Source organism: Ideonella sp. A 288 (assembly GCF_002198735.1).
Classification (GTDB): Bacteria; Pseudomonadota; Gammaproteobacteria; order Burkholderiales; family Burkholderiaceae_C; genus Pseudaquabacterium.
This window is the reverse complement of the sequence record NZ_MWLO01000156.1, coordinates 53,506-98,959: the sequence shown is the minus strand read 5'-3', so window position 1 is coordinate 98,959 and position 45,454 is coordinate 53,506. Positions and strand designations below refer to the sequence as shown.

Sequence of the window (45,454 nt, the reverse complement as noted above, 5' to 3'; positions counted from 1 at the left end):
CGACCGCCACAGTCAGCGCCACCGTCGGCTGCCGCCTGTCGCGCCGCGCCGCACCTGCCGCACCGCACAGATTGTCGGACGGAACGAGCGGCTGCGATGAGCCCGAACCTGACCACCGGGCCCGCGACCAAGGGCATCAGGGGCGCTCACCAACGATGCGCAGCCCCCCAAAAAGCGATCAGGGCTCCGTCGCCGCCTCCGGGCCCTGCACACAGCTGAACGTGGCCACCTGCCCCGCCTCGGCGCGTGGCTGGCCGAAAGCGATCCAGCCGTGCCCCATCAGCGCCAGTTCCTCGTGGTGGACGGTCGTCTCCGGCCGGCCCTCGAAGCTCACGAAAGTGCCGTTGGAGCTGTGGTCGACCAGCACGAAGCGGTCGCGCCGACGCTCGATCATGGCGTGCGCCCGCGACACCTTGGGATGGCGGATGGTGAAGTCGGCCTCGAGGTCCCGCCCGAAGGTCACCTTGCGCCGCTGCGGGCCCATCTCGATGCTCGCGCCGTCGAGTTCCAGCACCAGTCGCGCCGGGGCGCCGGTGCTCGTCGGCGCAGCCACGATGGCGGTGCGGTCCTCGGCGGCGGCCTGCCACAGGATCTCGATCAGGGCCACCTCCTGCTCCTTGCCCTTGACCGGCACCGAGTAGAGCCTGCGCAGGCTCGGCACGATGGCCTGTGACAGGCGCTGGGCGGTGTCCTCGTCAGTGACGATCTGCCCTTTGGAGGCCAGGTCGCACAGCCGCGAGGCCAGGTTCACGGTGTCGCCGAACACGTCGTGGTCGCGTTCGACCACCGGGCCGTAGCGCAGCCCGACGCGCACGCTCAGGCGCACGCCCGCCGCGGGGCCGAGCCTTTCCACCCGCAGTTGCATCTCGCAGGCCGCGGCGGCCGCGGCATCGGCGCTGGGGAACACCGCCATCACCGCGTCGCCGATCGTCTTCACGACGCGGCCGTGCAGCTCGGCGGTGCAGTCGGACATCGCCGACAGGCAGCTCTCGACGAGCATGAAGGCGCGCTCGTCGCCGAGCAGTTCGTACAGGGCGGTGCTGCCGGCCACATCCGCGAACAAGACTGCGCATTCCATCGAAGGCCCCTGGGTCTGCCGGCATTGTCCGGCCATGCGCGCGGCGGGCCTTGACCTGCGTCGAGCCCTGCGGGGCCACGCGCGCGGCGGTGTCCGGCCCGCCGGCCGGTGCCTCGGTGGCGACGGCTTGACGATCGCCCTTGCGGGACCCACCGCAGCGTGCCAGATTCCGGCCACGATGTTCGAATCCGCAGACCTTCCGCACCGCGTCGCCAAGGCCGCCTACCGACGCGAGGAAGCGTCGCTGCGGGCCAGCCTGCTCGACGCGCAGTACGACCTCTTCGTCGATGGCCGCTTTCCGGTGCTGATCCTCATCGCCGGGGTCGAGGGCGCCGGCAAGGGCGAGACCGTCAACCTGCTCAACGAGTGGATGGACCCGCGCCACATCCGCACGACCGCCTTCGGCGCGCCGTCGGACGAGGAGATCGAGCGACCGGCGCTCTGGCGCTTCTGGCGCGCCTTGCCGCCCAAGGGCCGGATCGGCATCTTCTTCGGCGCCTGGCACACCCAGCCGATCGTCCAGCGGGTGATGGGCCAGATCGACGACGGGGCGTTCGCACGCTCGATCGGCGAGATCCAGCGCCTCGAACGCATGCTGTGCGACGAGGGCGTGCTGCTGCTGAAGTACTGGTTCCACCTGTCCAAGGCGCAGCAGCGCAAGCGCCTCGAGGCGCTGGAGAAGGACCCGGCCACGCGCTGGCGGGTGACCGACATCGACTGGGCGTACTTCAAGCGCTACGACCGCTTCGTCGAGGTCTGCGACCCGTTCCTGCGCCAGACTTCGACCGCCGACGCGCCCTGGATCGTCGTGCCCGGCGCCGACCCGCAGCACCGGGCGTTGACGGTCGGCCGCCACCTGCTGGCCGCGATGCGCGAGCGGCTCGACCACAAGGCCGCAAAGGCCGCAGCCGTGAAGGCGCCCCCGCTGCCGGCGCCGGGCGACGGCGTCAACATGCTGAGCGCGCTCGAGCTCGACCAGCCGATGTCGCGGGCCGCCTACCAGCGGTCGCTGGAGAAATGGCAGGGCCGGCTCAACCTGGCCGCACGCGACCCGCGCTTCAAGTCGCTGTCGGTGGTCGCGGTGTTCGAAGGCAACGACGGCGCCGGCAAGGGCGGCGCGATCCGGCGCGTCACCGGGGCGCTGGACGCGCGCAGCTACGACAGCATCCCGGTGGCCGCCCCCACCGAGGAGGAGCGTGCCCAGCCCTACCTGTGGCGCTTCTGGCGCCAGTTGCCGCGGCGCGGCCGGTTCGCCTTCTTCGACCGGTCGTGGTACGGCCGCGTGCTGGTCGAGCGCATCGAGGGCTTCTGCACCGAGGCCGACTGGATGCGCGCCTACGGCGAGATCAACGACTTCGAGATCGCGCTCGTGCGCCACCGCGTGGTGCTGGTCAAGTTCTGGCTGGCGATCTCGAAGGACGAGCAGTTCCGCCGCTTCAAGCAGCGCGAGAAGGTGGCCTTCAAGCGCTTCAAGATCACCGACCAGGACTGGCGCAACCGCGAGCGCTGGGACGACTACACCACCGCGGTGTGCCAGATGGTGGACCGCACCTCGACCGCGACGACGCCCTGGACGCTGGTCGAGGCCAACGACAAGTACCACGCCCGCATCAAGGTGCTGAAGACGCTGTGCGAGGCGGTCGAGCAGGCTCTGGAGGACGTGCACCCGAAGCGCGGCCGGAAGAAGGGCAAGCGGGACTAGGGCCCAGCGCCAGACTCCGGCGACCGGGCCGATGCGCCTTGGCAATGCGCCCCCGGGCGGTCCAGAATCGCCCATCGACGTGTCGACCGGGGGCCCCATGAAGCGCAGCACTGGCAGTGGCGACAGCCCCGTCTCCGGCGGCACGCGCGCCGCGCGGCGCCCCGATGCCGCGGCGGCGCCCTACACGCTCTATGGCAGCCGGGGCTCGGGCTCGGCGGCGGTGGAGATGGCGCTCGAGCGCGCTGGCCTGACCTATCGCGTGGTGAGAGCGTCCACCTGGGAGGCCGATTCGGCGCGCGACGAGCTGGCGGCGGTGAACCCACTGGGCCAGATCCCCACGCTGCGCGGCCCCGACGGCAGCGTGATGACCGAAAGCGCTGCGATCCTGATCCACCTGGGCCTGAGCTTTCCTGAATCGAGGCTGCTGCCCGCCGACCCGTCGCAGCGGGCGCAGGTGCTGCGCGGCCTGGTGTTCATCGCCGCCAATGCCTACCCGGCGGTCGGCATCTCCGACTACCCCGAGCGCTGGACCCTGGCCACCGACGCGGCCGCGCACGAGGCGGTGCGCGGGGGCGCCCGGCGCCAGTTGCACCGCCACTGGGAGATCTTTGCCGACAGCTTCGCGGCGCGGCCCTACCTGGGCGGCCGCACGCCCGGTGCGCTGGACTTCCTGGCGGTGGTGGTGTCGAAGTGGTCGGGCGCGAGGGCGCACCTGCGCCGGGCCCGGCCCGGCTTCACCGAGACGCTCGCCCGCATCGAGCGCCACGCTGCCGTGGCGCCGGTGGTGGCGCGCCACTGGCCGCCGACGGCCTGACGGCGCGCGCTGCCCTTCGACCGACCCGCACACGACACCATGGCCACGCTGCAGGTCCTCGGCAAGCCCTCGTCGATCAACGTGCGCAAGGTGCTGTGGACCTGCGACGAGATCGGCCTGGCGCCGCAGGTGACGCCCTGGGGCTCGGGCGATCTCGACACCCGGGCGCCGGAATTCCTGGCGCTGAACCCCAACGGCCTGGTGCCGGTGCTGGTCGACGGCGACCGGGTGCTGTGGGAATCGAACACCATCTGCCGCTACCTGGCTGCGCAGCACGGGCGCACCGACCTGCTGCCGGCCGCGGCCGGCGAGCGCGCCGCGGTGGAACAGTGGATGGACTGGCAGGCCACCGAGCTCAACACCGCCTGGCGGCCGGCCTTCATGGCGCGGGTGCGGCAGGCGCCCGGCATCGACGCGGCCGCGGTGGACGCCAGCGTGCAGCGCTGGAACGCGCTGATGCAGCTGCTCGACCGCCGGCTGGCCGCCACCGGCGCCTTCGCGGCCGGGCCCCGGTTCACGCTGGCCGACGTGGTGCTGGGACTGTCGACGCAGCGCTGGCGCATGACGCCGATGGCCCGGCCCGAACTGCCGGCACTGGACGCGTACTTCGCGCGCCTGTGCGAACGCCCGGCCTTCCTGCGCCATGGCCACAATGGCCTGCCCTGAGGCCCTGCACCGGTGAGGAGACGCCCCGTGACCGAGACCACCGACCGCCCCGGCGGCGCCGACACCTTCGACGGCGGCTGCACCTGCCGCGCCGTGCGCTTTCGCCTGGTCAGCGCGCCGATGTTCGTGCATTGCTGCCATTGCCGCTGGTGCCAGCGCGAGACCGGCGCCTCGTTCGCGCTGAACGCGATGATCGAGGCCGACCGGGTGCTGCTGCTGCAGGGGGAGACCGAGGCAGTGCACACGCCCTCGGCCAGCGGCAAGGGCCAACGCATCGTGCGCTGCGTGCGCTGTCGCATCGCGCTGTGGAGCCACTACGCCGGCGCCGGCACGCGCGTGAGCTTCGTGCGCGTCGGCACGCTGGACGAGCCCGACCGGCTGCCGCCGGACATCCACATCTTCACGGCGTCGAAGCAGCCCTGGGTGCTGCTGCCGCCGGAGACACCGGCCGTGCCGGAGTACTACGACCGCGACGCCCACTGGCCGGCCGACAGCCTGCGCCGGCGCGAAGCGCTGCTGGCGGCCGCCCCCAAGGCGACCTGAGGCCGCCGCTCTCAAGCCAATGTGGCTCTGCCACTTGGCTTGACCCCCGCGGGGGGCGGGCCGGGCTCAGCCCGGCCCTGGGGGCGCTCATCAATACTTGAGCCGCGCGTAGAAGGTCTGCTGCGCCGCCTCGCGCGCCTGGCCGAGGGTGTGGATGCCCTTGTCGGCGAGCAGCGGCACCAGCTTCAGGAAGACCTCGGCGGTGACGATGGCGTCGCCCAGCGCGGTGTGGCGGCCGATCACCGTGATGCCGAAGCGCTCGGCGATGGTCTCCAACTGGTGCGATTCCTGGTGCGGGTGCACCACCGCCGACAGCAGCAGCGTGTCGAGCACCGGCTGGTCGAAGCGCAGGCCCGTGGCCTCTTCCTTGAGCTGCAGGAAGCGCATGTCGAATGCGGCGTTGTGGGCCACCAGCACGGTGTCGCTGGCGAAGGCGTGGAAGGCCGGCAGCACCTGGCCGATCGGCGGCTTGCCGGCCACCATGTCGGGCGTGATGCCGTGGATCGGGATGCCGGCGGCGGGGATGTCGCGGCAGGGGTCGACCAGCTGCTCGAAGCTCTCCTGCCGCAGCAGCTTGCCGTTGACGATGCGCGCGGCGCCGATCTGCAGGATCTCGTCGCCCGAGGACGGGTCGAGCCCGGTGGTCTCGGTGTCGAACACGGTGTAGGCCAGTTCGACCAGGCGGCGGTCGTCGAGCTCGCGCGTCTGTTCGTTGGCGCGGAACAGGTCGAAGTCGTAGTACTCGGGCCGGCTGTCGCTCTTGAGCAGCAGGGTCGAGTCGAACTGCTCCTGCGGCGTGGCCAGCGGCAGCAGGAAGCGGAAGTAGGCCTCGTGCCGCACGCGCTCGCGCTGGAACCAGAACTCGGCACCATGGCGTTCGACCACGTCGCGCACCGACAGCGGGCTGATCTCGGGGCCGACCGTCATCGGGCTCGATTCCCAGCTCATCACCGTCTCGGTGCTCATGTTGTGGCCGGTCCAGATGAGGTCGAGGTGGGCACGTTCGCCGTCGCGCCGCAGCCGCATCTGCACCATCTTGATCTCGAACTCTTCGACCAGCCGCGCCGCCAGGGAGCCCAGCGCCTGCAGCAGCGCGAAGCTGTCGACCTTGAGCCACACGGACGGGTCGACGTCGACGGCCGCGGTGCGCACGCCCAGCTGCGTCTCGATGCGGCGCAAGGCGGCCTGCACCAGGTCGGCGCCCAGCATCTCCTCGAGCGGCCAGCGCGTCTTCAGGCCCTGGCTGGTGCTGGTGGCCAGGTCCTGGATGCGGGTGGTCATGGCCCGCACCTCGTCGCGCACCACGCCCAGGAAGCGCTCGCGCATCGGCGGCTCCAGGTCGGGCAGTTCCAGCATGTCCACCGCCGCCTGCAGGTTGCCCAGCGACGAGCGGCTGCCCTCGGTCAGGCCCAGCAGCAGGCGGTCCTGCGCCGAGTCGTCCTCGAAATCGCGGGTGATGTTCTCGAGCATCAGCACGAAGCCGGAGAGACGGGCCGGCTCGTCGGTTGCCGCCGAAGGGTCGCGCACCGGCGCCATCTGCACCCGCAGCAACTGGCCGGCGCGCGACGCGGTGACGAACTGCGCCGACGGTTGCGCGGCGCCGCGCAGCAGGCGCTGCTGGATGCTCTCCAGCGCGTGGGCCACCAGCTTGCGGTCGAACACGGTGTAGACCGAGCGGCCCAGGCCGATCAGCTCGGCGCCGTCGGCCAGCGCGGGCGCGTTGGACAGCGCGCGGAACTGCACCCGCGCGCGGTTGTTGTACAGCAGGATGCGGCCGTCGAGGTTGCACACGACCACGCTCTGCGTCAGCTCGGACATCAGCGCGGCCAGGCGGCTGCGCTCCTGCTCGATGCCTCGTGCGGCCTCGCGCACCTTGGCGTCGATGTCGGCGCGGTAGCCCTCGCGCTGGCGCACCAGGTCGTTGACCACGCCCGCCAGCGCCTGCAGCCCGGCGCCGCCGGCGGGGGCCAGGGCGTGTGCGGCGGCCCCGGCAGCCACAGCCTGCGCCGCCTCGGCCATGCGCGCCGGCGCGGCCACCCACAGGCCGTAGGCGCGGCGGGCCAGTGCGCCAGCGGCGGCCGAAGCCGCCAGCCACACCAGCACCAGCAGCGCGCCGCGCGGCTCGACCATGGCGCCGAGAGCGGCGCGTTCGGGCGGCTCCAGCGTGCCGGCCAGCACGCCGCCCGCGGCCAGCAGCACCAGCCCCAGCGCCAGGCCCGGTGCCAGCGTGGCGGCGACCTCGAGCTTGTCGACCTTCATGTCGCGGCGCCCAGCAACTGGCGCACGCGCTCGGCCAGCTCCTTGGTCGAGAACGGCTTGGTCATGTAGGCGTCGGCGCCCAGCGCCAGGCCCTTGGCGGTGTCGGTCTCGCGGCCCTTGGCCGTGAGCATCAGGATCTTGGTGCCGGCGATGGCCTCATCGGCACGCACCGCCTGCAGGACCTCGAAACCGGTCTTGAACGGCATCATCACGTCGAGCAGCACCAGGTCGGGCCGGAAGTCGCGGATGGTCTCGAGCGCAGCCTGGCCGTCCCGCGCAATGCTCACCTGGTGGCCCTCGCGCTTCATCAGGAACTCGAGCGAGATGACGATGTTGGGTTCGTCGTCGGCGATCAGCACCTTGTAGGTCATGTCTTGTCTCCTGGGGTCTGTTCCGTCTTCTCTGTCTTGTCGGACGCCTGCACCGCATGCTGCCATGGCAGATCAAAACCGAAGCAGGCGCCTTGACCGGGCTCAGATTTCAGCCACATCCGGCCGCCGAAGTGCTCGACGATCTGGCGGCTGATGGGCAGGCCCAGCCCTGTGCCCTGCGGGCGGTGGTCGGCCTCGCCGCCCTGGCGGAACTTCTCGAACACCAGCTCCTGCTGCTCGGGCGGGACGCCGCGGCCGTTGTCCTGCACGGTGACGGTGGCGTGATCGGCCGTGGCCACCAGCGTCACCGCGACGCGGCCCTGCCCGGCCGGCACGAACTTGGCGGCGTTGGACAGCAGGTTGATCATCACCTGGATCAGCCGGTCGGCATCGGCCTGCAGCGGCGGCACGGCATCCGGCAGGTGCATCTCGACCGTGGCACCGCGCTCGCGGAACAGCTCGTGCGTGGTCTGCACCGCCTGCTGCACCAGCGCCTTCAGGTCGACCTCGCTGTTGCGCCATTCGGCGTGGCCCGACTCGATCTTGGCCATGTCCAGCACCTGGTTCACCAGCCGCGTCAGGCGCTCGGTCTCGCCGACCACCAGCGTGAGGAACTGCTGGCGCTGCTCGACGTCCATGTCGGGGTCGTCGACCATCAGCTCGGCCAGCGCGCGGATCGAGGTGAGCGGCGTGCGCAGCTCGTGCGTCACCGACGACATGAAGTCGTCCTTCAGCCGGTCCAGGCTCTTGAGCTGCTCGTTGGCCTCGCGCAGCTCGCCGGTGGCGCGCTCGAGCGACTGCGACTTCTCTTCCAGGGCGTGCGAATAGGCGCGCAGGCCGGCGGCCTCTCGCGAGGCTTCGTCGAGGATGCGCATCACATCGTCGAGGTCGAGCGACTCCTCCTGCACCACCGAGGCCACCATCACCCGGGCCGACGCGCTGCCGATGGCGCCGGCCAGCTGCGTCTCGACGAACTGCACCAGCCGCGCGTCGGCGACGATCGTGTCGGCACTGGCCAAGCCGATGCGGCGGGCATAGTCCTGGAACAGCCGCGCGGCGGCGTCGGCGCCCAGGAAGCGCTCGGCCAGCTGGCGCAGGTCGGCCAGCTTGGCCTGGCCGCGCCAGAACACCGGGCCATCGTGCAGCTCGCCCTCGGTGCGCTGGAACACGTCGACGAAGAGCAGCGCCTGGCTGGTCTCGCGGGCCGATGGCCGCCGCCACAGCGACACGCCCACGTACAGGCCCATGTTGACCAGCAGGCTCCAGAACAGCGAATGGGTGAGGTTGTCCATGCCGGTGAGGCCGAGCAGTTGCTCGGGCCGCAGCGCGGCGATGCCGAACGGGCCCTCGGCGACGAAGCGCGTGTCCATCCAGCCCGACTTGGCGATGGACGGCAGCATCAGCGTCCAGGCCCACAGCGCGAAGCCCGCGCCCAGGCCGGCCAGCGCACCCTGGCGCGTGCCGCCCTTCCAGTACATGCCGGCCAGCAGCGGAGGCGCGAACTGCGCCACCGCGGCGAAGCTGATCAGGCCGATGCTCACCAGCGCATAGGCTTCGCCGGCGATGTGGTAGTACAGATAACCCAGCAGCAGGATGGCCACGATCACCGCACGGCGGATGCCGAGCAGCACGCCGGTGAGGTCGCGCGCCGAGCGCAGGCCGGCGCGCAGCAGCAGCGGCATCACCAGGTCGTTGCAGACCATCGTGGACACCGCGATGGCCTCGACGATGATCATGCCGGTGGCTGCCGACAGCCCGCCGATGAAGGCCGCCAGCGCCAGCGCGCGCTCGCCCGCGGCCAGCGGCAGGGAGAGCACGAAGGTCTCGGGGTTCTCGCGGCCGATGCCGAAGTGCAGCAGGCCGCCGATGGCGATCGGCAGCACGAACAGGTTGATCGCCAGCAGGTAGGCCGGGAAGGCCCAGGTGGCGCGGCGCACGTGGCGCTCGTCGACGTTCTCGACCACCATCACCTGGAACTGCCGCGGCAGGAAGATGACGCTCAGCATGGCCAGCAGCGTCATCGCGAACCAGGGTCCGCCGGCGAAGCCGCCGGTCGAGCCGCCGCTGCCACTGCCGAGGGTGAGCAGGCGCCGCAGCTCGGGCACCGCATCGGCGCGGCCGAACAGGTCGGCCGGGCCGTCGAACAGCCCCCAGGTGACGAACACGCCCACCGCCAGGAAGGCCGCCAGCTTGACCACCGACTCGACCGCGATGGCCGCCACCATGCCCTCGTGGCGCTCGGTGGTGTCGAGGTGCCGTGTGCCGAAGGCCACGGTGAAGCCGGCCAGCGCCAGCGCGATGTACAGCGTGCTGTCGCGCCACCAGGGCAGCGGCGGCAACGCCGGCGCGCCGGGCACGGCGGTGAGCACCGCATAGCCGCTGGCGATGCCCTTGAGCTGCAGCGCCACGTAGGGCAGGATGCCCACCACCGCGATCAGCGTGACCAGCGCGGCCAGCAGCGGGCTCTTGCCGTGGCGGCTGGCAATGAAGTCGGCGATCGAGGTGATGCGCCAGCTGCGCGCGATGCGGATCATCTTGCGCAGCACCATCCAGGCCATCAGCATGGCCAGTGTCGGGCCCAGGTAGATCGGCAGGAACCACAACCCCGACGAGGCCGCGCGGCCGATGCTGCCGAAGTAGGTCCAGGCGGTGCAGTACACGCCCATCGACAGCGCATAGACCCAGGCGTTGCCGATCAGCGATCGACCCTGCAACGCGCGCCGGTCGGCCACGTGCGCCACCCAGAACAGCAGGCTCAGGTAGGCAAACGACGCGGCGATGACGAGGGGGGCGGACAGCATGGCGGTCGGGCGATGTCAGTCCGCCGCATCGTGGCGGTCGGGCGCCTCGGCCACCCAGGCCGCCACCGCGATCAGCACGCCCCAGCCGACGAACACCGCCAGTGGCATCAGGGGCAGCCCGAAAACGTGCACGTGCCGGTCCCACAGCGTGAGCAGCGGCACGTTGAGCAGCAGCCAGCCCAGCGCGAAAAGGCCGAGCAGTCGTTGCGATCGCAAGCCGTCGAACATGGAGACCTCCGGACGGGTGGGGCTACAGCGCGTCGAGCTTGAAGCGGTGCTGCAGCACGCTGCGGAATCGTCGCACGATCCCCAGCGCGTCGTGCAGCGGATCGCGCTCCAGCGTGCCCAGCTCCGACGCCCGCACCAGGTTGCCGGCCTGCTGACCGGCCTGCTTCTGGCGCAACTGGTGGGTGAGCTTCAGCGCCATCAGGTAGTGCAGCGCGTCCAGCACGTCGCGCGCCAGGTCGGCGTCGACCTGGCCCCGCTCCACCAGCGCGCGCAGCCGTGGCGCCGTGCCGTTGACGCGCAAGTGCTGCTGCAAGGCCATCGCGCGCACACCGTGCACGATGGGGAAGGTGCCCAGCTTCTTCAGGTCGATGGGCTTCTCGTCGCGCCGCGAGGTCAGGCGCTGCCACCAGCTGGGGTGGTCGTCGAACAGGTCGATCGCGCTGGCAAAGCGCGCCAGGAAGGAATCGCTGCCCACCAGGATGCGGTCGAGGTAGTCGCGCGCCTCGTCCAGCAGGCGGGCGTCGCCGGCCACGGCATGGCTGTCGATGAAGATGGCCAGGTTCATCGGGCCCTCGGGATCGTGGCCGTAGACCCAGTCACGCAAGGTGTCCTTGAAGCCGGCCAGCGGCTGGCGCCACAGCGGGTTGGTCAGCATGATCTCGCCGGGGCACGGCGGGTAGCCCAGTTCGGTCAGCGCGGCATTGAAGCGGCCGGCGATGTCCTCGAGCTCGGGGCAGTCGAAACCGTCTCGCAGCAGCAGCGCGTTGTCCTGGTCGGTCTTCAGGATCTGCTCGCTGCGGCCTTCGCTGCCCATCACGACGAGGCAGCTGTTGGCCACCAGGTCGGCCGGCGCCAGCAGCGTCCACAGGCGCGAGAACAGGCGCGCGTTGAGCTCGCCCACCAGCCGCGCGATGCGCTCGACCTTGATGCCGCCGTCGTGCAGCAGGCCCACCATCGAGTCGATGCGCTCGGCCGCGGCCTTCAGGTCGTCGATGTTGGCCGCCTCGTCGATCTGCAGCGCGACGATGTGCGAGTGGTTGGCGACGAAGCTCACCAGGTCGAGCTGGCCGAGCAAGCCGATGACCTGGTCGCCGTCGCGCACCAGCAGTCGGTGCACGCGGTGGCGCACCATCAGCCACAGCGCCTCGAACAGTTCGGCGTCGGGGTGGATGTCGACGAGGCCGAAGCGGGCCACTTCGCGCACCGCCAACTGGCCCGGCGGTTCGGGCCGCAGCAGCGCGTCGCGCAGGTCGGTGGTGGTGAAGATGCCGAGGCGGTCGCCGTCGCGCACCAGCGCGTGGGTCAGGCCCTGGGGTTGCAGCAGGCGGCACACCGACACGAGGTCGAGTGCGCCGTCGACGTAGAACGGCTTGCGGATGTAGGTGTCGCGCACGCGCGCGGTCACCAGCGACAGCCACTCGCGCTGCGTTTCCTTGGCTTGGGTGTCGGGCATGAAAGGCAGACGTCTGGAAGGAAAAAGGGGCTGCAGGCACTGGCCTGCAACCCCCGGTTCAGGTCAGCGACGGAAGGTCAGTGACCGCTGGCGCTGGAAGCACCGATGCCGGTTTCAGAACGCACCTGCTGGGCCAGGAAGCCATCCTTGTCGACCTTGGCGCGGGCGCTGCCGTCGAGCACGGAGAACAGCCAGATGCCGAGGAAGCCGATCGTCATGCTGAACAGCGCCGGCGAGGTGTACGGGAACCAGGCCGAGCCCTTCGGGTTGCCGAGCGTGGCTTCCCACACCGACGGCGACACCACGGTCAGCGCGACCGAGGAGATCAGGCCCAGGAAGCCGCCGATCACGGCGCCCTTGGTGGTGCAGCCCTTCCACAGCACGCTCATGAAGAGCACCGGGAAGTTGGCCGACGCGGCGATGGCGAAGGCCAGCGACACCATGAAGGCGATGTTCTGCTTCTCGAACGCGATGCCCAGTGCCACGGCCACGATGCCCAGGCAGATGGTCGTGATCTTGGAGACGCGCAGTTCGGACGCGCTGTCGGCCTTGCCCTTCATGATGACGGTGGCGTACAGGTCGTGCGAGACGGCCGAGGCACCCGACAGCGTGAGACCGGCCACCACCGCGAGGATGGTCGCGAAGGCCACCGCCGAGATGAAGCCCAGGAACACGTTGCCGCCGACGGCGTTGGCCAGGTGGATGGCGGCCATGTTGCCGCCGCCCAGCAGCGTGCCCTTGGCGTCGAGGAACTGCGGGTTGGTCAGCACGAAGGTGATGGCGCCGAAGCCGATGATGAAGGTCAGCAGGTAGAAGTAGCCGATCCAGCCGGTGGCCCACATCACGCTCTTGCGTGCTTCCTTGGCGGACGGCACGGTGAAGAAGCGCATCAGGATGTGGGGCAGGCCGGCGGTGCCGAACATCAGCGCCATGCCGAAGCTGATGGCGGAGATGGGGTCCTTCACGAAGTTGCCCGGGCCCATGATCGACTGTCCGATCTTGGCGGCTTCTTCAGCCGGCTTGCCACCCTTGACGGCCAGCGCGGCCTTGATCTCGACGGCCTTGGCGAACATCGCCTCGGGGCTGAAGCCGAAGTTCAGCAGCACCATGAAGGCCATGAACGACGCACCTCCCAGCAACAGGCAGGCCTTGATGATCTGCACCCAGGTGGTGGCGGTCATGCCGCCGAACAGCACGTAGACCATCATCAGCGCGCCGACGATGACCACCGCCATCCAGTACTCGAGGCCGAACAGCAGCTTGATCAGCTGGCCCGCGCCCACCATCTGGGCGATCAGGTAGAAGGCCACCACGACCAGCGTGCCCGAGGCGGCGAAGACGCGCACCGGGGTCTGCGAGAAGCGGAAGGCGGCCACGTCGGCGAAGGTGAACTTGCCCAGGTTGCGCAGGCGCTCGGCCATCAGGAAGGTGATGACGGGCCAGCCGACCAGGAAGCCGATCGAGTAGATCAGGCCATCGAAGCCCGAGGCCATCACGGCCGCGGAAATGCCCAGGAACGAGGCCGCCGACATGTAGTCGCCGGCGATCGCCAGACCGTTCTGGAAGCCGGTGATGCCGCCGCCGCCGGTGTAGAAGTCGGCCGCGCTCTTGGTCCGGGCGGCCGCCCACTTGGTGATGAACAGCGTGCCCACGACGAAGATCGCGAACATGCTGATGGCCGTCCAGTTGGTGGCCTGCTTTTGCGCCTGGCCGAGGTCGGCGCCGGCGGCATAGGCCGCGGCGGAGACGCCCAGCAGGGCGGCCAGCGCCGCGACGTTGCGCGTGATGTCGCCGATGGCGAACTTGGTGCGGATCACTTCAGCACCCCCTTCTTGATGGCCTCGACCAGGTCGTCGAACTCGCCGTTGGCGCGCTTGACGTAGATGGTCGTGATGATGATGGTGAAGACGATGACGCCGAAGCCGATGGGGATGCCCACCGTCATGACGCCGCTGCCCAGACGCTGGGACAGGAACTCCTTGTTGAAGGCCACCAGCACGATGAAGCCGTAGTACACGACCATCATCGCCAGTGTCAGCCACCAGCCGTAGCCGGTGCGCTTGGCACGCAGCTCGTGGTACTTGGGGTGGCTGGCGATTCGCCTAACCAGATCGTCTTCCATGTCATCTCCTCGAGAAAGAACGGGGGCAGCTCCGACCGGAGCCATGAAGCGCATCGTCTGCCACGGCACTGACCGTCGTCTGACACCCAGCCAACACCGCCTGACAACCACAGGGTTAACCCCAAGTCAATAGGCATTGACAAATAAATCGGTGGGTCAAATTTGCGGGTTTTCACCGTGAACCGGGGGGGCACGGTCTGTGCGGTGGCACACCGACCCGGTGCACCGGCCGGTCGTAGGCTCACGGCATGACCGCAAAGGATTCCCCGGTGCCCGCGCCGACCGACGCCTGGCCGCCCGCCCCGCACTTCCACGACGACTCGGGCGCGGTGCGCTTCTGGGTGCAGACCGTTGATGGCCGGCACGTCGGCGCCAGCGTCTCGCGGCAGACACTGCATTTCCGCTTCCGTGCCGCGATGGGCGGCGACGACGCGCTGGCCAGCTACCTGGGGCACAAGGCAGAGATCGACGCGGCCGTGCTGCGCCGGCTGGCCAACGGATCGCTCGAGCCGGTGATGCTGCGCGAGCCCGACTTGTCCGCTCCGATCAAGCGATAGCCTTCGGCGCCTCCGCGCGCCCGTCACCTCGGGGCAGAACCCGCGGCGTGGCGGGGCCAGGGCTGCCATCCACCGCCCACCCGTGATGAGCCCGGCATGGGTCGGCGCGGTGCTCCGCGCAAGCCTTGCGCCCACTCAACGCCGAACCGCGGGCCGTGTCGAGAATGGGCTCAGTGGTGGCCGATCTGCCATTGGATGTCAGGCCACCGCGTCCTGGCATCGAAAGGGGCCGTCATGAACGCGCCTGTCGCAGTTCGAATCATCGCGGCGGTGGCCTGCGCCATCGCATTGGCCGTCACCCCGCCCGTGGCGCGGGCCGGTGAAACGCAGGATCAGGCCAACGAGCCTGCCTGGACGGGCGGGGCGGTGAACGTCACGCCGGGCAACAAGGTGGGGCAGACCGTGGTGCCGAAGCTGCCGCTGCTGACCGGCGTGTCGCTGGCCCTGAAGACCGGTAACCGAGGACGCGGCGGCGACAAGCTGACCTTGTCGGTCATGACGGCCAGCGGCCAGGCACTGGCCACCGTGGGCGTGACCATCCAGGAGGGCACCGAGGACTGGGTGCGCTTCAGCATGCCGGGCGCCGGCCTGGCCGTCACGCCCCAGCAGCCCCTGACCTTGCGGCTGCAGGACACCGGCAAGAACGTCTTCTGGTGGAAGTACAAGGGCGGCAACACCTACCCCGCAGGCGGCACCACCTTCGGCGGCAAGCCGTTCTCCGACAACGACTTCCTGTTCAGGACCTACGGCACCAGCGTCGCGCCCTCGTTCACGCTGTCGGTGAGTCCCGATCCGGCCCGGCTGACGGCAGGCCAAAGCCGGGACGTCACCGTGGGCGTGGGCCGGCTCGGCGGTTTCAATGGATCGGTCAGCGTGACCTTTTTCGGCCTGCCCCAGGGAGTCACCAGCAGCAAGGTGCCGCTGGTGATCGGCGGCGCGAGCGGCACCACCACATTGAAGGCCGCCACCACGGCAACCGTCGGCCGCGCCACCGTCGATGCCAGGGGCACGTCCGGCGCTCTGGGTGCCCACAAGAACTTCACCTTCGAGGTCGCGGCCGCGCCGCCGACCTGCCGCTCGGGCCAGACGGCCTGCGGCAACCGATGCGTCGACACCCAGACCGACAACGCCCACTGCGGCAGTTGCGGCCACGCCTGCAGTGCCGGGGCGCAGTGCTCGGCCGGCGCCTGCGCCACACCCGCGGCAAAGTGCGGAACACAGACCTGCGCCGCCAGCCAGTGGTGCTGCCAGAAGGCCTGCCGGAACTCGGTGGACGGCGGCAGTTGCCCGTATCAGGGCAGCTCTGCCGAGTACTACTGCCCGAAGGGCACGCACGCCTGCTACGACAACCCTGCCAAGCCCTCGACCCCCTCGATGAACTGCTGCTGCTCCGACACGTCGGGGGCATTGGGGCAATGCCCGGGCCCCGGCCGCTGAGGGCGAGGCCCCACCCGAGGGCCACCCGGCCGAGGTTCAACGCCCGGCGTGCATCCGCAGCAGCCGGGCCGATTCCTCGTCGCGCGCGTCGTCGATCTCGCGCAGCACGCCGGCCAGGTCGACCGACGCGGTCGAGCGCTCGAAGCGGCCGGTGAGCACCGCGTCGGGCCGCAGAAGCCCGCGCTCGTAGAGGTTCCAGATCTCGGGGCCGAAGGCGGTGGGCAGCAGTTCGGGCGCGAAGCGGCCGAAGAAGTCGCGCAGGTTCACCACGTCGCGCAGCAGCATGCGGCTGGCGTGCAGGTTGCCCGCGGCGTCCACGGCCTGCGGCAGGTCGATGATCACCGGCCCGTCCTCGGCCAGCAGGATGTTGAACTCCGACAGGTCGCCGTGCACGATGCCGGCGCCCAGCATGCGCACCACCTCGGCCACCAGCGTGGCGTGGTGGCGGCGCGCCTCGTCGGGCGTGAACAGCACGTCGTTCAGCCGCGGCGCGGCGTCGCCGTGCGCATCGGTGACCAGTTCCATCAGCAGCACGCCGTCGTGGAAGTTGATGGGGTGCGGCACGCGCACGCCGGCCGCGGCCAGGCGGTACAGCGCGTCGACCTCGGCGCTCTGCCAGGCCGCCTCGCGCGATTCGCGGCCGAAGCGCGTGCCCTTGGCCATGGCGCGGGCCTGGCGCGTGTTGCGCACCTTGCGGTTCTCGGTGTAGTCCACCGCCTGTCGGAAGCTGCGCTGGGTGGCGTCCTTGTAGACCTTGGCGCACAGCGTCTCGCCGCCGCGGCGCACCACGTAGACGGTGGCTTCCTTGCCGCTCATGAGCTGGCGCACGACCTCGTCGATGAGGCCCTCGTCGATCAGCGACCGCAGGCGCTCGGGAGGTTTCATGGGCCCGATTGTGGGCCCCGAGCGCGTCGCGCGTCGGTGCGGTGCACCGACGACGTTGCCAGCGGCCACACGGACCCCAGCAGGCGCGGCGCATCGGCCAGCACCGCGGGCCCGAAGGCCCGCAGGTCGGGCCGCGGCCAGCAGTCGAGGATCCACTCCACCGTGTTGAGCCAGCGGGCGGCGGTGAGGGCCTGCACCTGGCGCTCGGCGCCGGGCCACAGCGCGCGCCGTTCGGCATACCCTTCGAACAACGCGTCTCGCCAGGCCGGCCAGTGCGGGCGGTGGTCGGCAAAGCCCTGCAGCGGGTGCTGCAGGTACTGCAGCGTCGACGCCAGATCCAGCGCCCGCCAGCCGATGCCGCAGTCGCTGAAGTCGATGGCGCCGGCCACGGCCGCGTCGCCACGGCCGGCGAACAGCAGGTTCCACAGGTGCATGTCGCCGTGCACCAGGCCCCAGCTGGCGGCCGTGCGCTCCCAGCCGGCCATCTCGTCGATCAGCGACCGCGCGGTGGCCGAGGCCACGGCCTGCGCCCGGCGCGTCCACAGGCCCGCGGGCGGCCGCCGGTCGGCCGACCAGTCGTCGAGCCTCGGGCCGTCGGCCGCGCGCTCGGTGCGCACGCCGCCGGCGGCGGCCAGGCGGTCGGCGGCGTCGTGCAAGCCGGCGATCAACCGGCCCACCAGGCGCAGGTGGCGGGGCCGCAGCGCGCGGTCGAGCAGGCGCCCGGCCACCCAGCCCAGCAGCACCGAGCTGCGGCCATCGGGCAGCGTGTGGCGGCGCTGGCCGTCGCGGTCGGCCAGCGGCCGCGGCACGCGCAGGCCGTCGTCGGCCAGCATCGCGAGCCAGGCCAGTTCGGTGTCGATGCCGGCGAGGTCGGTCTTGCTCAGCGGGTAGATGCGCAGCGACACGACGGACCCGCGCGTCGGCGCGATGCGCACGATGGTGCAGTCGAGCGTGGCCACCACGCGCCAGCGCGCAGCGCGCAGGCCGTGGCGGGCCAGCAGCGCGTGCAGCGCGGCGTCGTCGAGGCCCCGCACCGTGGCGCGGCTCACGCCCAAAGCACCTCGTGGCGCAGCGTCAGCGGATCGAGCCGCAGGTCGATGGCCGCCGCCAGCGCGGCGCGCGCGTCCGCCGGTGCGCCCTGCAGCGTCACCTGCAGCACCTGGCCGTGCGCCGGGTGCGGCAGCACCTGCACCGCCAGCAAGGCGCCCTGCAGCGGCAGGTCGGCCAGCAGCGCCTCGGTGGCGCGGCGCATCGCGTCCACGCGCAGCGCCGGCTTGAAGATCTTGCCCACCGCCGTCTGCGGCATCGGGTCGACCGCGTGAATGGCCACCGGCACCGCGGCACGCTCCGGCGTGCGCTCGCGCAGGAAGCCGGTCAGCGCGGCGGCGTCCACCGTGTGCCCCGGCCGCGGCTGCACATAGGCCACTGGCAGTTCACCGGCATAGCCGTCGGGCTGGCCCACCACCGCCGCCAGGGCCACCGACGGGTGCTGGTACAGCAGTTCCTCGATCGGCTGCGGGTCGATGTTGTGGCCGCCGCGGATGATCACGTCCTTGGCCCGGCCGGTGATCCACAGCTGCCCGTCGGCATCGAGCCGGCCCAGGTCGCCCGAGTTCACCCAGCCGGGCTCGACGAAGGCCTGGCGGTTGTGCGATTCGCTGAGGTAGCCCGAGAACACGCCCGGCCCGGCCATCGCGACGACGCCGATCTCGCCCGGCGCGCAGTCGCCCACGAAGCGGCCGTCGGCGTCGAGCCGCACGACGCGCACGCGGGAATGCGGCAGCGGCCGGCCCACCGAGCCGGCGTGGCGCGGCAGGTCGGGGTAGCCCATGCAGTGCACGCTGGCGGTCTCGGTCATGCCGTAGACCTCGAGCACCGGCAGGCCCATGGCCTCGTAGCCGCTTGTCACCGCCACCGGGATGGCCGCGCCGCCGCCCGACGCACGCCGCAGGCTCGACACGTCGGCGCCGTCGCGCGGCACCTGCAGCGCCGCGGCCAGCACCGTGGGCACCGCGCCGAACACCGCCGGCCGGTAACGTTGCACCAGGCGCCACACGTTTCGCACCGCGCGCGGGTCGCGCCAGCCCGCGGCCGTCAGCACCACCAGCGAGCCGCCGTTGGCCAGCGCCGACAGGCCCTGCGTGAGCGAGCCGCCGACGTGGAACAGCGGCAGCCCGAACAGCAGCGCCCGGCCCGGCTCGGCAATGCCCATCAGGCGCAGCGCCCAGGCCTGGTACACCTGGTTGGCATGGGTGTGGCGCACCAGCTTGGGCGTGCCGGTGGTGCCACCGGTGTGAAAGTAACCCGCAATGTCCTCGGCCGAGATGGACCGGCCGCTGACCAGCCGGTCGGCCGGCTGGGCGTCAAGCAACGCGTCGAGATCGGCCGCGCCGGGCTCGGCACCACCCACCACCAGCACGGCCTGCAGCGACGGCAGTTGCGCGCGGATCGAGGCCACCTTGGCCCACAGCTCGGCATCCACCGACGGCCCCACGGTGACCAGCACCCGCGTGCCCGCCGCGCGCAGGATCTCGGCCAGCTGCGCCGCCGACAGCAGCGGGTTCACCGGGTTGGCGATGCCCGCGGCCTGCGCGCCGTACAGCGCGACGAAGGCCTGCGGCAGCAGCGGCAGCAGGAAGCTCACCACCTGGCCCGGCCCCACGCCCAGCGCATGGAAGGCATTGGCCGCCTGCGTGACCCGCGCGAAGAACTGCGCGTGGCTCAGCGTGGTCGGCACCTCGTCGGGATCGGCCGCGCGCAGGAACTGGATCGCCGGCGCCTGCGGGTCGATGGCGGCGCCCAGCCGCAGCGCCTCGTAGGTGCTGGCCGCCGCCACCCGCTCGGGCCACGGCGCCTGGCGCTCGAAGGCGGCGATGTCGGCGGGTGTGGCGAACACCGGCGGCTGAGTGCCGATCAGGCGGTCCAGCACGTGCGTGGTGGCGGGGGCCGACATGGCAATCTCCGGGGCGGGTGGACGATCGGATGGGGCGGCGCCGCAGGGCTCGCCCCGAGGCTGGCGCATTCTGGGGGCGAGCCCGAATCGCGCGCCATCCGCACCAGCCCCATGGCTGCGGATGCGCCTCGGCGCACGGCCGGGTCGAGCCCGCCCTGATGCGCTGCGCCGAAGTCCCCCTGGCCACGGGGCCTCGACCTCCGACCGGGCGGGCGGGAGCCCTGATAACCTCGGCCAACCGACCCGGACCGACCCTTCCCACGATGCCGAGCCTTCCGATCGTCCGCCCGTCCCCTGGCCTGCTGCGGCGCCGCACCGCGCTGCTGCAGGCCGCCGCGGTGCTGGCGCCCTGGCCGGCCGCCGCCCAGGCCCCCGCCGGCAGCCCCACGCTGCGGCTGATCGTCCCCTTCACCCCCGGCACCGGCATCGACCTGATCGCGCGCCAGGTGGGCCCGCGGCTGGCCGAGCGGCTGGGCCGGCCGGTGGTGGTGGACAACCGGCCCGGCGCGTCGGGCAACCTGGGCACCGAGGCCGTGGTGCGCGCGCCGGCCGACGGCCACACCCTGCTCGTCACCGTCAACACGCTGGTGATGGCGCCGGCGCTTTACGCCAAACTGGGCTTCGACCCGGTGAAGGACCTCGACCCCGTCTCGCTCACCAGCTGGGGCCAGCTGCTGCTGGTGGCCAGCCGGACCTCGGGCATCCAGAGCGCGGCCGACTTCGTCGCACGGGCCCGGGCCCGGCCGGGGCACCTGAACTACGCCTCGCCCGGCAACGGCACGCCGCACCACCTGGCGATGGAACTGGTGAAGCACCACGCACGCATCTTCGTCACGCACATCCCCTACCGCGGCACCGCGCCGGCCGTCACCGACCTGCTGGGCGGCCAGGTCGAGGCCATGTTCCTGCCCATCCACGTGGCGCTGCAGCACGTGAAGGCCGGCAGCCTGCGCGCGCTGGCCATCAGCAGCGACAAGCCGCACCCGCTGCTGCCCGAGGTGCCGCCGCTGCGCTCGCTGGGCCTGGGCGAGCTGGACGTGGAGATGTGGTACGGCGTGCTGGCGCCGAAGGGCACGCCCCGGCCGCTGATCGAGCGGCTGAACACCGAGCTGCGGGCCATCCTGGCGCTGCCCGAGGTGAAGGCCGCGTTCGAAACGCAGGGCATGGCGCCGGCGCACGGCCCGGCCGACGAGTTCCGCGCGCTGATCGAGCGCGACGCGGCGCGCTGGGCGCAGGTGATCCGCGCCCAGGGCATCCGGGCCGACTGACGACGAGGGAGGACGCGGCACATGGGCATGGACATCGTCATCGTTGGCGCCGGACTGGGCGGCCTCACCGTGGCCGCCGCGCTGCTGCACAGCGGCCACCGGGTGCGGGTGTTCGAGCAGTCGCGGCGCCTGGGCGAGGTGGGCGCGGGCATCCAGATGAGCGCCAACGCGATGAAGGTGCTCGACAGCCTGGGCCTGCGGCCGGCGCTCGAGCCGCTGTCGGTGCGGCCCAAGGCCTTCGAGTTCCGCCGCTACGACACCGGCGAGATGCTGCACCGCCTGCCGCTGGGCGACCTGCACGAGCAACGCCACGGCGCGCCCTACCTGCAGATGCACCGGGCCGACCTGCACGACGCGCTGCAGCGCCTGGTGCGTGCGCTCGACCCCAGGGCCATCACGCTGGGCGCGCGCGCCACCGCCATCGACGAAGGCGTCGACGACGTCACCGTGCACTTCGACGGACTGCCCTCGGTGCACGCGTCGCTGGTGGTGGGCGCCGACGGCATCAAGTCGGTGGTGCGACGGCACATCCTGGGCGACGACCTGCCGGTGTTCACCGGCCAGGTGGCCTGGCGCTGCACCGTGCCCACCGCGCGCATCCCGCATGCGCTGCGCACCGACCTGGTCTCCACCATCTGGTGCGGTCCGCACAACCACGCCGTCACCTACTACCTGCGCGGCGGCGAGCTGCTGAACTTCGTCGGCTGCGTTGAACGGCCCTGGGAAGAAGAGTCGTGGGCCGCCCGGCGCCCGTGGTCGGAGCTGGACACCGACTACCGAGGCTGGCACCCGATGGTGCGCGCGGTGATCGAGCACGCCGACAGCGACCAGTGCTACCGCTGGGCGCTGAACAACCGGGCCCCCAGCATGCGCTGGAGCAGCAGCCGCGTCACCCTGCTGGGCGACGCGGTGCACGCCACCCTGCCCTACATGGCCCAGGGCGCGGCCATGGCCATCGAGGACGCCGCGGTGCTGGCCCGCGCGCTGGCCCTGCCCGGCCCGCTGGACGCTCGCCTGGCGCGCTATGAAATCCACCGGGCCCCGCGCACCGCGCGCGTCGTGCGCGAATCCACCGAGATGGGCGAGCTGTACCACATCGGCGATGCGCAGACCATGCGGCAGGCCTTCGTCGACCGCGACATCGCCCGCTCGCGCAACGAGTGGCTGTACCCCTACGACCCGCTGCGGGTCGAGATCGGCTGACCGCTGCGGCCGCCCCGCCGCGGCCCACCTCGCGCATACTGGCGGCCTCTCGACCCATCGGAGCGTCCCCATGCGCCTGTCCCGACGAACCGTGCTGTGCGCCCTGGCGGCGTGCGCCGTGGCCGGCCCGGCCGCCGCCCTCGACTCCACCGCCGGCGTGGAGCCCTTCCGCACCACGTCCGACGGCGCCGACACCCGCCTGATGCTCGAGGGCCACGACGCCGTGGCGTACTTCAAGGTCAACGACGCGGTGCGCGGCGACCCGGCCATCAAGGTCGAGCACCAGGGCGTGGTGTTCCGCTTCGCCAACGAGGCCAACAAGGCCGAGTTCCTGAAGTCGCCCCAGCGCTACATGCCGCAACTGGGCGGCTGGTGCGCCAACGGCATCAACTACGCCGTGCCCTGGGGCAGCGGCGGCGGCCCCAACACCTGGCGCATCTACCGCGGCAAGCTCTACGTGTTCGGCGGCCAGAAGTCGCGCGACCATTTCGAGATGGACACCGAGCTGAACCTCGAGCGCGCGCACCGCTACTGGACCGACGAGGTGGCCGGCAGCCACCCGCTGCTCACCCGCTGGAAGCGGCTGGTCTTCCGCGTGCCGCACTACAAGACCGACAAGGCGCTGCAGGAGGAGTACGACGCCAAGCTCGCCGCCGGCACCCTGCCGGTGATGCCGGGCAAGCCGCAGGTGGTTCCGGCACAGTGAGGCCGCGGCGATGACGTTGTGCAAACCGGCGGGCGCACGGCGTCGCACGGGGCCTCCGGCCCGTCGTCGGCCAGCGACCTTCGCATGACACCGACCAGACGCCGGCTGCTCGCCGCGGCCCTTGCGGTGGCCGCGCTGGCCGCCCTGCCCGGCTGCCAGAAGAGCAGCGGCCCCAAGGCCACGCCGGTGCCACCGGGCGCCACCGTGCTGGCGCTGGGCGATTCGCTGACGCAGGGCACCGGCGCGCCGCCCGAGGCCGCCTACCCCGCCGTGCTGGCCGGGCTGACCGGCTGGCAGGTGGTGAATGCCGGCGTGTCGGGCAACACCTCGGCACAAGGCCTGGACCGCCTGCCCGCGCTGCTGGCCGAGCACCGCCCGGCACTGGTGCTGCTGGGCCTGGGCGGCAACGACCTGCTGCGCCGCCTGCCCGACGAGGCGCTGCGCGACAACCTGCGCCGCGCCATCACGCTGGCCCGCGAGGCGGGTGCGCAGGTGATGCTGATCGCCGTGCCGCGGCCCACGGTGACGGCGGCCTTCACCGGCTCGCTCACCGACCATCCGCTGTACGCACAGCTGGCCGACGAACTGGGCCTGCCGCTGCAGCGCCAGGGCTGGTCGGAGGTGCTGGCCGACGAGCGCCTGCGCTCCGACAACATCCACGCCAACGCCGAGGGCTATGCGCAGTTCGCGCAGAATCTGCGCGCCACCGCGCAGGCGGTGGGCCTGCTGGCGCCCACGCGCTGACCCCACACCGCACCGAGGAACCCCCGATGGGCCTGTTCTCGCAGGACGCGCTGAACCCTGGCGTGAAGAAGCGCGAGGTCTTCGGCTGGGCGATGTACGACTTCGCCAACTCGGGCTACACCACGGTGGTGCTGACGGCGGTGTTCAACGCCTACTTCGTCGGCGCGGTGGCCGGCAACGCACCCTGGGCCACGCTGGCCTGGACGCTGTCGCTCGGCTTCTCGCGCGCGCTGGTGATGCTGACCCTGCCGACCCTGGGCGCCTGGGCCGATTTGCGTGCGGCCAAGAAGCGGGTGCTGATGTTCAGCACCGCCGGCTGCGTGGCCACCACCGCCGCCCTGGCCGCGGTGGGCGCGGGCGACGTGGCGCTGGCGGTGACGCTGATCGTGCTGTCGAACCTGTTCTACGCCTACGGCGAGACGATCACCGCGGCCTTCCTGCCCGAGCTGGCGCGGCCCGATTCGATCGGCCGGGTCTCGGGCTGGGGCTGGAGCTTCGGCTACTTCGGCGGCATGCTGGCGCTGGGCCTGGGGCTGGCTCACGTGCTGTGGGCGCAGGGGCAGCAGCAGCCGGCCACGCAGTACGTGCCGGTGACCATGCTGATCACCGCGGCGGTGTACGGTGCGGCTTCGCTGGCCACCTTCGCGCTGCTGCGCGAGCGGGCCCTGCCGCAGCCCGGGGCGCTGCGCGACGCGGGGCTGGTGGCTTCACTGCAGCGGCTGCGCACCACCTGGCGCGAGGCCGCCGCGTTCCGCGACTTCAGCTGGCTGCTGGCCTGCGGCTTCGCCTACCAGGCCGGCATCTCGGTGGTCATCGCGCTGGCCGCGGTGTACGCCGAGCAGGTGCTCGGCTTCAAGCAGATCGACACGATGATGCTGGTGTTCCTGGTCAACATCGCCGCGGCGGTGGGCGCGTTCGCCTTCGGCTACTGGCAGGACCGCATCGGCCACAAGCCGGCGCTCACCGTGACGCTGCTGGGCTGGGTGCTGATGACGGTGCTGGCCTACCTGGCCACCAGCCCGCCGCTGTTCTGGGTGTCGGCGGTGGTGGCCGGGCTGTGCATGGGCTCCAGCCAGTCGGCCGGGCGGGCCATCGTCGGCGTGTTCGCGCCGCCCAAGCGGCTGGCCGAGTTCTACAGCCTGTGGGCCTTCGCCACCAGCCTGTCGTCGATCGTCGGGCCGGTGACCTACGGCCTGGTCACCTGGGCCACCGATGGCAACCACCGGCTGGCGATCCTGTCGACGGCCGTGTTCTTCGTGGCCGGCGTGCTGCTGCTGCGGCCGGTGGACGTGGCGCGCGGCCAAAGGTCCGCGGCGGCCGCCTCGGCGCACTGAGCATGGCCTGGCCTCGCGCGCTGGCCACCGCCCTGCCCCCGGCCTGGGCCCTGGGTGGCCTGGCGCTGGCGCTGGGTGCCAGCGCCCTGGTGGTGCGCGCCGACCTCGACCGGCAGCGCGAGGCCTTCGACACCAACGCGCGCATCGCCCACCGCCTGCTCAGCCAGCGCGCGGTGCAGCACGACGCCATCCTGGCCACGCTGGCGCTGCTGCAGCCCGGCGCGGCCGAGGCGCCCGAGCAGCGGCTGCCGGCGCTCTACCCCCAGGTGCTGCAGGTGCTGCGGCGCGACGCCGACGGCCGCTGGCCCGGCGACGCCTCCGCAGCCGCGTCGCCCGCCGCCTTCGACACCGCCGAGGCCGCGTCGCGCACGCAGCGCCGCGCCGTGCTGGCGCAGGCGGCGCTGGCGCAGGGCCACTTCACGCTGGTGCGGGCGGACACGCCGACGAGCTTCGCGCTGCGCATCGACGCCGCGGCGATGGTGCCCTGGGCCGAATGGCCGCTGGCGCGCGACGGCGCGGTGCGGGTGGCGCTGGCGCACGGTGACCAGCAACTGGTGCTGCAGCCCGGGCGCGAGGCCACCGGCCCCTGGCGTTTCAACTTCGCCAAGCCCCTGGCCGCCGACAGCCAGCCTTTCGACATCCGCCTGTCGCAGCGCCTGCCCTGGCACGCGCTGCCCTGGGCGGCCCTGGCCGCCTGCTGGGCCACCGCCGCCGCTGCGGCCGCCGCGGGTGCCGCCTGGCGACGGCAGCGCGCCGCGCGCCGCCGCGCCGAAGAACTGGTGCGCCTGGGCCAGGTGGGCCGGCTCAACGCGCTGGGCGAACTGGCCGCCGGCATGGCGCATGAGCTGAACCAGCCGCTCACCGCGGTGCTGGCCAGCACCCAGGCGGCACAGCGCCTGCTGGCCGACGAGCCGCCCGACCTGCCCACCGTGCGCGACGCCCTGGGCCGCAGCGTGGACCAGGCGCGCCGCGCCGCCGCCGTGGTGGGCCGGCTGCGCCGGCTGGTGCAGCGGCCCGACGACGACGCCGCCGCGCAGCCGCTGGTGCTGGCCGAGGCGGTGCGCCGCGGCCTGGACCTGCTGGCCCCCGAAGGCCAGCGCCTGGGCGTGCGGCCGCAGCTGTGGGAAGCCGCGCCCGGCCTGCGCGTGCGAGCCGACCCGGTGGCGCTGGAGCAGATCGTGCACAACCTGCTGCAGAACGCACTGCAGGCGCTGCAGCGGGTGCCGGCGGCCCAGCGCGAACTGACCCTGCGCATCGACGAGGCCGGCCCCGGCACGGTGGCGCTGCGCGTGCAGGACCGCGGCCCCGGCCTGGCGCCCGACGCGCTGGCGCGCGCCTTCGAGCCCTTCTTCACCACCCGACCCGACGGCCTGGGCCTGGGCCTGAGCCTGTGCGAGACGCTGGCCGCCAGCGCCGGCGGCAGCCTCGGCGCGGCCAACCGAGACGGCGGTGGTGCCGAGTTCACGCTGTTGCTGCCGGCCGCCGACGGCGCACCCGAGGCGGCCCTGTCCACCCCCCTTGCCCCACGCACCGGCCCATGACCTCGTCCCCGCTGATCCACCTCGTCGACGACGACCCCGCCGTGCGCGACAGCCTGGCGCTGCTCATCGGCACCATCGGCCTGCGCGTGCAGCCCTGGGCCGACCCGCAGGCCTTCCTCGACGGGCTCGACCGCGAGGCCATCGGCGCCATCGTGCTCGACCTGCGCATGCCCGGCCTGGGCGGGCTGCAGGTGCTCGAGCGGCTGGCCGCGATGGGCGTCGACCAGCCGGTGGTCATGCTCACCGGCCACGGCACGGTGGCGCTGTGCCGGCGGGCCTTCAAGTCGGGCGTGGCCGAATTCCTGGAAAAGCCGGTCGACGACCAGCAGTTGCTCGACGCGCTGCAGGCCGCGGTGCGCGCCCACGTGCGCTCGCGCCAGCGCCTGCAGGCCGACCGCGAGGCGGCCGAGCGCTACGGCCAGCTCTCGCCGCGCGAGCGCGAGGTGCTGGGCCTGATCGTCGAGGGCCTCACCAACAAGGAGATCGGCCGCGCGCTGGCCTTGAGCCCGCGCACCGTGGAAACCCACCGCGCGCACCTGCTGGCCAAGCTGGGCACCGAGTCGCTGGCCCAGCTGATCAAACGTTATGCCCAGCTGGCCGAGCAAGAGGCCGCCACCCGGGCGACGCCGGGCGCTGCGTAGTTCTACGCAGCGCGGCGCGCGCCGCCCCGGATGCCGGCCCGCCGCGGCGCGGCCTACAGTGCAACGATCGCGTCGCCGAGCCACCGCATGCCCCTCACCCGCCGTCTGCTCACCCTGGCCGCCCGCGCCACCGCGGCCCTGTGCCTGGCCGGGGGCGCGGTGCCCCCGGCGGTCGCCCAGACGCCCCCCACGGCCGCCGAGGCGGCGCGCTACGGCGGCCTGCTGGGCGCGGCACACCGCGGCGACCTGGTGCGGTTGGCGGCCCTGCTGCAGGGCGGCGCCCCGCTCGACGAGCGCGACAGCCACGGCCGCAGCGCCGTGCACCTGGCCGCCTTCGCGCGCCAGCGCGAGGCGCTGCGCCGGCTGGCCGCGGCCGGCGCCGACCTGGGCGCACTGGAACACGACCGCTACGACGCCGTCACCATCGCCGCCGTGGCCGACGACGAGGAGACGCTGCGCCTGCTGCTGCAACTGGGCGCCAGCCCGCAACGCGTGACCAGCCGTTACGACGGCACCGCGCTGATCGCCGCCGCCCACCTGGGCCACGACGGCGTGGTGCGGCAGCTCGTCGCCGCCGGTGCGCCGCTGGACCACGTGAACAACCTGCGCTGGACGGCACTGATCGAGTCCATCGTGCTGGGCGACGGCGGCCCGCGCCACCTGGCCACGCTGCGCGCCCTGCTGGCCGCCGGCGCCAACCCCAATCTGGCCGACGGCCATGGCCGCACGCCGCTGGCGCTGGCGCGGGGCCGCGGCTACGCCGCGATGGCAGCGGCACTGGAACAGGCCGGCGCGCGGCCCTGACCACCCGGGTGGCGGCCCGACGGCCGACACATCTTGTGATGAGACGGCCGGAAATCCCGGCAGTTCTGCCGCATGCCGCGCGCCGGCCCGTGCTATCAATGGGGATGACGCGCGCGGCCCGGGCAGCGGCTTCGGCGCGGGCGTCGGCGCGACCGGTCGCGCCCCGTGCTCCCAGGAGATCGTGCCCATGGCCGTGGCCCAGTGGACCCTGAACCAGGTCCTCGCTCAATTGAACTCCGGCGCCCGCTGGAGCGGCGACAGCATCGCCTATTCGTTCCCGACCAGCGCCAGCGGGCTCGCCTCGCAGGGCGAGGCCCAGGGCTTCCGCGCCGTCGACGCGCGCCAGCAGTCGCTGCTGACGCTGGCCCTGGCCACCTGGGACGACCTGATGCCGCAGGCCTTCGTGCCCGGGGCGCCCGGCACCACGGCGATCGAGTTCGGCTACACCACCACGCACATCGGCTTCGCCCACGCCTACTTCCCCACCGTGGGCAGCGTGTGGTTCAACGCGCAGGAGGCCGACCTGCTGTCGCCCACCGTCGGCGGCTACGGCTTCCTCACCGCGGTGCACGAGATCGGCCACGCGCTCGGCCTGGACCACATGGGCGACTACAACGGGGCGGGCAGCTTCACGCCCTCGTCGTACCAGGACACGCAGGTGCTCAGCGTGATGTCGTACTTCGGCCCGCGCTACGCGGCGCCGCAGTATTCCCCCGAGGTGATGCTGGCCGACTGGACCACGCGCGACGGCCGCACGCTGTCGCCGCAGACACCGATGGTCAACGACGTGATGGCCATCCAGGCCATGTACGGCACATCGGGCACCACCCGCAGCGGCGACACGGTCTACGGCTTCAACAGCAACATCGTCGGTGCCACGGCCGAGATCTTCGATTTCACCCGCAACGAGCACCCGATCCTGACGATCTTCGACTCGGGCGGCTTCGACACGCTGAACCTGAGCGGCTGGTCCACCCCCAGCCGCATCAGCCTGCTGGCCGGCAGCTTCTCGTCGGCCAACGACATGACGCAGAACATCGCCATCGCCTACTCGGCGGTGATCGAGAACGCCATCGGAGGCAGCGGCGACGATGCCCTGGTAGGCAACGACGCCGCCAACGTGCTGGTGGGCGGCGATGGGGACGACGACCTGGTCGGCGGCGCTGGGGCCGATGCACTGACCGGCGGCCCCGGAAACGACCGCATCGACGGCGGTGATGGTGGCGACGGCAGCGACCAGGCCTTCTTCAGCGCCGCCTTCGCCAGCTACGCCATCACGCTCAACGACGGCATCGTCACGCTGGTCAGCCAGGCCGACGGCACCGACCAGGTGGTCGGCGTCGAACGCTTCATCTTCGCCGACCAGTCGCGCACCCTGGCCGAGCTGAGCGCCGGAGGCGACCGCAGCGCGCCGCTGCTGCAGTCGCTGAGCCCGACCGACAACGCCGCCAACGTGTCCGCCAGCGCCAGCCTGGTGCTGGTCTTCAGCGAGACGGTGAAGACCGGCAGCGGCAGCATCGACATCTTCACCGCCGGCGGCGCCCGCGTGCGCAGCATCGCCGTCGGCGACGCGGACCTGGTGCGCACCAGCGGCAACCGCGTCACGGTGGACCCGGGCGCTGCACTGACGCCGGGCGGCAGCTACTTCGTGACGATCTCCAGCGGCGCCTTCACCGACCTGGCCAACAACCCGTACATCGGGCTGTCGGGACCCAGCGCCTGGAACTTCAGCACCGCGGCGGCCGATTCGGTGGCCCCGCGCGTGGTCTCGCTGAGCCCGTCCAACGACGCCGGCAACATCGACGCCGCATCGGACCTGGTGCTCACGTTCGACGAGCACGTGCGCGCCGCCGCCGGGCTCATCGTCATCCGCGACGCCAGCGGTGCCGTGTGGCGCAGCATCGCCGCCACCGATGGCTCGCAGGTCGCGATCAGCGGCGGCACCGTGACCATCGACCCCGCCGACGACCTGGTGCCGGGCAGCTCGTACTCGGTCAGCGTCGATGCCGGCGCCTTCACCGACCTGGCCGGCAATGCCCATGGTGGCCTGGCGGCCGGCGGGGCCTGGAACTTCGGCGTCTCGGACCGCGCCGACGACTACCCCTACGCGGTGGACACGCCCGGTGAGGTGGTGCCGGACGGCCCGTCGGTGGGCGGCGTCATCGAGCGCCGCGGCGACCAGGACCTGCTGCGCATCGAGTTGCAGGCGGGCGTCACCTACATCATCGACCTGCAGCGCACCGAGGGCGGCCTGGACGACCCCTACCTGGGCCTGTTCACCCCGGCGCTGGACGAGGCCACGGTGGACGACGACAGCGCGGGCTCGGGCAACTCGCGCGCCCGCTACACCGCCACCGAGACGGGCACCTTCTACATCGCGGTGCTCGACTACGACGCCGGCATCGGCGGCTACACGGTGCGCGCCACCGTGGTCGACAACGTGGCGCCGACCTTGGCCGGCCTGGCGCCGGCCGACAACGCCGCGGCCGTCGCCGTCAACGCCGACCTGGTGCTGAACTTCAGCGAGCCGGTGGAGGCCGGCACCGGCGTCATCCGCCTGCTGGGCAGCGGCGGCGAACTGCTGCGCGAGATCGACGTCGGCGACACGCGGCAGGTGAGCATCGTCGGCACCACCGTCACGGTCGACCCCGACGGCAACCTGCTGCCGGGCACCGGCTACGCCATCGCCATCGACGCCGGCGCCTTCCGCGATGCGGCCGGCAACCGCTTCGCCGGGCTGTCGGGCACCACGGCCTGGAACTTCAGCACCCAGGCGGCCAGCCCCGACGACTACCCGCTGGCCACCGCCACGCCGGGCGTGGTGACGACCAACGGCGCCAACCTGCGCGCGCGCATCGACAACCCGAACGACGGCGACCTGTTCCGTGTCTCGCTGAGCGCCGGCGTGACCTACCAGTTCGACATGGCCGGCGCGGCGGGCAGCGCGGTCGACCCCTACCTGGTGCTGTACGGCCTGCTGCCCGAGACCGAGCTCATCGGCTACAACGACGACGACGAATCGCGCGCCACGCTCGACTCGCGGCTGTTCTTCACGCCATCGACGGCGGGCACCTTCTACCTCGGCGCCTACGACTATGCCGAGGCCACCGGGGCCTACGACATCCGCGCCGCAGCCCCGACCGACGACTACCTGGGGGCCACCAACACGGCCGGCCGCGTGGCGCCGGGCGCCTCGGCCAACGGCCGCATCGGCGTGCCGTCGGACATCGACACGTTCGCGCTGTCGGTCACGGTGGGCGGCGAGTACTTCATCTCGCTCGACGCGCGCGGCGCCGCCGGCCTCAGCGACCCCTACCTGGTGCTGCTGGCGCCCGATGGCGTGGCGCGGGGCCACGACGACGACGGCGGCCGCAGCGGGCTCGACTCACGGCTGTACTTTGCGGCCGACACCGCGGGCAGCTGGTTCGTCGCCGCCTCCGACTTCGACAACGGCATCGGCGACTACGCCATCGGCCTTCAGGCGCTGGCCGTGCAGCGCGGCAGCGCCGCCGCAGACGACCTGCAGGGCAGCGGCTCGCACGACAGCCTGCACGCCGACGGCGGGCGCGACACCTTGCGCGGCGGCGGCGGCGACGACCGGCTCGACGGCGGCGCCGACCTCGACACCGCAGTGCTGGCGGGCACCCTGGCGCGCTACCTCGTCGAGCACGGCGACAACGGCTGGTCGGTGCTCGACCTGCAGGGCGACGACGGCCACGACGCGCTGGAAAGCGTTGAGCGGCTGCGCTTTGCCGACGGCCGCGTGGCGCTCGACCTCGACGGACATGCCGGCACCGCGGCACGCTTCCTGGGCGCGGTGTTCGGCGCGGAGTCGGTGCACAACACCGCCTACGTGGGCATCGGCCTCGATCTGCTCGACGGCGGCATGGGCGAAGTCGCGCTGATGCAGCTGGCGCTGGACGCCCGGCTCGGCCCGCGGGCCAGCCACGGCGCGGTGGTGGACCTGCTCTACACCAACGTCGTCGGCGTGGCGCCACCGCCGGCCGACCGCAGCTTCTTCGTCGGCCTGCTCGACAGCGGCCAGCACACGCCGGCCTCGCTGGGCCTGCTGGCCGCGGGCACCGAGCTCAACGCGATCGGCATCGACCTGCCGTCGCTCGAACTGCTGGGGCTGCCCTACACCACCGGCTGAGGCGGCGGCGTGCGGTGCAGCGTGCCACGGCACCGGCGCCGCAGTATCCTGCCGCCATGACGACGAACCGACCCCTCAGCGCGGCCCTGCTGGCGCTGGCCGCCCTGTGCACCACGGCCCGCGCCGACACCTCGCAGGTGTCGGCCACGGGCTTCATCTCCAGCTTCCGCGAGCCCGTGCAGGCCACGCCCGACGCGGCCTGGAAGGCCATCGTGCAGTTGCCGCGGTGGTGGAGCGGCGAGCACACCTGGTCGGGCTCGGCCGCCAACCTCAGCCTGGACGCCCAGGCCGGTGGCTGCTGGTGCGAGCGCTGGGGCGAGGGTCAGTCGGTGATGCATGGCCAGGTGGTGCTGGTGCAGCCCGGCCGCGTGATCCGCCTGAACGCCAGCCTGGGCCCGCTGCAGGACCTGGCCGCGAACGGCGTGCTGACCCTGGCCACCGGCGTCAGCGACGGCCAGACCATGCTGCGCATGACCTACCGCGTGGCGGGCAACGCCGACGCCGGCTTCGAGAAGCTGGCCCCGGCGGTCGACAAGGTGATCGGCGCGCAATACAAGCGGCTGAAGGCGCTGATCGAAACCGGCAAGGCGGACTGAACCCATGCCGCGTCCGACGACCGCCACCACCCCAGGGGCCCGGGCCGATCGTCCGCGGCATCGCGGCGCGGGCCGCCTGCTGCTCGCCACACTGGCCCTGCTGGCCAGCGCGGCCACGCCCGCCTTCGACCTGCAGGGCCACCGCGGCGCGCGCGGCCTGGCGCCCGAGAACTCGCTGGCCGCCTTCGAGGCCGGCATCCGCCACGGCGTGACCACGCTCGAACTCGACGTGGCCGTCACCCGCGACGGCGTGATGGTGATCCACCACGACCTGGCGCTGAACCCCGACACCACCCGAGATGCGGCCGGCCGCTGGCTCGAGCAGCCCAGCGCCCCGATCCGCCAGCTCGGCTGGGCCGACCTGCAGGCGCACGACGTCGGCCGCCTGAAACCCGGCACCCGCTATGCGTCCCTGTACCCCGACCAGAAGCCCATCGACGGCACCCGCATCCCGCGCCTGGCCGACCTGTTCGAGATGGTGAAGCGCGGTGGCCACGACCGCCTGCGCTTCGCCATCGAAACCAAGATCGACCCGCGCAAGCCCGACGCCACGCTGGCGCCCGAGCCCTTCGCCACTGCGCTGGTCGACGAGATCCGCCGCGCGGGGCTGATGCAGCGGGTGCAGATCCTGTCCTTCGACTGGCGCACGCTGCAGGTGGTGCAGCGCATCGCACCGGAGATCCCCACCGTCTACGTCACCGCGCAGCAGAAGTGGCTGGACAACGTGGGGGCCGGCGCGGCCGCGCCATCGGCCTGGACGGCCGGCGTGCAGCACCGCGACCTGGGCTCGGTGCCGAAGATGATCCAGGCCTCGGGCGGCCGGGTCTGGTCGGCCTACTTCGGCGACCTGGATGCCGCCCGGGTGGCCGAGGCCAAGGCCCTGGGCCTGCAGGTGCTGGCCTGGACCGTGAACGACGCGGCCACGATGGGCCGCATGATCGACCTGGGCGTCGACGGCCTGGTCACCGACCGGCCCGACATCGCCCAAGGCGTGCTGGCCGCGCGGGGCATCCGGCCGCAGTGAGCGGGCCATCGCCCCGCGGCGATGGCGATCGATTCAGGACATCTGTTCGCCACTGGATCGAGCGTGGCGGCCCGTCAGCGCGCGATCTCCACTTCGCCCCGATTGCTCGACGTGCGCGTGGCATCGACCGTGTTCGCCACCGTCGCGGCGACGCCCTGGGCGCGCACCACCGATGGCACGGCCGGTGGCACCTGTGCAAGCGCGTAGAAGTCCGTGGCGCTGATCAGGTTGCCCTCCGGATCCCGGTACCGCGTCTGCGGGCCCGTCAGGGCGTTGATGCCGAAGATCGTCAGCTGACTCGTCGGCGACTTGGCGTCGAGCCCGGCCTTCACCACCAGCAGCGTGCTCGGCTCGGTGCGGGTGATCCGCGAGGCCACGAGCACCCCGGCCGAGTCGCTGGCGCCGCGCACGTCGAGTCGGTCGCCCACCCGGAGGTCGCCGAGCGACAGCGTTCGCACGGGCGCGCTCGTCTGGTCGACCCACTGCGTCGTGGTGGTCAACGCCACGACCTTGCCGAGCAGCGCCAGACGACCTGCGGCCGTGTCGATGCTCTGCATCGGGGCCTGGAGCTGGACATTGGCCTCTCGCTTGAACAGCAGCCGGGACGCAACCAGCACGCCATCGGTCACCACGCCCTCCACCTCGACACGGCGGCCATTCGCGAGGTCGGCAGCGGTCCCGTCGCGCAGCGTGGCAAGGGCAGCATTGACCCCCATGCCGTCCAGCCTGAAGTTGCCGATCGAGACGACATCGGAGACATAGCCCTCCAACTCGACACTGCTGGCGTCAGGCATGCCGATGCGTTCGCGCACCTGCACTCGGTCGCAATCGAAGCCCCCGGCCCCGAAGGCCTTGCCAGTCACTTCGACGAACTGCCCCCGTTGCACACCCCCGGTGGGCAGGCCGCAACTGGCCTGGACGCGCACGCGCACGGGGCCGATGCCAAAGCTGGTGCCGTCGACCACGTCGGTCACTTCGCCCACCACGCTGATGCCGGTGGTGCCATTGACGAAGCCGCCGGTGCGCTGGAGCAGGCGCGCCCGCAGGCGGTCGCGCGTCCGGTCCTGCTCGCGGATGCGGAGCCCGCTCACCGCCACCACGTCCCCGACCTGCAGGCCGCCGATGTCGTCCACGACGGCGCCGTCGACGATCGTTTCCTCGTCCAGTTCAACGGTCTGGCCCATCACCGTGAGGGTGTTCCGCAGGCGGTTCACCGTGGTGACCGGTCCGACCAGGTTGTTGCGGAACCGGATGCGCGTGGCCTGGCCGGTGCAGACGCCGAGGTCGGGCTGAGGGCAGCGATCCAGACGCCCTTCGAGTTCGACCATCATGCCGACACGAAGTTGCTCGCGGGTGGCCGCGGCGTCGTTGATGGTGATGGCCGCGCCCGAGTCGTTGAACCTGACGCCGTTGACGACGACGCTGCCAAATGCACTGATCACGCCGACGGCACTGACCGGCGTTGTCGCCGCGGGCGTGGGTTCATCGTCACCGCCGCCGCAGCCCCCCATGACGGCAACCAGCATTGGCGCCATCAGACTCCGATGCCACAGCCTTCTGTTCGTCCAGGTCATGATCCACTCCCATTGAGGTGCAGGGCCCCTCCCGCCAGCGTGGATCGAACCGATCGCGCCGACACCGTGGTTGGTACCCTAAAGGGTATCTTCTGGCGCTGGGTGCGGAGGGCGTTGCGTCCGCTCAATGGCCCGGCCTGCGAATCCGGCGCGGCTTCATCGAACCAGCCGGCGACCCTGGTCGCCATGCCGCGGACCTCCCGACCGATTTCTCTGCCCGGCCCCGTCGGATCTTGAACGACGACGGGGGGCCATCGGCCCCCCGTCGGATCACGCCGGCACGCGGCTCAGGTCGTGCGGCGTCGGCGCGAACTCACCCCCAGCGCGGCGAAGGCCAGGCCCAGCAGCGCGATGCTGGACGGTTCTGGCACCTGCGCCAGGTAGATGCCGGCCATGCTGAGCGTTGCATCGTCGTTGGCCATGCCGACGTTGATGGCCAGGTGTCCGTTGCGGAAGCCGTCGCGCTCGATGCCAATGGACGTGATCTTCATCCCGGCCGCGTCGGCGTCCACCAGGGTGCCGTCCATGCCGGTTTCGAGCAGCGTTTCGAGGCCCTCCCCAAAGTCGCCGTACAGACCCGTTGAGCCGTTTCGGTTCTGCGCCTTGAAGACAATCCTCGCGTCATCCACTGCCACGAAGGCAGATGACCGCCAACGGGGCGGCTCGCGATCGTCAGTGCCATCGCCACCGGAATCGCTGGGGGCTCCCGAGAAGGTCCAGAACAGGAAGTCGTCGAACTGCGGCCCGGTCTGGGCCTTCATGCTGATGCCACCGGTCAAGATGTCCACCATGAAGATGCCCTGGTGCTCGGGCACGAGGAAGCTGTAGATGCCGTCGCCCACGATGCCGCTCTGATCCTGCGCCAGGCACGCGGCTTTGATGGCGGCATTGCCGTCGGACGCGCACTTGACGGTCACTTCCCGGGTGGCGTCGCCCCATGATCCCCAGAAGCCGATCTTGCTGCCATCGAACGACAGCGCCTCGCCGACGGTCTTGAAGGTCGAATTGAGGGCGTCGCCCACGCTCGAGATGCCGATGCTCACCAGTGCCTTGAGCTTGTGCAACGGATCGTCCAGCGACGAGACGAAGATGCCCCCGGCGGTCGGCGCATTCTCATTGTCCAGCCCGGTGAACGCCACATTGCGACCCGACGCACTCGGCGGCGCCGTGGAACCGAAAGTCTTGCCGCCCGAGCCTTCGATCGCATCACCACTCGCTGCGATCTTGACCACTGGCGACAGACCGCCATTGGCGACGACATCCCGGAAGTAGATGCCGGTCTGGCCCCCGTTGGTCGGATCGGACCAGTTGCCCTTGAAGGCGACCGTGTTGCCGGTCACCGTGGGCGCACCCGGGAACTGATCGAACTTCGTGCCCGGGGCAGCGCCCGGCACCTGGAAGTGGCTCAGGTCCGGGTTCGCCGGAAACGCCGACCCGTTGACGTTGCCCAGCAGGCTGGCCCCGGTGACGAGCGTACCGTTGGGGTTGGTGTAGACGCCGGAGGTCCCGCCCTTGGTCATGATGGGCGTGCCGTCGGGATTGACGCCGGTCTGGTACTCGAACACCGGCGTCGATTGCCCACGGAACGCCACCGTGTTAGATGCCGCATCCATGCGAGGGAACGCAGGGTTCTCGTTGAACGTGCCGCCGTTGTTGTTCGGGCCGGGCACCACGTCGTAGGGTGACTTGTTGCTGGCGATCGTGGTCACGGCAGCGTTGGGAACCGACATGTCCCGGGTGAAGATGCCGCGAAGCGGCTCGCCGCCGGAGCCGCCGCTGCCCTCGCCCGCCGGAACCCGTGCGCGGGCGCGGAAGGCCACCACGCCGGCATCGTTCACCGATGGCTGGTTGTAGCTGAAGAACTTCTCCCCGCCGCTGCCATCGGGCGCGGTCGAGTTGTTGTTGACGACCGTCGACCACTGCAGCACCGGCGCCGCGGAGACGCCGGTCGCACAGCAGGCCGTGGCAACGGCCACCGCCAGCGCGGATTTCGAGATCATTGGATATCGCATTGTTATCACCTCATGAGCATTGGATGGATCCCGTCCGGTCTTGCGGCCATGGCCGGATACCGAGGAGGGAAATTGCCCGCGACTTCTGCAATCACCCTCCACATCCGAATGCTAGGGACGATGTGTCAACTTGTTAATCCCAGCGGGCCCCTCATACCAGGGGGAGGTATCGGTGAATATTCGCGCGCAAATTGAGTGCACTCAATGCTCTCCCGCGACGCCCGGCTTGTCGCTCTGTATGACCGATACTTTTTGGATCGGCCTCAGGCGCTCCGGCGTGGCTGCACATCGGGCTTCGCTCGCGGGTCGGGGCGGCCGGCCCGGGCGCTGCCGCGGTGACACAACGCCCACCGCTTGGTGGCGGCGGCGCTCAGTCGGTGACCGATCGGAACGTCGCGACGCGCGGGCCGTCTGGGCCCTACGCGGCCCCCAGCCGCCACAGCGACGTGACCTCGGCGGCGCGGGCGGCGTGCAGCGGGTCGCTGGCATCGGCGGCGCGGCTGTGGCGCGGGCGGATGTCGTGGCGGGTGACGACGCGCAGGCCGGCCTGGGTGATCCATCCGAGCAGTTCGTCTCGGCTGCGCAGGCCCAGGTGCTCGGCCAGGTCGGACAGCAGCAGCCAGCCTTCGCCGCCCGGGCCCAGGTGCTCGGCCAGCCCGGCCAGGAAGCCGCGCAGCATGCGGCTGTCGGGGTCGTAGACAGCGGCCTCCAGCGGCGAGTGCGTCGGTGCCGGCACCCAGGGCGGGTTGCACACGACCAGCCCGGCGCGGCCGGGCGGGAACAGGTCGGCCGCCAGCAGCGTGACCGAGCGCGCGAGCTTCAGCCGCGCCAGGTTGTCGGCCGCGCAGGCCAGCGCGCGCGGGTCCTGGTCGGTGGCCATCACGCGCAGGCCTCGTTTGGCCAGCACCGCGGCCAGCACGCCGGTGCCGGTGCCGATGTCGAAGGCGCCGTCGCGCGCCGCCGAGGTGGGCAGCGGTGTGCGTGCCACCAGGTCGACGTACTCGCCGCGCACTGGCGAGAACACGCCGTGGTGCGGGTGGATGGCCGCGCCAAGCGCCTCGACGGCCACGCCCTTCTTGCGCCACTCGTGCGCGCCGACGATGCCCAGCAGCTCGCGCAGCGACGACACGTAGTGCTCTTCCACCGGGCCATGGGCCTCGAGCCCGGCGGCGCGCAGATCGGGCGCGCGGCGCAATGGCACGCCGTGGTCGGCGTCGAAGGGCAGCAGCAGCGCGCCCAGCAGCCGCGCCCGCAGGGCCTGGTCGCGCCGGTGCGACAGGAAGGCCGATTTCTGGTCGGCGGCCGGCTTGGCATGACGCGCATTGCGCGCGTCCAGCCGGCGGCCCATGGCCTGCATCAGGTGGCGGGCGTTCTGGTAGTCGCCGCACCACAGCAGGCCGATGCCATCGCGGGCCAGGCGCAGCGCCTCGTCGGCGCCCAGGTCGTCGCCAACCACGCGCACCCGCACCGGCGGCGGGTGGCCCGCCAGCGAGCGCCATCGCACGGGGTGCACCTGGCCTTGTTCGTCGGTCCAGCGCAGTTGGGGGGCGTCGTCGGTCATCGGCGCATTGTCGTCCCGCTGCGCACAGGGCAGGGTCGGCGACGGCCGCCGAGGCCTGGTCAGGGCGCCGTGGGGTCGCCCTGGCGCATGTCGCGGTGGTTGGCCACCACCTCGTCGATGATGCAGCGGAACAGGCGCTGGGTGAAGGCCGGGCTGAGGCCGTGCTCGGCGGCGAGTGCATCGTAGCGCTGCGCCTGCTGGGCCTCACGCACCGGGTCGACGGCGTCCAGCGCGAAGCGCGCCTTGAGCCGGCCCACCTGCGCCGTGGCGCGGAAGCGCGCACCCAGCAGCTCGGCCAGGAGGGCATCGATCCGGTCGATCTCGGCGCGCAGGGCCAGCAGGTCGTCGGGCGGTGTGGGCGGGGTGAGCGTGGTCATGCGGCGCGAGGTCGGTTCGGGGGGCGGTCGCACTGTAGCGCGGGCCGTCCGGCCGAGTGGCGGCGCGGCCCGCCCGGCCCGGTGGCAGCGCGGCCCGTCCGGCCCGGTGGCAGCGCGGCCCGTCCGGCCCGGTGGATCAGGCGGACCGGCCCGCCCGGTGCATCAGCAGCTCGCCCGGTTCGACCGGGCGCGCCACGCCCTCGTCGGGCAGCGTGGCGCCAAAACCCAGGCGCTCGAGCAGGCGCAGCGAGCGGCGGTTGTCGCGCTGGAGCACCGCATACAGCGTGTGCACGCCGAAGCCGTCGACGAGCTCGTCGATCATGGCCTGCACCGCGTGGTAGGCGATGCCGCGGCCCCAGTGCGCGCTGGCCAGTTCGTAGGCGATGGCCGCGCGGCCGCCAGGGCTGACCGTGGCCTGGACGAAGCCGGCCAGGTCGCCGCCGGGCAGGCGGATGACCCAGTTGAGCCACAGCTCCTGGCCGTCGGCCGAGAGCCGGGACTCGAGCCTGCGAAAGCGCTCGCGCAACGCGTCGACCGAGGCCGGCGGCGCGTTCTCGTGCTCGTAGATCCGGGGGTCGGACAGCACGACGAACATGGCGTCGGCATGCGCGGCCACCTGCGGCTCGAGCACCAGGTCGCCGGCGATGAGCGGGCGCATCAGGGACATGGCACGGGCCGCCGGCGGTTCACCGCAGGTCCTTGCGCACCACGAGCTTGAGCCCCGACCACACGGCGCTCACGGCACACACCTTGACGTCGACCCAGCCCAGCGGCAGCGCCAGCTCGCGGATCGTGTCTTCGGTCACCGTGGTCGGCACCCGGGCGGACTGCTTGGGCCACGACACCCACAGCGCGGCATCGGCGCGCAGCACACGGCGCAGGCGCTGCAGTTGCCGCTGCAGGTCTTCGCGGCGGGTGACGAAGACATGGGCGATGTCCACCCGCGCATCGGCGTCGGGGGTGAACGCGACGCCCTCGGGCAACGGCGCCAGCAGCGCCGGCAGATCGTCCGGCGCATCGACCAGCAGCACGCGGCTCGACGCGGCGATGCCCAGCTTGCGCGCCAACGGGGTGCCGGAATAGCCGGCGGTCGCGTTCATCGCGGTGTCGACCCCTGGCGTGAGCGCGCGCGCACCGACTGCACGATGCGGTCGTTCAGGCCCTCGAACTCTGTGACGAGCCGGGCGCAGGCCTCCTGCGGGGCATCGCACAGCGCCTTCACGTGCACCGAGACCGCGCCGCCGCGGGCGCGCTGGATGACGCGGCGCACCACCGCCGGATGCGCGTAGTGGCCCGCGGGCACGAAGGACCACTGGGCCGACGCCTCGGGCTCGTTGACCACCACCCAGCCGTCGGGGTGGGTGACGATGGTGCCGTTGCCGTCGCGCGCCTCGAGCGAGCCCTTGGCCTCGGCCACGGTCTTGAAGGCGATGGCCGCGGGCTCGGCCGGGGCCGCCGGCGCACTGGCCGCGGGCGCGGCGGGCTGGGCCCCCGCCGAGGTGACCAGGGCCAGGGCCGCGAGGAAGAGGGGGGGCTTGATCATGTCGGTGGCGCCGTGCCGGGTCGCTGGTTCGGGGTGGGATCGGGCGGTGTCACGGCGCCGCCGCGGGCGGGCAATGCTTGTCCGACCGGGGCCGGCGCAGCAGCGTGAACTCGGCGCCCGTGTCGATGTCGCGGTAGCGGTGCATGCGCTCGTCGATGGCGGTGATGTCGGTGCAGTATCGTTGGCCGGGGGCCAGCCAGAAATTGGCACTGGCCCGGGTGACGACATAGCACATGCGCTGTCCGCTCACGCTGACCACGCCGGCACCGAAGAAGCCGCGCGGGTCGTCCTCGGTGCGGCCACAGGCCTCGAAGCGGCCATCGGCGAAGAACTCGTCGTAGGCCCAGCAAGTGCGGCCCTGGTCGGCCGTGTTGCACCACAGGCCTTCGAGCGCGCGGTGCAGCGCGTCGCCCTGCAGCGTGGTGCCGTGCGGTGCCGGCGCCTGGGCCAGCGCCAGCGCGTGGACCACGGGCAGGGCCAGGACGGGCCACCAGCGCGCCATGCTCGACTCACCGCTGCGGCGTGGCGCCGCCGAACGTCACCGCGCCCATGGCAGCATCGCCGTGCGACGGCCTGGCACCGGCAGGCGCCGATACGGCCTGGACCTCGGGGCGGTCAGAAGCAGTCCTTGACGACCAGCTTCAGGCGGCAACTCCACATGAAGCGCTCGGCACCGTTCTTCATCGACCGCCGAAAGGTGGCCGTGGCCTCGCTGGCGATGGCGTCGGGCAGCGGCACGGCCACCGGCGCACCGGTGGAGTTGGTGTAGAAGTTGAGGAAGCAGGTGCGCTCGGGGTCGCACAGCGAGCCGATCTGGCGCTCGTAGGCCGGCTGGTCCGCCGCCAGCGCAACGGGCACGATGACGAAGCGCACCAGGCCCTGCTGCCCGGCCACAAGCCAGGCGTCGACCTCGGCCGCCGACCGGGCCGCGGGTGCGATCAGCAGACCGACCACCAGCGCCGCCGCGTGCTGTCGGCCGAAACCGCAAGCACGCCATCCGCGCAGTGGCGGCGTGAGAGGCAGGTCGCGGGGCAGGGCGCGCATGGGAACCTCGGGGCCGACGGTGGGTGGACGTCGCTGTCGCAGGGTAACGCGGCCGTCATCCCGGCGCACGGGCCAGGGTGATCGCCTTCTCGGGGCAGGCGGTGACGCACAGGCCGCAGGCCTCGCACCGATCGGGCTGCACCAGCAGCGCCTGCTGCCATCGATGGACGAAGCCCTTGACCCGACCGCGCAGGCCGAGGCCGGCGCGCAGGGGCTCGGGCAGGGTGCCGACCTCGAACACGCCCGTCGGGCACACGCGCACGCAATCGGCCTTGCCCTCGCAGCGGTTGCGGTCGACGACCGGGACGAAGGCGCCCGGCGCCTGTTTGCATTCGGACGGACTGGTCACTGGGGAGGACGCTCCGGGCAAGGTTGACGGGCGACACAGCGCCCGCGGCGGGGCCGGTGGGCGGAGCATCGGTGCCTGCGGCTGCGGTCAGTGACGCGCGGGCGCACAGACGCCTCGGGCCATTGTGGCCCAGACACCTGGCCCGGCCGCAGGTGACAGGACCACAATGCCGCCATGGCCCTCGACCTCGCCCTGGCCCTCGCCGCCCTGCTCGTCGCCGCCGCGCTGCGGCCCTGGCGCGCGGTGGCCGCCAGCGGCCCGCCGTGGCCCTGGTTCGCCTGGTGGGCCGCGCTGCCGCTGATGTGGGGCGCCGATCGGTACGCGGCGATGCCGATCGTCCAGCCGCTGTCGGGCGCGGCCCTGCTGGTGATGCTGGCCGGCTGGCCGCTGGCCATGCCGGCCTTGGCGGCGGCCGCCCTGGTGACGATGGCGGTGGGCGGTCTGGACGCCGTGCAGGCGCTGCACCGCTTCGTGTGGCTGGGGGCGGTGCCGGCCACGCTGGCGCTGGCCGGCGGGGCGGCGGTGCGGCGATGGCTGCCGCACCACATGTTCATCTACATCCTGGGCCGGGGCTTCTTCATCACCATGCTGGCCGCCGCCGCGGCCGGGGCATTGGCGCTGGGCCTGACCGGCGCGCCAGTGGGCACCGACCCGACCGACGTGCTGCTGGCCCGCTGGCTCTCGGCCTCCGGCGAGGCCTTCATCACGGGCATGCTGGTGGCCATCTTCGTGGCCTTCCGGCCGCATTGGCTGGCCACCTATTCCGACCGGCTGTACCTGCGGCCGCCGGCCTGACCCGGGCGGGCGGCGGGGCCGGCGTCCGTCGAGGGCCCGTCGGGCGTTGCGCGCACCGTGAAAGTGGCCCTCGAGATCTGCCGCCGATGGCCGATAAGCACTGATCGAGCCGTCTCAGGCCATCCGCGTCCCGCGGCGGCCCGGGAGCCGGCCGCCGTGCCCCGGCCCACCATGACACCCACCGCCACCCTGCCCCAACCCGTCGACTCCGTTCTCGAAGACCTCGACCGTTCGCGCCGCAACGGCCCGCTGCAGCACATCCAGGTGCCGGCCTGCCCGGCGCTGCTGCTGCGCCTGCGGCAGGCGATGGAGGCGGCCGAGCCCGACCTGACGGAAGTGGCGGCGATCGCCGGCAGCGACGTGGCCATGTCGGCCACGTTGATCCGCCGCGCCAACAGCGCGCTGCATGCGACGGTGCCGCCGGTCAGTTCGGTCGGCCAGGCGATGGACCGGCTGGGGCTGGACGACACCGCGCAGGTGATGACGACGTTCCTGGTGCAGCGGGCGATCCCGGTGCAGACCGCGCACCTCAAGCGCTTCTGGGAGCGCTCGGCCCGGCGGGCGGCGGCCATGGCCACCATCGCGGCCGAATTGCCCGGCCTGTCGACCGACCTGGCGCACGCCTTCGGCCTGTTCTGCCACGTCGGCACGCCGGTGATGCTGCAGTGCGTGAAAGGCTATGGCGGCACGCTGGTCGAGGCCGAGGCACGCATCGACCGGTCGCCGCTGGCCACCGAGAACGCCAACCACCGCACCGACCACGCCGTGGTCGGGGCGCTGGTGTGCCGCACCTGGCGCTTCGCGCCGACCCTGGTGGCCGCGGTGCGGCTGCACCACGAACTGGAGTCGCTGGGCGGCCGATCGGCCGCGCCCGAGGTGCACACGCTGGTGGCCGCCGGGCTGGTGGCCGAGCACCTGATGCGCCGCGCCGAGGGCCTGCCCGACGACCGCGATTGGCGCGAGCACGCTGACAGTGCGATGCAGTGGCTCGGCGTCGGCACGGCCGACCTGGAGGGCTGGGAGCTGTCGCTGCAGCCGCTGTTCGACGTGATCTGACCTGCCCCGCGGCCGGGCCGCGGGGCGCGGATCAGGCCAGCGCGCGGGCGATCAGGATCTTCTGCACCTCGGACGTGCCCTCGTAGATCTGGCACACGCGCACGTCGCGGTAGATGCGCTCCACCGGGAAGTCGCTGACGTAGCCGTAGCCGCCGAACACCTGGATGGCCGCCGAGCACACGGTTTCGGCCATCTCGCTGGCGTTGAGCTTGGCCATCGCGGCCTCCTTCAGGCACGGCCGGCCGGCGTCGCGCAGCACGGCGGCGTGCCAGATCAACTGGCGCGCGGCCTCGATGCGGGTGGCCATCTCGGCCAGCTTGAACTGCACCGCCTGGTGGTTGAAGATGGGCGTGCCGAAGGCCACGCGGTCCTTGCTGTAGGCCAGTGCGGCCTCGAAGGCGGCGCGCGCCATGCCCACGCTCTGGCTGGCGATGCCGATGCGCCCGCCCTCCAGGCCGCTGAGGGCGATCTTCAGGCCTTGGCCCTCCTCGCCGATCAGGTTCTCGGCCGGGATGCGGCACTGGTCGAAGTTGATCTGGGCGGTGTCGCTGGCGTGCTGGCCCATCTTGTCCTCGATGCGCGCCACGGTGTAGCCGGGCGTGGCGGTGGGCACGAGGAAGGCGCTGATGCCGCGCTTGCCGGCGGCCTTGTCGGTGACCGCCATGACGATGGCCACGTCGCCGTTCTTGCCGCTGGTGATGAACTGCTTGACGCCGTTGATCACGTAGCCGTCGCCATCGCGCACGGCAGTGGTGCGCAGCCCGTCGGCCTGCGAGCCCACGTGCGGCTCGGTCAGGCAGAAGGCGCCCAGCATGTCGCCGCGGGCCAGGGCTTTCAGGAAGCGCTGCTTCTGGTCCTCGTTGCCGAAGGCCATCAGGATCGAGCACACGGGGCAGTTGTTGACGCTGACCACGGTGCTGGTGGCGCCGTCGCCGGCGGCGATCTCCTCCAGGATGAGCGCCAGCGACAGGTAGTCGAGCCCGGCCCCGTCGTAGTCGGTGGGCACGGCCACGCCGTAGCAACCCAGGCCGGCCAGGCCGGCGAGCTCGGCCTTCGGGAAGTGGTGGCTCTTGTCCCACTGCGCGGCCTTGGGCGCGATCTCGGCCTGCACGAACTGGCGCACGGCATCCTGCACCGCGAGGTGGTCTTCACTGAGCAGCATGGCGCTTCATCTCCGTCAGGTCTTCCTGGTAGGCGGTGGCCAGCAGCACGCGGATGCCGTGGTCGGTGCGCAGCAGCTGGTAGCCGGTGTGAAAGCGC

42 protein-coding genes (1 of these 42 cut by a window edge) are annotated in these 45,454 nt (G+C 72.0%); 19 read left to right on the top strand and 23 right to left on the bottom strand.

The genetic code is table 11. The annotated features are described in order from the left end of the window. Positions 1-178 precede the first annotated feature (178 nt). Positions 179-1,078 (bottom strand): adenylate/guanylate cyclase domain-containing protein, encoded by a 900-nt coding sequence (locus EOINJALH_RS28555; protein WP_158219934.1) that lies wholly within the window; start codon positions 1,076-1,078, stop codon positions 179-181. A gap of 178 nt (positions 1,079-1,256) precedes the next feature. Between EOINJALH_RS28555 and pap the strand changes: the two genes are divergently transcribed. The 4 genes from pap (at position 1,257) to EOINJALH_RS28535 (ending at position 4,803) form a co-directional block, all read left to right on the top strand. After that, positions 1,257-2,780: a polyphosphate:AMP phosphotransferase gene (gene pap, locus EOINJALH_RS28550; protein WP_088286634.1), complete on the top strand. Its 1,524-nt coding sequence runs from the start codon at positions 1,257-1,259 to the stop codon at positions 2,778-2,780. 97 nt (positions 2,781-2,877) lie between these two features. Further along, the gene (locus EOINJALH_RS28545; RefSeq protein ID WP_088286632.1) at positions 2,878-3,594 is read left to right on the top strand and encodes a glutathione S-transferase family protein; all 717 of its coding nucleotides are present in this window, start codon (positions 2,878-2,880) and stop codon (positions 3,592-3,594) included. A 39-nt stretch (positions 3,595-3,633) separates the two neighbouring features. Then, positions 3,634-4,260, top strand: a complete 627-nt coding sequence (locus tag EOINJALH_RS28540) for a glutathione S-transferase family protein (RefSeq protein WP_088286630.1) — start codon at positions 3,634-3,636, stop codon at positions 4,258-4,260. Positions 4,261-4,287: 27 nt separating this feature from the next. Next, positions 4,288-4,803 (top strand): GFA family protein, encoded by a 516-nt coding sequence (locus EOINJALH_RS28535; RefSeq protein ID WP_234414087.1) that lies wholly within the window; start codon positions 4,288-4,290, stop codon positions 4,801-4,803. Positions 4,804-4,893: 90 nt separating this feature from the next. Here the strand turns inward: EOINJALH_RS28535 and EOINJALH_RS28530 are convergent, their stop codons facing one another. From EOINJALH_RS28530 to EOINJALH_RS28500, 7 genes are all read right to left on the bottom strand, one after another. After that, the gene (locus EOINJALH_RS28530; protein ID WP_088286628.1) at positions 4,894-7,062 is read right to left on the bottom strand and encodes an exonuclease domain-containing protein; all 2,169 of its coding nucleotides are present in this window, start codon (positions 7,060-7,062) and stop codon (positions 4,894-4,896) included. Further along, complete coding sequence (locus tag EOINJALH_RS28525; RefSeq protein WP_088286626.1) at positions 7,059-7,433, bottom strand: response regulator transcription factor; 375 nt, start codon at positions 7,431-7,433, stop codon at positions 7,059-7,061. Before EOINJALH_RS28525 ends, EOINJALH_RS28530 begins: the two co-directional genes overlap by 4 nt. Next, on the bottom strand, positions 7,430-10,234 hold the full coding sequence (locus EOINJALH_RS28520; protein ID WP_088286624.1) for a sensor histidine kinase: 2,805 nt from the start codon (positions 10,232-10,234) through the stop codon (positions 7,430-7,432). The genes EOINJALH_RS28525 and EOINJALH_RS28520 overlap by 4 nt, the downstream gene beginning before the upstream one ends. A gap of 15 nt (positions 10,235-10,249) precedes the next feature. Further along, the gene (locus EOINJALH_RS28515) at positions 10,250-10,462 is read right to left on the bottom strand and encodes a hypothetical protein (protein ID WP_088286622.1); all 213 of its coding nucleotides are present in this window, start codon (positions 10,460-10,462) and stop codon (positions 10,250-10,252) included. A gap of 22 nt (positions 10,463-10,484) precedes the next feature. Continuing rightward, the gene (locus tag EOINJALH_RS28510) at positions 10,485-11,915 is read right to left on the bottom strand and encodes a putative nucleotidyltransferase substrate binding domain-containing protein (protein WP_088286620.1); all 1,431 of its coding nucleotides are present in this window, start codon (positions 11,913-11,915) and stop codon (positions 10,485-10,487) included. Between the two features lie 77 nt (positions 11,916-11,992). Then, a complete protein-coding gene (locus tag EOINJALH_RS28505) occupies positions 11,993-13,711 on the bottom strand; it encodes a cation acetate symporter (protein WP_088286654.1) in 1,719 nt (572 codons plus the stop codon). Positions 13,712-13,728: 17 nt separating this feature from the next. After that, complete coding sequence (locus EOINJALH_RS28500) at positions 13,729-14,037, bottom strand: DUF485 domain-containing protein (RefSeq protein WP_088286618.1); 309 nt, start codon at positions 14,035-14,037, stop codon at positions 13,729-13,731. A 269-nt stretch (positions 14,038-14,306) separates the two neighbouring features. Here EOINJALH_RS28500 and EOINJALH_RS28495 point away from each other — a divergent pair, with 269 nt between their 5' ends. Both EOINJALH_RS28495 and EOINJALH_RS28490 read left to right on the top strand, forming a co-directional pair. Next, positions 14,307-14,594: a DUF1488 family protein gene (locus EOINJALH_RS28495; RefSeq protein ID WP_234414086.1), complete on the top strand. Its 288-nt coding sequence runs from the start codon at positions 14,307-14,309 to the stop codon at positions 14,592-14,594. A gap of 234 nt (positions 14,595-14,828) precedes the next feature. Beyond that, positions 14,829-16,031 carry a hypothetical protein gene (locus tag EOINJALH_RS28490; protein ID WP_199873496.1) on the top strand — a complete coding sequence of 401 codons (1,203 nt, stop codon included), beginning with the start codon at positions 14,829-14,831 and terminating at the stop codon, positions 16,029-16,031. Between the two features lie 36 nt (positions 16,032-16,067). Here the strand turns inward: EOINJALH_RS28490 and EOINJALH_RS28485 are convergent, their stop codons facing one another. Genes EOINJALH_RS28485 through EOINJALH_RS28475 form a run of 3 tightly spaced genes read right to left on the bottom strand, consistent with a single transcriptional unit; the run spans position 16,068 to position 19,869 of the window. Further along, positions 16,068-16,916: a PA4780 family RIO1-like protein kinase gene (locus tag EOINJALH_RS28485; RefSeq protein ID WP_088286614.1), complete on the bottom strand. Its 849-nt coding sequence runs from the start codon at positions 16,914-16,916 to the stop codon at positions 16,068-16,070. Then, on the bottom strand, positions 16,913-17,965 hold the full coding sequence (locus EOINJALH_RS28480) for a phosphotransferase enzyme family protein (protein ID WP_158219933.1): 1,053 nt from the start codon (positions 17,963-17,965) through the stop codon (positions 16,913-16,915). The genes EOINJALH_RS28485 and EOINJALH_RS28480 overlap by 4 nt, the downstream gene beginning before the upstream one ends. Then, on the bottom strand, positions 17,962-19,869 hold the full coding sequence (locus EOINJALH_RS28475; protein WP_088286610.1) for an acyl-CoA synthetase: 1,908 nt from the start codon (positions 19,867-19,869) through the stop codon (positions 17,962-17,964). The genes EOINJALH_RS28480 and EOINJALH_RS28475 overlap by 4 nt, the downstream gene beginning before the upstream one ends. 263 nt (positions 19,870-20,132) lie before the next feature. Between EOINJALH_RS28475 and EOINJALH_RS28470 the strand changes: the two genes are divergently transcribed. From EOINJALH_RS28470 to EOINJALH_RS28420, 11 genes are all read left to right on the top strand, one after another. Further along, positions 20,133-21,137, top strand: a complete 1,005-nt coding sequence (locus tag EOINJALH_RS28470) for a tripartite tricarboxylate transporter substrate binding protein (RefSeq protein WP_088286608.1) — start codon at positions 20,133-20,135, stop codon at positions 21,135-21,137. Positions 21,138-21,158: 21 nt separating this feature from the next. Beyond that, a complete protein-coding gene (locus EOINJALH_RS28465; RefSeq protein WP_088286606.1) occupies positions 21,159-22,340 on the top strand; it encodes an FAD-dependent monooxygenase in 1,182 nt (393 codons plus the stop codon). A gap of 70 nt (positions 22,341-22,410) precedes the next feature. Then, positions 22,411-23,046 (top strand): YHS domain-containing (seleno)protein, encoded by a 636-nt coding sequence (locus EOINJALH_RS28460; RefSeq protein WP_088286604.1) that lies wholly within the window; start codon positions 22,411-22,413, stop codon positions 23,044-23,046. A gap of 84 nt (positions 23,047-23,130) precedes the next feature. Continuing rightward, the gene (locus EOINJALH_RS28455) at positions 23,131-23,790 is read left to right on the top strand and encodes a GDSL-type esterase/lipase family protein (protein ID WP_088286602.1); all 660 of its coding nucleotides are present in this window, start codon (positions 23,131-23,133) and stop codon (positions 23,788-23,790) included. Between the two features lie 26 nt (positions 23,791-23,816). Next, positions 23,817-25,124, top strand: coding sequence for an MFS transporter (locus EOINJALH_RS28450; protein WP_088286600.1), 1,308 nt, complete (start codon positions 23,817-23,819; stop codon positions 25,122-25,124). A 2-nt stretch (positions 25,125-25,126) separates the two neighbouring features. After that, complete coding sequence (locus EOINJALH_RS28445) at positions 25,127-26,665, top strand: ATP-binding protein (protein WP_088286598.1); 1,539 nt, start codon at positions 25,127-25,129, stop codon at positions 26,663-26,665. Further along, on the top strand, positions 26,662-27,306 hold the full coding sequence (locus tag EOINJALH_RS28440; protein ID WP_088286596.1) for a response regulator transcription factor: 645 nt from the start codon (positions 26,662-26,664) through the stop codon (positions 27,304-27,306). Before EOINJALH_RS28445 ends, EOINJALH_RS28440 begins: the two co-directional genes overlap by 4 nt. Before the next feature lie 87 nt (positions 27,307-27,393). Next, entirely contained in the window at positions 27,394-28,110 is a 717-nt protein-coding gene (locus EOINJALH_RS28435) for an ankyrin repeat domain-containing protein (RefSeq protein WP_088286650.1), read from the top strand. A 187-nt stretch (positions 28,111-28,297) separates the two neighbouring features. Further along, positions 28,298-32,263 carry an Ig-like domain-containing protein gene (locus EOINJALH_RS28430; protein WP_158219932.1) on the top strand — a complete coding sequence of 1,322 codons (3,966 nt, stop codon included), beginning with the start codon at positions 28,298-28,300 and terminating at the stop codon, positions 32,261-32,263. Between the two features lie 56 nt (positions 32,264-32,319). Next, on the top strand, positions 32,320-32,859 hold the full coding sequence (locus EOINJALH_RS28425) for an SRPBCC family protein (protein ID WP_088286592.1): 540 nt from the start codon (positions 32,320-32,322) through the stop codon (positions 32,857-32,859). Between the two features lie 4 nt (positions 32,860-32,863). After that, positions 32,864-33,883 carry a glycerophosphodiester phosphodiesterase gene (locus EOINJALH_RS28420; protein WP_088286590.1) on the top strand — a complete coding sequence of 340 codons (1,020 nt, stop codon included), beginning with the start codon at positions 32,864-32,866 and terminating at the stop codon, positions 33,881-33,883. 74 nt (positions 33,884-33,957) lie between these two features. Here EOINJALH_RS28420 and EOINJALH_RS28415 read toward each other — a convergent pair whose 3' ends face one another. From EOINJALH_RS28415 to EOINJALH_RS28370, 10 genes are all read right to left on the bottom strand, one after another. After that, on the bottom strand, positions 33,958-35,457 hold the full coding sequence (locus EOINJALH_RS28415) for a DUF5666 domain-containing protein (protein ID WP_144290209.1): 1,500 nt from the start codon (positions 35,455-35,457) through the stop codon (positions 33,958-33,960). 287 nt (positions 35,458-35,744) lie between these two features. Next, the gene (locus EOINJALH_RS28410; RefSeq protein ID WP_158219931.1) at positions 35,745-37,457 is read right to left on the bottom strand and encodes a PEP-CTERM sorting domain-containing protein; all 1,713 of its coding nucleotides are present in this window, start codon (positions 37,455-37,457) and stop codon (positions 35,745-35,747) included. A 430-nt stretch (positions 37,458-37,887) separates the two neighbouring features. Further along, positions 37,888-39,030: a class I SAM-dependent methyltransferase gene (locus EOINJALH_RS28405; RefSeq protein ID WP_088286584.1), complete on the bottom strand. Its 1,143-nt coding sequence runs from the start codon at positions 39,028-39,030 to the stop codon at positions 37,888-37,890. Positions 39,031-39,089: 59 nt separating this feature from the next. Continuing rightward, positions 39,090-39,407, bottom strand: a complete 318-nt coding sequence (locus EOINJALH_RS28400) for a chorismate mutase (RefSeq protein WP_088286582.1) — start codon at positions 39,405-39,407, stop codon at positions 39,090-39,092. A gap of 136 nt (positions 39,408-39,543) precedes the next feature. Then, positions 39,544-40,074 (bottom strand): GNAT family N-acetyltransferase, encoded by a 531-nt coding sequence (locus tag EOINJALH_RS28395; RefSeq protein WP_088286580.1) that lies wholly within the window; start codon positions 40,072-40,074, stop codon positions 39,544-39,546. Positions 40,075-40,093: 19 nt separating this feature from the next. Then, complete coding sequence (locus EOINJALH_RS28390; protein WP_088286578.1) at positions 40,094-40,507, bottom strand: DUF3052 family protein; 414 nt, start codon at positions 40,505-40,507, stop codon at positions 40,094-40,096. After that, on the bottom strand, positions 40,504-40,950 hold the full coding sequence (locus EOINJALH_RS28385; RefSeq protein WP_088286576.1) for a molecular chaperone DnaJ: 447 nt from the start codon (positions 40,948-40,950) through the stop codon (positions 40,504-40,506). Before EOINJALH_RS28385 ends, EOINJALH_RS28390 begins: the two co-directional genes overlap by 4 nt. A 49-nt stretch (positions 40,951-40,999) precedes the next feature. Continuing rightward, positions 41,000-41,452 (bottom strand): hypothetical protein, encoded by a 453-nt coding sequence (locus tag EOINJALH_RS28380; RefSeq protein WP_088286574.1) that lies wholly within the window; start codon positions 41,450-41,452, stop codon positions 41,000-41,002. Between the two features lie 113 nt (positions 41,453-41,565). After that, positions 41,566-41,994, bottom strand: coding sequence for a hypothetical protein (locus EOINJALH_RS28375; RefSeq protein WP_199873495.1), 429 nt, complete (start codon positions 41,992-41,994; stop codon positions 41,566-41,568). A 55-nt stretch (positions 41,995-42,049) separates the two neighbouring features. After that, positions 42,050-42,343: an ATP-binding protein gene (locus EOINJALH_RS28370; protein WP_234414085.1), complete on the bottom strand. Its 294-nt coding sequence runs from the start codon at positions 42,341-42,343 to the stop codon at positions 42,050-42,052. A gap of 174 nt (positions 42,344-42,517) precedes the next feature. Between EOINJALH_RS28370 and EOINJALH_RS28365 the strand changes: the two genes are divergently transcribed. Further along, positions 42,518-43,138 carry a hypothetical protein gene (locus EOINJALH_RS28365; RefSeq protein ID WP_088286570.1) on the top strand — a complete coding sequence of 207 codons (621 nt, stop codon included), beginning with the start codon at positions 42,518-42,520 and terminating at the stop codon, positions 43,136-43,138. 171 nt (positions 43,139-43,309) lie between these two features. Next, positions 43,310-44,194 (top strand): HDOD domain-containing protein, encoded by an 885-nt coding sequence (locus EOINJALH_RS28360; protein WP_088286568.1) that lies wholly within the window; start codon positions 43,310-43,312, stop codon positions 44,192-44,194. A gap of 31 nt (positions 44,195-44,225) precedes the next feature. Here the strand turns inward: EOINJALH_RS28360 and EOINJALH_RS28355 are convergent, their stop codons facing one another. Together EOINJALH_RS28355 and EOINJALH_RS28350 are read right to left on the bottom strand one after the other, a co-directional pair. Next, positions 44,226-45,356: an acyl-CoA dehydrogenase family protein gene (locus tag EOINJALH_RS28355; protein WP_088286566.1), complete on the bottom strand. Its 1,131-nt coding sequence runs from the start codon at positions 45,354-45,356 to the stop codon at positions 44,226-44,228. Further along, on the bottom strand, positions 45,343-45,454 hold the 3' end of the coding sequence (locus EOINJALH_RS28350; RefSeq protein ID WP_144290208.1) for a hypothetical protein. The gene runs 314 nt beyond the window's last position; 112 of the gene's 426 nt are visible here — the last part of the coding sequence; the start codon falls outside the window, past its right edge; it ends in the stop codon at positions 45,343-45,345. The genes EOINJALH_RS28355 and EOINJALH_RS28350 overlap by 14 nt, the downstream gene beginning before the upstream one ends.

Bases quoted from the DNA above. Each gene is read 5' to 3' on its own strand.
- EOINJALH_RS28555 (WP_158219934.1), bottom strand. From the start codon at position 1,078: ATGGAATGCGCAGTCTTGTTCGCGGATGTGGCCGGCAGCACCGCCCTG.
- pap (WP_088286634.1), top strand. From the start codon at position 1,257: ATGTTCGAATCCGCAGACCTTCCGCACCGCGTCGCCAAGGCCGCCTAC.
- EOINJALH_RS28545 (WP_088286632.1), top strand. From the start codon at position 2,878: ATGAAGCGCAGCACTGGCAGTGGCGACAGCCCCGTCTCCGGCGGCACG.
- EOINJALH_RS28540 (WP_088286630.1), top strand. From the start codon at position 3,634: ATGGCCACGCTGCAGGTCCTCGGCAAGCCCTCGTCGATCAACGTGCGC.
- EOINJALH_RS28530 (WP_088286628.1), bottom strand. From the start codon at position 7,062: ATGAAGGTCGACAAGCTCGAGGTCGCCGCCACGCTGGCACCGGGCCTG.
- EOINJALH_RS28525 (WP_088286626.1), bottom strand. From the start codon at position 7,433: ATGACCTACAAGGTGCTGATCGCCGACGACGAACCCAACATCGTCATC.
- EOINJALH_RS28520 (WP_088286624.1), bottom strand. From the start codon at position 10,234: ATGCTGTCCGCCCCCCTCGTCATCGCCGCGTCGTTTGCCTACCTGAGC.
- EOINJALH_RS28515 (WP_088286622.1), bottom strand. From the start codon at position 10,462: ATGTTCGACGGCTTGCGATCGCAACGACTGCTCGGCCTTTTCGCGCTG.
- EOINJALH_RS28510 (WP_088286620.1), bottom strand. From the start codon at position 11,915: ATGCCCGACACCCAAGCCAAGGAAACGCAGCGCGAGTGGCTGTCGCTG.
- EOINJALH_RS28500 (WP_088286618.1), bottom strand. From the start codon at position 14,037: ATGGAAGACGATCTGGTTAGGCGAATCGCCAGCCACCCCAAGTACCAC.
- EOINJALH_RS28490 (WP_199873496.1), top strand. From the start codon at position 14,829: ATGAACGCGCCTGTCGCAGTTCGAATCATCGCGGCGGTGGCCTGCGCC.
- EOINJALH_RS28485 (WP_088286614.1), bottom strand. From the start codon at position 16,916: ATGAAACCTCCCGAGCGCCTGCGGTCGCTGATCGACGAGGGCCTCATC.
- EOINJALH_RS28475 (WP_088286610.1), bottom strand. From the start codon at position 19,869: ATGTCGGCCCCCGCCACCACGCACGTGCTGGACCGCCTGATCGGCACT.
- EOINJALH_RS28470 (WP_088286608.1), top strand. From the start codon at position 20,133: ATGCCGAGCCTTCCGATCGTCCGCCCGTCCCCTGGCCTGCTGCGGCGC.
- EOINJALH_RS28465 (WP_088286606.1), top strand. From the start codon at position 21,159: ATGGGCATGGACATCGTCATCGTTGGCGCCGGACTGGGCGGCCTCACC.
- EOINJALH_RS28460 (WP_088286604.1), top strand. From the start codon at position 22,411: ATGCGCCTGTCCCGACGAACCGTGCTGTGCGCCCTGGCGGCGTGCGCC.
- EOINJALH_RS28455 (WP_088286602.1), top strand. From the start codon at position 23,131: ATGACACCGACCAGACGCCGGCTGCTCGCCGCGGCCCTTGCGGTGGCC.
- EOINJALH_RS28450 (WP_088286600.1), top strand. From the start codon at position 23,817: ATGGGCCTGTTCTCGCAGGACGCGCTGAACCCTGGCGTGAAGAAGCGC.
- EOINJALH_RS28445 (WP_088286598.1), top strand. From the start codon at position 25,127: ATGGCCTGGCCTCGCGCGCTGGCCACCGCCCTGCCCCCGGCCTGGGCC.
- EOINJALH_RS28440 (WP_088286596.1), top strand. From the start codon at position 26,662: ATGACCTCGTCCCCGCTGATCCACCTCGTCGACGACGACCCCGCCGTG.
- EOINJALH_RS28435 (WP_088286650.1), top strand. From the start codon at position 27,394: ATGCCCCTCACCCGCCGTCTGCTCACCCTGGCCGCCCGCGCCACCGCG.
- EOINJALH_RS28430 (WP_158219932.1), top strand. From the start codon at position 28,298: ATGGCCGTGGCCCAGTGGACCCTGAACCAGGTCCTCGCTCAATTGAAC.
- EOINJALH_RS28425 (WP_088286592.1), top strand. From the start codon at position 32,320: ATGACGACGAACCGACCCCTCAGCGCGGCCCTGCTGGCGCTGGCCGCC.
- EOINJALH_RS28420 (WP_088286590.1), top strand. From the start codon at position 32,864: ATGCCGCGTCCGACGACCGCCACCACCCCAGGGGCCCGGGCCGATCGT.
- EOINJALH_RS28415 (WP_144290209.1), bottom strand. From the start codon at position 35,457: ATGACCTGGACGAACAGAAGGCTGTGGCATCGGAGTCTGATGGCGCCA.
- EOINJALH_RS28410 (WP_158219931.1), bottom strand. From the start codon at position 37,457: ATGATCTCGAAATCCGCGCTGGCGGTGGCCGTTGCCACGGCCTGCTGT.
- EOINJALH_RS28405 (WP_088286584.1), bottom strand. From the start codon at position 39,030: ATGACCGACGACGCCCCCCAACTGCGCTGGACCGACGAACAAGGCCAG.
- EOINJALH_RS28400 (WP_088286582.1), bottom strand. From the start codon at position 39,407: ATGACCACGCTCACCCCGCCCACACCGCCCGACGACCTGCTGGCCCTG.
- EOINJALH_RS28395 (WP_088286580.1), bottom strand. From the start codon at position 40,074: ATGTCCCTGATGCGCCCGCTCATCGCCGGCGACCTGGTGCTCGAGCCG.
- EOINJALH_RS28390 (WP_088286578.1), bottom strand. From the start codon at position 40,507: ATGAACGCGACCGCCGGCTATTCCGGCACCCCGTTGGCGCGCAAGCTG.
- EOINJALH_RS28385 (WP_088286576.1), bottom strand. From the start codon at position 40,950: ATGATCAAGCCCCCCCTCTTCCTCGCGGCCCTGGCCCTGGTCACCTCG.
- EOINJALH_RS28380 (WP_088286574.1), bottom strand. From the start codon at position 41,452: ATGGCGCGCTGGTGGCCCGTCCTGGCCCTGCCCGTGGTCCACGCGCTG.
- EOINJALH_RS28375 (WP_199873495.1), bottom strand. From the start codon at position 41,994: ATGCGCGCCCTGCCCCGCGACCTGCCTCTCACGCCGCCACTGCGCGGA.
- EOINJALH_RS28365 (WP_088286570.1), top strand. From the start codon at position 42,518: ATGGCCCTCGACCTCGCCCTGGCCCTCGCCGCCCTGCTCGTCGCCGCC.
- EOINJALH_RS28360 (WP_088286568.1), top strand. From the start codon at position 43,310: ATGACACCCACCGCCACCCTGCCCCAACCCGTCGACTCCGTTCTCGAA.
- EOINJALH_RS28355 (WP_088286566.1), bottom strand. From the start codon at position 45,356: ATGCTGCTCAGTGAAGACCACCTCGCGGTGCAGGATGCCGTGCGCCAG.